Origin of the sequence: Providencia vermicola (assembly GCF_020381325.1) — a bacterium.
Classification (GTDB): Bacteria; Pseudomonadota; Gammaproteobacteria; order Enterobacterales; family Enterobacteriaceae; genus Providencia; species Providencia vermicola.
Genome location: NZ_JAGSPI010000005.1, coordinates 229,456 through 287,126, shown reverse-complemented (window position 1 = coordinate 287,126; position 57,671 = coordinate 229,456). Strand labels below are relative to the sequence as shown.

At 38.9% G+C, this 57,671-nt stretch carries 41 protein-coding genes (2 of these 41 only partly in view); 11 read left to right on the top strand and 30 right to left on the bottom strand.

The features are described from left to right. Positions 1-276, top strand: partial view of a class II fumarate hydratase gene (fumC, locus tag KDJ85_RS09545; RefSeq protein ID WP_206086067.1) — the 3' portion only. The gene continues 1,122 nt to the left of window position 1, outside the view; the window shows 276 of its 1,398 coding nt (coding positions 1,123-1,398); its start codon lies off the left edge, out of view; its stop codon occupies positions 274-276. A 64-nt stretch (positions 277-340) separates the two neighbouring features. Here fumC and tus read toward each other — a convergent pair whose 3' ends face one another. The 3 genes from tus to KDJ85_RS09530 all read right to left on the bottom strand — a co-directional run bounded on the left by tus (position 341) and on the right by KDJ85_RS09530 (position 3,303). Further along, positions 341-1,249 carry a DNA replication terminus site-binding protein gene (gene tus / locus KDJ85_RS09540; RefSeq protein WP_225819458.1) on the bottom strand — a complete coding sequence of 303 codons (909 nt, stop codon included), beginning with the start codon at positions 1,247-1,249 and terminating at the stop codon, positions 341-343. Positions 1,250-1,364: 115 nt separating this feature from the next. Continuing rightward, on the bottom strand, positions 1,365-1,949 hold the full coding sequence (locus KDJ85_RS09535; protein WP_225819457.1) for a lytic polysaccharide monooxygenase: 585 nt from the start codon (positions 1,947-1,949) through the stop codon (positions 1,365-1,367). 82 nt (positions 1,950-2,031) lie between these two features. Further along, complete coding sequence (locus KDJ85_RS09530; RefSeq protein ID WP_225819456.1) at positions 2,032-3,303, bottom strand: MFS transporter; 1,272 nt, start codon at positions 3,301-3,303, stop codon at positions 2,032-2,034. Positions 3,304-3,418: 115 nt separating this feature from the next. Here KDJ85_RS09530 and KDJ85_RS09525 point away from each other — a divergent pair, with 115 nt between their 5' ends. The 3 genes from KDJ85_RS09525 (at position 3,419) to bioD (ending at position 6,447) form a co-directional block, all read left to right on the top strand. Beyond that, on the top strand, positions 3,419-4,324 hold the full coding sequence (locus KDJ85_RS09525) for a LysR family transcriptional regulator (protein WP_225819455.1): 906 nt from the start codon (positions 3,419-3,421) through the stop codon (positions 4,322-4,324). A 96-nt stretch (positions 4,325-4,420) separates the two neighbouring features. After that, positions 4,421-5,632: an ROK family protein gene (locus KDJ85_RS09520; protein ID WP_225819454.1), complete on the top strand. Its 1,212-nt coding sequence runs from the start codon at positions 4,421-4,423 to the stop codon at positions 5,630-5,632. A 140-nt stretch (positions 5,633-5,772) separates the two neighbouring features. After that, the gene (bioD, locus tag KDJ85_RS09515) at positions 5,773-6,447 is read left to right on the top strand and encodes a dethiobiotin synthase (protein WP_225819453.1); all 675 of its coding nucleotides are present in this window, start codon (positions 5,773-5,775) and stop codon (positions 6,445-6,447) included. A gap of 65 nt (positions 6,448-6,512) precedes the next feature. On the opposite strand, the gene KDJ85_RS09510 is transcribed toward bioD, so the two are convergent. The 4 genes from KDJ85_RS09510 to KDJ85_RS09495 all read right to left on the bottom strand — a co-directional run bounded on the left by KDJ85_RS09510 (position 6,513) and on the right by KDJ85_RS09495 (position 9,699). Then, complete coding sequence (locus KDJ85_RS09510) at positions 6,513-6,746, bottom strand: DUF1161 domain-containing protein (protein WP_225819452.1); 234 nt, start codon at positions 6,744-6,746, stop codon at positions 6,513-6,515. A gap of 44 nt (positions 6,747-6,790) precedes the next feature. Next, on the bottom strand, positions 6,791-7,165 hold the full coding sequence (locus KDJ85_RS09505) for a DUF1283 family protein (protein WP_225819451.1): 375 nt from the start codon (positions 7,163-7,165) through the stop codon (positions 6,791-6,793). 81 nt (positions 7,166-7,246) lie between these two features. Then, positions 7,247-7,996, bottom strand: coding sequence for a bifunctional NADP-dependent 3-hydroxy acid dehydrogenase/3-hydroxypropionate dehydrogenase YdfG (gene ydfG, locus KDJ85_RS09500; protein ID WP_225819450.1), 750 nt, complete (start codon positions 7,994-7,996; stop codon positions 7,247-7,249). 74 nt (positions 7,997-8,070) lie between these two features. Continuing rightward, positions 8,071-9,699, bottom strand: coding sequence for a DUF4139 domain-containing protein (locus tag KDJ85_RS09495; protein WP_225819449.1), 1,629 nt, complete (start codon positions 9,697-9,699; stop codon positions 8,071-8,073). A 575-nt stretch (positions 9,700-10,274) separates the two neighbouring features. Here KDJ85_RS09495 and KDJ85_RS09490 point away from each other — a divergent pair. Beyond that, complete coding sequence (locus KDJ85_RS09490) at positions 10,275-14,081, top strand: CHAT domain-containing protein (RefSeq protein ID WP_225819448.1); 3,807 nt, start codon at positions 10,275-10,277, stop codon at positions 14,079-14,081. Between the two features lie 38 nt (positions 14,082-14,119). Here KDJ85_RS09490 and KDJ85_RS09485 read toward each other — a convergent pair whose 3' ends face one another. Continuing rightward, the gene (locus KDJ85_RS09485; RefSeq protein WP_225819447.1) at positions 14,120-15,520 is read right to left on the bottom strand and encodes an ISNCY family transposase; all 1,401 of its coding nucleotides are present in this window, start codon (positions 15,518-15,520) and stop codon (positions 14,120-14,122) included. Positions 15,521-15,882: 362 nt separating this feature from the next. Next, positions 15,883-16,689, bottom strand: coding sequence for an SDR family NAD(P)-dependent oxidoreductase (locus tag KDJ85_RS09480; protein ID WP_225819446.1), 807 nt, complete (start codon positions 16,687-16,689; stop codon positions 15,883-15,885). Positions 16,690-16,858: 169 nt separating this feature from the next. Between KDJ85_RS09480 and KDJ85_RS09475 the strand changes: the two genes are divergently transcribed. Next, positions 16,859-18,046, top strand: coding sequence for an MFS transporter (locus tag KDJ85_RS09475; RefSeq protein ID WP_225819445.1), 1,188 nt, complete (start codon positions 16,859-16,861; stop codon positions 18,044-18,046). Here the strand turns inward: KDJ85_RS09475 and KDJ85_RS09470 are convergent. After that, complete coding sequence (locus tag KDJ85_RS09470) at positions 18,023-20,761, bottom strand: ATP-binding protein (RefSeq protein WP_225819444.1); 2,739 nt, start codon at positions 20,759-20,761, stop codon at positions 18,023-18,025. The two genes, KDJ85_RS09475 and KDJ85_RS09470, sit on opposite strands and share 24 nt — an antisense overlap. 348 nt (positions 20,762-21,109) lie before the next feature. Here KDJ85_RS09470 and KDJ85_RS09465 point away from each other — a divergent pair, with 348 nt between their 5' ends. Then, entirely contained in the window at positions 21,110-21,538 is a 429-nt protein-coding gene (locus tag KDJ85_RS09465) for an ASCH domain-containing protein (RefSeq protein WP_225819443.1), read from the top strand. 150 nt (positions 21,539-21,688) lie between these two features. On the opposite strand, the gene KDJ85_RS09460 is transcribed toward KDJ85_RS09465, so the two are convergent. Continuing rightward, positions 21,689-22,186: a GNAT family N-acetyltransferase gene (locus KDJ85_RS09460; protein ID WP_225819442.1), complete on the bottom strand. Its 498-nt coding sequence runs from the start codon at positions 22,184-22,186 to the stop codon at positions 21,689-21,691. A 190-nt stretch (positions 22,187-22,376) separates the two neighbouring features. Between KDJ85_RS09460 and KDJ85_RS09455 the strand changes: the two genes are divergently transcribed. Then, positions 22,377-22,829, top strand: a complete 453-nt coding sequence (locus KDJ85_RS09455) for a GNAT family N-acetyltransferase (protein ID WP_225819441.1) — start codon at positions 22,377-22,379, stop codon at positions 22,827-22,829. A gap of 135 nt (positions 22,830-22,964) precedes the next feature. On the opposite strand, the gene KDJ85_RS09450 is transcribed toward KDJ85_RS09455, so the two are convergent. Together KDJ85_RS09450 and KDJ85_RS09445 are read right to left on the bottom strand one after the other, a co-directional pair. Continuing rightward, positions 22,965-23,537 carry a hypothetical protein gene (locus tag KDJ85_RS09450; RefSeq protein WP_225819440.1) on the bottom strand — a complete coding sequence of 191 codons (573 nt, stop codon included), beginning with the start codon at positions 23,535-23,537 and terminating at the stop codon, positions 22,965-22,967. A gap of 198 nt (positions 23,538-23,735) precedes the next feature. After that, positions 23,736-24,674, bottom strand: coding sequence for a quinone oxidoreductase family protein (locus tag KDJ85_RS09445; RefSeq protein WP_225819439.1), 939 nt, complete (start codon positions 24,672-24,674; stop codon positions 23,736-23,738). A gap of 69 nt (positions 24,675-24,743) precedes the next feature. On the opposite strand from KDJ85_RS09445, the gene KDJ85_RS09440 reads away from it, so the two are divergent. Beyond that, positions 24,744-25,208: a MarR family winged helix-turn-helix transcriptional regulator gene (locus KDJ85_RS09440; RefSeq protein WP_225819438.1), complete on the top strand. Its 465-nt coding sequence runs from the start codon at positions 24,744-24,746 to the stop codon at positions 25,206-25,208. Between the two features lie 22 nt (positions 25,209-25,230). Here the strand turns inward: KDJ85_RS09440 and KDJ85_RS09435 are convergent, their stop codons facing one another. After that, positions 25,231-25,773 carry a hypothetical protein gene (locus KDJ85_RS09435; protein ID WP_225819437.1) on the bottom strand — a complete coding sequence of 181 codons (543 nt, stop codon included), beginning with the start codon at positions 25,771-25,773 and terminating at the stop codon, positions 25,231-25,233. Positions 25,774-25,975: 202 nt separating this feature from the next. On the opposite strand from KDJ85_RS09435, the gene KDJ85_RS09430 reads away from it, so the two are divergent. Both KDJ85_RS09430 and KDJ85_RS09425 read left to right on the top strand, forming a co-directional pair. Then, positions 25,976-26,311, top strand: coding sequence for a helix-turn-helix domain-containing protein (locus KDJ85_RS09430; RefSeq protein ID WP_225819436.1), 336 nt, complete (start codon positions 25,976-25,978; stop codon positions 26,309-26,311). Then, positions 26,308-27,615 carry a type II toxin-antitoxin system HipA family toxin gene (locus KDJ85_RS09425; RefSeq protein WP_225819435.1) on the top strand — a complete coding sequence of 436 codons (1,308 nt, stop codon included), beginning with the start codon at positions 26,308-26,310 and terminating at the stop codon, positions 27,613-27,615. The genes KDJ85_RS09430 and KDJ85_RS09425 overlap by 4 nt, the downstream gene beginning before the upstream one ends. Before the next feature lie 112 nt (positions 27,616-27,727). On the opposite strand, the gene nemA is transcribed toward KDJ85_RS09425, so the two are convergent. The 16 genes from nemA to KDJ85_RS09345 all read right to left on the bottom strand — a co-directional run. Continuing rightward, positions 27,728-28,828, bottom strand: coding sequence for an alkene reductase (nemA, locus tag KDJ85_RS09420; protein WP_225819434.1), 1,101 nt, complete (start codon positions 28,826-28,828; stop codon positions 27,728-27,730). A gap of 53 nt (positions 28,829-28,881) precedes the next feature. Then, positions 28,882-29,481: a TetR/AcrR family transcriptional regulator gene (locus tag KDJ85_RS09415; RefSeq protein ID WP_225819433.1), complete on the bottom strand. Its 600-nt coding sequence runs from the start codon at positions 29,479-29,481 to the stop codon at positions 28,882-28,884. A gap of 103 nt (positions 29,482-29,584) precedes the next feature. After that, on the bottom strand, positions 29,585-30,115 hold the full coding sequence (locus KDJ85_RS09410) for a beta/gamma crystallin-related protein (RefSeq protein WP_225819432.1): 531 nt from the start codon (positions 30,113-30,115) through the stop codon (positions 29,585-29,587). Positions 30,116-30,281: 166 nt separating this feature from the next. Continuing rightward, on the bottom strand, positions 30,282-33,137 hold the full coding sequence (locus KDJ85_RS09405) for an RHS repeat-associated core domain-containing protein (protein ID WP_225819431.1): 2,856 nt from the start codon (positions 33,135-33,137) through the stop codon (positions 30,282-30,284). Between the two features lie 99 nt (positions 33,138-33,236). Then, positions 33,237-36,101: an RHS repeat-associated core domain-containing protein gene (locus KDJ85_RS09400; protein WP_225819430.1), complete on the bottom strand. Its 2,865-nt coding sequence runs from the start codon at positions 36,099-36,101 to the stop codon at positions 33,237-33,239. A gap of 35 nt (positions 36,102-36,136) precedes the next feature. After that, the gene (locus tag KDJ85_RS09395) at positions 36,137-39,019 is read right to left on the bottom strand and encodes an RHS repeat-associated core domain-containing protein (RefSeq protein ID WP_225819429.1); all 2,883 of its coding nucleotides are present in this window, start codon (positions 39,017-39,019) and stop codon (positions 36,137-36,139) included. A gap of 13 nt (positions 39,020-39,032) precedes the next feature. Beyond that, entirely contained in the window at positions 39,033-43,430 is a 4,398-nt protein-coding gene (locus KDJ85_RS09390; RefSeq protein ID WP_225819428.1) for a SpvB/TcaC N-terminal domain-containing protein, read from the bottom strand. A gap of 44 nt (positions 43,431-43,474) precedes the next feature. Next, the gene (locus KDJ85_RS09385; RefSeq protein ID WP_225819427.1) at positions 43,475-50,638 is read right to left on the bottom strand and encodes a Tc toxin subunit A-related protein; all 7,164 of its coding nucleotides are present in this window, start codon (positions 50,636-50,638) and stop codon (positions 43,475-43,477) included. 433 nt (positions 50,639-51,071) lie between these two features. Continuing rightward, positions 51,072-51,896, bottom strand: a complete 825-nt coding sequence (locus KDJ85_RS09380; protein ID WP_225819508.1) for a prepilin peptidase — start codon at positions 51,894-51,896, stop codon at positions 51,072-51,074. A 1-nt stretch (position 51,897) separates the two neighbouring features. Further along, the gene (locus KDJ85_RS09375; protein ID WP_225819426.1) at positions 51,898-53,112 is read right to left on the bottom strand and encodes a hypothetical protein; all 1,215 of its coding nucleotides are present in this window, start codon (positions 53,110-53,112) and stop codon (positions 51,898-51,900) included. 11 nt (positions 53,113-53,123) lie between these two features. Next, positions 53,124-54,152, bottom strand: a complete 1,029-nt coding sequence (locus KDJ85_RS09370; RefSeq protein WP_225819425.1) for a type II secretion system F family protein — start codon at positions 54,150-54,152, stop codon at positions 53,124-53,126. Then, positions 54,136-55,680 (bottom strand): ATPase, T2SS/T4P/T4SS family, encoded by a 1,545-nt coding sequence (locus KDJ85_RS09365; protein WP_377210595.1) that lies wholly within the window; start codon positions 55,678-55,680, stop codon positions 54,136-54,138. The genes KDJ85_RS09370 and KDJ85_RS09365 overlap by 17 nt, the downstream gene beginning before the upstream one ends. Before the next feature lies 1 nt (position 55,681). Next, a complete protein-coding gene (locus KDJ85_RS09360; RefSeq protein WP_225819424.1) occupies positions 55,682-56,197 on the bottom strand; it encodes a hypothetical protein in 516 nt (171 codons plus the stop codon). Then, a complete protein-coding gene (locus KDJ85_RS09355; protein WP_225819423.1) occupies positions 56,185-57,003 on the bottom strand; it encodes a hypothetical protein in 819 nt (272 codons plus the stop codon). Before KDJ85_RS09355 ends, KDJ85_RS09360 begins: the two co-directional genes overlap by 13 nt. A gap of 10 nt (positions 57,004-57,013) precedes the next feature. Next, positions 57,014-57,556, bottom strand: coding sequence for a hypothetical protein (locus tag KDJ85_RS09350; RefSeq protein WP_225819422.1), 543 nt, complete (start codon positions 57,554-57,556; stop codon positions 57,014-57,016). Between the two features lie 3 nt (positions 57,557-57,559). Continuing rightward, positions 57,560-57,671: the 3' end of a type II and III secretion system protein gene (locus KDJ85_RS09345; protein WP_225819421.1), read on the bottom strand. The gene runs 1,361 nt beyond the window's last position; only the last 112 of its 1,473 coding nucleotides appear in the window; its start codon lies beyond the right edge, outside the window; it ends in the stop codon at positions 57,560-57,562.

The window sequence follows — 57,671 nt, the reverse complement described above, 5'->3', positions numbered from 1 at the left end:
TTATTAGCTGATGGTATGCGTAGCTTTAACGAACACTGCGCTGTGGGTATCGAGCCAAACCGTGAGCGTATTGAGAAATTACTACATGAATCATTAATGTTAGTCACCGCATTAAATACGCACATTGGTTATGATAAAGCAGCTGAAATTGCGAAAAAAGCGCATAAAGAAGGCCTAACACTGAAAGAATCTGCATTAAAGCTGAACTATTTAACAGAAGAGCAGTTTAATGATTGGGTTCGTCCAGAGGACATGGTTGGCAGTATGAAGTCTTAATCTAAACGCTAAGATCTAAGATTAAATTTTAAAGCACCCGCTTGGTTAAACTAGCGGGTGTTTTTTATCGCTCAATGTAAAGATTTAATCGAGGGATCAATAACTCAACAGGTTTTGCGCGAGGGCGATTACGTAATGCAATATTATCTGCATGGTAGTCAGGCAACTCCCCAATTTTGATTTCAGCCAATGTTTTCTCTATAGCAAAAACAAATAATGGTGTTGCACAGGCAAATTGGGTCTGTTTTTGCTGTGCCTTATCCCAAACGCGTGCAATTGGCTGCACTTTTACAGGGCGCTGGGTTTTTAAAATGGCATCATGGGGAAGGGACTCAACCAATTGTATTTCTGTTTTTAATTGCAATTGCCAATGTTCTCGCGGTAAATGAGCAGGGCAACGGCCATTTTCTAAACTATATTGTAATTTATCGAGCAATGTTTCTTTAGTGATTTTATTGATCACTTTTTTATTTGCCCAACCAAAGCCTAATGTATCGACATCCACTAAGCTTGTGATTGTACGGTAAGTATTTAACGTGAGTAGGCCATGTAAACTTTCTCTAATAAACTCAAAACGTTGAGTCTCATCTATCTGCGTAACAAGGGTTTTAATAGATATCTTCAGCTGATTGATTTCATCTATTAATTGGTTAAATTGCTGATACCCTTGGTTGTCTATTTGAATACAAATGACACCAGGTAGCCTAATAGCAGCTTTGTTACTGATTTCAGTAGATTTATTATGTATAAACAATAGGTTAAGTAGGGTAATGACTTCTTTTATTGCATCATCGCCAGTAATCTCATCAACAATAATTTCGCTGACCTCATTGTTTTCATCACCTTTAATGACATCGGGTAATGTATAAACTTTAGCTATATATTGTTTCTGCTCAGACAATAAGCCAGATAATTGCTTTATTCGTGATTCTAATACATTAAATGATTCTATTAATATCTGTTTTTTGTTCATTTTAGTTACAACATACTATGGGTTTAATAAAGAATAACATTAACATCGAGTACAAGAAACAATAATAGCTCAACAAGATAAGGGGAGCGAGTATTCCCCTTATTCTAGCATTATTTTATTTCAAGCCAACTGGCGTTAAATGTATATCTAAATCAATCACTTGATAGAATGCATTTGGAGTGTCTGCAATTGTCCAAACCGCTAACACAATTTGTTGTCCATAGTTAAGAACGGGCAAATGACAACTGTGACTTTCCTGCTCACTAATTGGGCCTATTTGGTCTACTTTACAAAAAGGTTTTGATTCAAATTGGCTACGTGTTAATGGTGCATTTGGGTTCCAACCTTTCTTTGTAATAAAGTATTCCCATTTTGTAGTTTTATGTTTGGCTGTTATTTTCCATCTAAAGTCAATTTGAATATATTCTAATTTAGAGCGTTTCCAGCGGTTTGCTGATTGTTCATCTAACTGACTAAAACGGGCAATTCCAGCACTTGCTATTTTACCATCAACTGGGCCTACCTGTGGAAAACCTTTAGGTCCTTCCACAGATTGAGGTTCGTATTGCACAGGGCCACAATTAATATTTAGGCCTTTTTGGCAATAGTATGCTCGGCTTTCGGGGAATTCAACATATCCATGGGACCAAACTAAAAAACTACAGCAGAAAAGAACTGGGGCAAGCAACAACTGTTTCATCTCATTTCCTCGTTATTAAAAGAGCGTGTATCATCCAGTAATAACGAGGGAGAGAAAATTTTAACCTTTATCAGTGTCTAAGCTAATGGTCATAACAGCCTGATTTCAATCGGTATGCAATCATAACACCAACCAATAATATCCCTGCGATAAATAAAGCAACACCGTTCCAACCATAATTAGCCCAGAATAGCCCACCAACCGTACCTGCAATACTTGAGCCTGCATAATAGCTGAATAAGTATAGTGAAGATGCTTGCCCTCGAGCCCGTTTAGCTCGACGCCCAACCCAGCTGCTAGCAACAGAGTGTGCCGCGAAAAAACCAGTTGTTAATAAGGTCATTCCCAGTAGAACAATCCAGACATTTGAATGTAATGTAACTAAAATACCTAATAGCATCAATGAAATAGCGGCAATCAAGATGTTACCTAATCCATACTTCTGGGTTAGACTGCCTGTTTTTGTTGCGCTGTATGTACCTGTTAAGTAGATGACGGATAAAAAACCAACAGTAGATTGTGATAAATTATAAGGGGCTTCTAATAAGCGGTAACCAATATAATTATACATGGTGACGAACCCGCCCATGAGCACAAAACCCTCAACAAATAGCCAAGGTAAGCCTTTATCCCTAAAATGAAGATGTAAATTGACCCATAAATTTTTCGGTTTTAACGAGCTGGCACGAAAGTGTTGGGAAGGGGGTAATAAACGCCAGAAACTTATTGCAGCAATCAAAGCCAATGTCCCTAAAATCACGACAGCGACACGCCATGAAAAATAATCGGCAACAACCCCCGTCATTAATCGTCCGCTCATTCCACCAATGGAATTCCCGCTGATATAAAGTCCCATAGAAAGAGCAACATAGCTTGGGTGTATCTCTTCACTTAAATAAGTCATGGCTACAGCAGCAACGCCACTAAGGGATAAGCCGACTAAGGCTCTAGCAATCAAGATACCATGCCAGCTTTGCATCACTGAACTTAATAATGTAAATAATGCCGCACATGTCAACGCTATCACCATTACGTTTTTACGGCCAATCGCATCTGATATTGGCCCCGTGATTAACAAACCTAAAGCCATTAAGCCTGTGCTTAATGAAAGAGCTAGGCTGGCTGTTGCAGGAGATACGTTAAAATCTGTGGATAATAAAGGCAGGATAGGCTGCACAAAATACAGCAACGCAAATGTTGCAAAACCAACCGTAAAAAAGGAGAGGGTGACGCGTAGGTATAAAGCGTCATCTCTTTGAATATAATGTTTTTTAGGTGCGATATGTACCGTGGAGTCAGTTTCTTCCCTTTCAGTAGGTTGCTCAGTAGTCAGGCTATTGGATGAGTGTTCCATGTGTATTCCTTGTCATACCAACTCATTTGATTTTGATCAAAGAATAGAAATTCCTAAGTTTTTTGTCTAATATATTAATTATCTAAAATGATACTTTTAAAATATCAATATACTTATGAACATTGAACTGAGACATTTACGCTATTTTATTGCGGTAGCAGAAGAGCTCCATTTTGGGCGAGCCGCTGAGCGCCTACATATATCACAACCTCCACTAAGCCAACAAATACAATCACTTGAAGAACAAATTCATGCCAAATTATTGGAAAGAAATAATCGAAATGTCGCTCTAACACCTGCAGGAACCATGTTTTTAAAAGAGGCTTATCAAATACTTGCTCAAGTTAATGCGGCTGCAACTAAAGCAGCTCGAATGGAAAAAGGTGAGCTCGGTGAATTATCTATTGGTTTTACTTCCACAACACCCTTTATGCATAAAGTCACAATGAGCTTAAGGCAATACCGTGAAACCTACCCTGAAGTCTCTATTCACATGCACCAAATGAATACAAAACAACAAATTGCGCCTTTAGTAACTGGGCGCATTGACATGGGGATTATGCGAAATACTATTTTGCCTGAGCAACTTGACTATCAATTGCTATTTAAAGAATCATTTATGGTGGCCGTTTATGAAGGGCACCCACTGTTAGAATTCGAAGAACAAGGTGTCGATATTCAATTGTTGGCTAATTACCCTCTAATTTTCTTTGAACGTGAAGTAGGAACGGCATTACATGATGAGATCAGCCAGTTATTAACCTCCGCGGGGATCGTCCCTAAAATCTCACAAGAAGCTGGGGAAGCCATGACAATTCTTGGATTAGTTTCCGCAGGAATGGGGATATCTATTATTACTGAATCATTCACACGCATGAAAATTGATGGTGTAAGATATATAAAATTAATTAATATTGAGGCATCATCTGAAGTATGGTTAGTTTACAATACCCGTAGAACCTTACCCGCAGTCGCTAAAAAATTGACTCAAATTTTGATTTCCAATATTGTCGGCAAATAAACGTGACTGAAGTCACATTTGGTATGTATGCAGAATCATTCATATACAGAATAAGGCATAATAACTAATTGCTTTATAAAGGATTTGACAATCGCTATGCTGAACCAAACGGGTCATATTGACCAAATAAAACAATTAAACACAGGTATTGTGTATCGAATAATTGATCAACATGGTCCAATATCGCGTATTGCCTTATCTAAGCAAGCTTCATTAGCCCCTGCAAGTATCACTAAAATTACCCGTGAACTAATGGATGCCCACCTTATTAAAGAGCTAGAATTTCCAGTATTGGGTTTGCGAGGTCGCCCCGCAATTGGTCTGGTCATTGAAAGTGAAGGGTGGCAGTTTCTTTCTATGGTTATTGAGCCACGTAAAATCACGGTTTCTTTGAAGGAAATCAACGGGGTGACGCTAGCGCAAAACACATACCCATTTGATGTGTGTGGTAATGATGCTTTTATTTATGAATTGCTTGAGTTAATCAGCCAGTTTTTTGCTGATCATCAAATGTTAATTGAGCGGCTTACTGCGATAAGCATCCTTGCAGAAGGTATCATAGATCCTTACCAAGGGATTGTTTTCCAACTTACGGGTTTCAATATTAATTCTTTACCAATAGCACAACATCTGACTAAACAAACAGGTTTACCTGTTTATTTACACTCAACCGTTGATGCACTGGCATTAATGGATCATTTTTCGCTTTCAGCAAAACGGCAAGCCACAAATATTATTTACCTTCAAATACAGGATGTGGTGAATGCCACTGTGCTAAACCGTGGCGTGACATTAGATGCTAATACACAAAAACCGCTTCTATTCGGTCATAGTCAGTTAGATGAATCGAACCAAGTTGCCTGTTATTGTGGTGGTGAAGGTTGCTTAGAAACGCATGTTTCCATTCCAGTGGTATTACAAAAAGCCAGTAATTTATCTTGTAATTACCCTGACAGCGTCTTATTCCAAAGTGAAATATCAATCGATAAAATTTGTGCTGGCGCAATATTAGGCGATCCCCTTTGTGTTTATCTAATAGAAATGGTAGCAAAACAATTGGCCAAACCATTAGCGTTAATGGTAAGCCTATTTGGCACTGAACTTATTCTTATTAATTCCCCCTTAAATATAGCATCAGAGAGATTATTTGAGCGGTTGCATCATTATATACATCAATACGCATCTCCTCTGTATAGTTCACATTTGCTAATTGAAAAATCTAATTTTTCAGTAAAAGAAAGTGAATCTACATTAATTCAGCGCGCTTTATATGATGGTTCACTGCTACTACAATTGCTACAAGGCTAAAACAATTCGATAAACTTTTGACTATCGACCACAAAATTGAGCTAACGCAAACTTATCACTTTCCCATTCCCATAAACTGAATCCATATCATTTTTACAGCTTATTGCTGTTAGTCTGTCACTTCAGGATAGAAAAAGACCATGATCAATCTATTTATTACCGGGACAGATACAGATGTCGGGAAGACAGTATCAACACTTGCTATCTTGCAAGCACTCAATGGACAAGGAATTAAAGCCGTAGGATACAAACCTATTGCAGATCAATGCATTGATACCCCTGAAGGAACCAGGAATAAAGATGCATTATTGATTCACAGTGTGTCTAAAGACCTCGTTTCTTATGATGAAGTTAATCCAGTTCGCATCACTGACAACTACAGCCATGAGAACAGCATTGATTTTAGTAAAATCAAACAAGGTTTAGAGCATTTACATGAACAATGCGATATGGTCGTTATTGAAGGAAATGGCGGTTGGCGCTATTTGCTTGATGATAATACTTTTTATGCCGATTGGCTCAAAGGACAATCTGTCGGAGTCATCTTAGTGGTGGGTATTCAGCACGGTTGTGTCAATCATGCCTTGTTAACAGCGGATGCAATTAGGGCCGATGGTTTACCGCTAATTGGCTGGATGGCAAACCGAATTAACCCAGGTCTTGCTCATTACGCACAAATTATTGACCGCCTGCAGCACCACATTAAAGCGCCTCTAATTGGTGAAATTCCGTATTTATTACGGCCAGAAGAGCGGGATTTAGGACACTATTTGCATATCGAAAAATTGCAGGAATTTATTACTGTACCCGCATAATTATTTGAAAAAAAACAAGTAAAAAGGGCGATTAATTCGCCCTTTTTTGTATTATTTATCCATGCCTAATGGCGGGTATAAATAATTTTATATGAATCATTTTGGCAGTGACCGACAACTTGGCCTTTTGATGGGTCAACTTCATCATTAGGAACTGCAACTAAACTAAAACTATCGGCAGGTACGCCATTATTGATAATTTTTTGTTTAATTTCTTCTATTACACTTTCACATGAAGCTTGAGCAAAAGCAGGGGCCAACATCACTAAAAATAATGGAACTAACAATTTTTTTTGCATCGATCCTCCTTGGTAAATGACTCCATAACGAACAAATTAACAACTTACGGGTTAATTGGACGACCAGTACCAACATCTAAACAGCGTTTTGTACTAGGTTCCCAATAGGCATTCAGATTCAAGCTTTTTTCACACTTATCTTTTGCATCAAATGCGGCGTCAATCTTATCGAACTCTTTTTCAGTACGCGTATTCACTTTATTGCGTAACATTCGAGTGTTATCCCATTGTTCTTTTTCTTGGCGAGCTTGTTCTTTATTTAAAGTATCATCACCTTTACCAACAGAAACACAAGTACTGCCTGCAGTGCATGACGTTGTTGTATTTCCCTGAGCAGCAGGTGCAACTGTTGCCCAAAGTAATGGTAAACAAACACACATTGTTGCTACGCTTTTCTTTAAAATATTCTGAGTACTCATGTAAATTCCTTACTAAACAGGGTCAATATCTTGAGTATAGCCAAAGATAAACCATTTCGTCTGTAGAGAATAGTACGAAAATTAAAGTTGTTTATGAACGGTTAAACCAGCGAATGTTTGGCAGACAGGCATTAATTCCAGAGTATTCACGTTCATATGCGCAGGCAGCGTTGCAACCCAAAATACCGTTTCAGCGATATCTTCAGGTGTTAATGCCTCAGCACCTTTATAGGTGTTTGCAGCTTTATCATCATCACCTTTAAAACGCACGTTAGAAAACTCAGTTCCACCGACTAAACCTGGCTCAATATCCGTCACTCGAATTTTTTTACCTTGTAAATCAGCACGTAAACCTAATGAAAATTGTTTAACAAATGCCTTAGTGGCGCCATACACATTCCCCCCCTTGTAAGGCCAACTTGCTGCGGTTGAACCAATATTAATAATATGGCCATGATCTTTTGCCACCATACCTTGTAGGACTTCATAGGTCATATTGACCAAACCTTTGGTATTGGTATCAATCATTACTGCCCAATCATCTGGGTTTGCATTAAACGCAGGTTCCAAACCAAGTGCTAAACCTGCATTATTGACAAGAACATCAATATTTTTCAAGGAGGTAGGTAAATTAGCAACGGCAGTTTGAATCGCTTTTCTATCTTGAACATCTAATGTTAGAGGGTGAAAACTATTGCCTAATTCGCGTTGTAACGCTTCTAAACGTTCGGTTCGACGCCCTGTACCAATAACGGTATGACCTTGCTGAATGAATCTACGCGCGATAGATTCGCCAAATCCAGATGATGCACCAGTCACTAATATAATCATGAAAACCTCTAAGCTATTATTGTTGTCTTGCGTAAATTTATTCTAACGCCTTCGAAAGGGAACTACAAAAGTTACTATTCAAGACCAACGATATGCTTATCTTTTGGGTAGCTCAACGTATAATTAAATGGAATTTCAATCTGTTGGTTAGCTTCTAAAGTCACATCCCAAGTTAATTCTCCTGTTGTTTTATTGACAACAGCCTGTTTATTATCAATTTCAGAAACTTTAATTTCACTATCTTGACTAATCGGTAATTGGTCAATAATTGTTAAATTAATTGGCTTAGTATGCATATTTTTGGCTTTAATTAAATATCCTTCCTTTTGTTCAATAGTTGAACCAATAAAGCTTGGTTTTTTCTTCATTTTTTCGTTATTTTCACGAGAAATCTGAATGTTTTTATCAATGCCAAAAGGAATAAAGAGAGTATCATTCAACTGAGTGGTATCAATTTGGAAATTACCAATATACGTATTGCCATAGTAAATATTGGCGTTACCATTCAGTAAATTCAGAGCCTGCCAATTATCGATATCGGCTTGTAAGAAGACATCTTCCGCCAGTTTCGGTGTCGCCGTGTATTGGTATTTTCCTATAACATCTGTTTGTTTGATGGTCAACGAGTTGGGTTTTGTGCTGCTTTTTAGGCTATAAGGTAATGAAATATCGTAGTTTAAATTGATGCCATTGTTTGATGCAGTGACAAAATCGGCAATACCTGAATTATCACGACTTTTTTTTCCACGCAGATTGGCGTCCATCATTGCGACGGGAGCAGGAGCCTGTCGCATTAAGGCTTGGGATTCGTACTGTATATTGTCATCATAAACTGATAAGCGCCAAGGTTGCAGGTTAAATGGCGTAATATTTTTAGACGGGTTTACAGAAGATAACGTTAGATTGACATCTCGCCAATCAATCCCTGTGTTTTGCACAACATTGGCCTTGTAGGTAAGAACAATAGGGGATTCAACATCTTCACTACGAAAATCATAACTTGGGGACCAAGCGGCATCAGGGGTAAGGTAAGAAAGTTGCATTTGTGCTGTGGTCGCGTTTTTCGCATCAATAACCATCACCACTTGAGTTTGCTGCCCGACAACCGCAGGCAAGTTTTCATCAATTTGAGCTTGTAGCAACATGTTTTTTTCTTCAAGCTCATCCACTGATGCTTGATTTTGCTGCTGTTCTTGCAATATTTGCGTCATCTGTTGACGGATAAAATTCAACTTTTGTGACGATTGTTCAATTGTCTGGCTATTGTTTTCACCAAAAAAGCGTTGATCTTTCAACAACGATAATTGTTCTTCTCCCACTTTAATTGCAATATTTAAGCGTTCAATTTGTTGATTATTTTGTTTTTGTTGTTCTTGAAGCGTAATTATTTCAGGTGAGTAAGTAGGGGGAACAGAGACCTTTTGGACATTAATTGAGCGAATAATAACATCATTATTTTTCAAACTAACGGACAGAGTTCGTGGGTCTATGTTTGTTGCAATATTGGTTAATATAACATCATTTTGGCCTGATTTAAGTGACAGGGTCACATTATTATCCAACTCAGCCCCACGTAAAAATATAGTCGCATGATTTAGCTTAACATTTTGATTTAAAGTACTTTCTGCTTCCGCTAGAGCATGGCCAGCAGCAAGAAGTGATGTTAAAAGTAAGCCACTTGCAATACGAATGGAAACCGTCATAGTGAAACTCCAAGAATATATAATGAGCAAAATTTGATAAATCGGCGATTTACTCATCATATTTTATCCGTTTGTCACTTGATAACAGATAAAGCCTAAAATATTTTATTTGTACTTTTTTATTTGGTAGATAAAGTATCCAGTGGCTAAAGGGATGACAAATGGAATATTAATGGCTCAAAAATTAAAAATGAAAAGGTTTCATTGATGAGCTCGTCAATGTGTGGCGAGTTATGCATTTTCATTTAAATGTACCACGAAGATCTAAGATTGAGCCTAATGATAGCAGGTGATGAAAATAACATCGATTTAAAGCCTAAATGAACCAACACGATTAACCAGCCAGAACGCTGGATTTCTTCATTTCATACTTATGTCAAGGCTCGATAGGAATGTCTAGTCGCTGGCTTATTAGAAATGTCCTACCGAATAACCGACAAGTAAATACCTCAGTGAGTTGATCGTGTATAAGAATGGAGTACTAACCATAACTTTTTTTTACTGAATGATGACATTTACCTTTATACTGTTTTTCAAAGATCTTAGATTATTAAACATATATAAAGGATTGTTGTATGGATGAAAATAGTAAGCATTTAAACAGTGAGTTACTTGAATTTGACCCTTCCATCTTATTTTCGGCAGGGTTTAATCTGGGGAGCATGGACATTATACAAGGTGGTAACTTTAAGGATGTGATTGGTAGAACACCAACCGCTCTTTGGTGTGGATTACCGAAAAAAACCTTTGATGGTATTCTGGTTATTTTACCGCCAAAATCGGCTACTAGCCTAACGCATGTATCAGTAATGAATGCACTATATTACGGAATAGAAACACTTAAAAAAGGTAAACTGACAGAAGAAGAAATTACTTTCCTTGAAAATATAGTCCATATTATTCATGGTACATCTTTGGATGCAATAGATTTGATTGATATGGTCAGAGATAAAGGCAATAAACAACTTATTGCTATCCCTGAAATCAATAAATATCGAGATAATAGGCTTCCACCACAAGCGATAACTGGTCTTTCTGTTGTATTCACCTCCCAAGATATCTGGACTCGACATGTGGAATCTATTTGCAGACAAGTAATGGTTGAGTTAAAAAAACATGATGCTTATGCTGTAGTACATATAGACGACAGTTGTATATTGAGTGATAAAAATAATGAAATATTGACTGGTATTGATGATTGCTACGTTGCATGTTTGTCTTTTAAAAACGATAAAAAAGAATTGGTAGATCAGCATGCTCAACGTTGGGTCACGCAAATTATGGGAGGACTTACTGATCAAGTATTAGCTGAAATTGAAAGTTTAAATTTACCTGAAATAAATAGATTACATTTACTTGCTCAGTTGTATTCTCGGGCAAACAAGTGTGATGAAGTAATTAGAATTCTCACACATTGCCTAGACTACTATAATTTATGGGATATAGAGAGCCTAATTCAATTAGCGTCAATAGCACATAAAATAGAAAATAAACCGTTAGTAAAGAGTTTGTTGCCTAAGGATGCTAATGGACTAGCTTCTCATGATTGGTTGGAGAAGGCATTAGATCTTGCAACTTATCTACATGATGACACTTTAATTGAAATGTATGATCAAGCTATGGAATTGTTATTCCCAAATTCAGAATCTCTCAGGGAAAATCGAGATCGTCGATTGTTAATTAATTGTAGCTTGACTCATAAGGATAAAAAATGGATTTTTACCACTGCTGGTTTTTCTCAGTATCACTTAACCTTACAAAGTGAATTATTTTCTGAAAATCCTATTTACAGCTCTATTGTTGAAGCTGCAAATGATTGGGGAAATGAATGGGCTCAACTTGCTGCAATCAGTTGTTGTACCCATGCTAATTCATTGGGAAATTCAAGAGACGCAGCGGATGTTGCTTCTCTTATCACTACCTCAGCAATATACGGGCGGCAAGCCACACTAATAGTTTTAAGCTCATTACGTAAGATTATGCTTGTAGAGGCTATTAGTTATGAAGAGCATGACCATTATCGTATCCTACTTCAATCGGTAATTCGTTATCTTGCTAATTACCCTAATGATGAACAAGTTCGTCAACAACTTACTGAATTACTTTCAGTTGAGTCTTGTGGAGAAATAGGTGTTCCTGCGATTACACTTACTATGCTGGATATTGCTAGTGAACAAAGTCAAAATATTTCACCATCACAAAATGAAGAGCAAGAAGACGAAGAAAACAATAACTTGAAAGAACCTGATTACAACACATTAATGGAATATCTTGAACGTATCCTAGTATGGGTAAGTGCTCAATGTGTAGTAGAAAATGGTGTAACTGTCCTACCCAGTAATATCGTTGAATCTCCCGATAGTTTGATTCGGCTCATTGCGCGAATAATTAATTATGCTGCTCCAGAAAAAGAAGACATTGACCTTAATTTTATGGAAAAAATGGTCAGCGTAGTTTGCATGTTAACTCCACATGCTAAATATGAAACTAATATGGATTTAAGGGTGCTTAGGTTACTAGGTGGTCAATTTGCGGCAGCATCGCAATTTCAACATGCTAGGAATTATGCAGAACAAGCTTTATTGCTGGGCTCAGAAAATGCTGAGCGCAAGCGTCTGGCTTGGCTGGCTTATTCCGATATTTATCAACGTTGTAATGACCCATTACAAGCCATCTATAGCCTAGCTTGTGCTTTTGCCACCAATGCATCAACTACACCCGCAGATATGTGGCAAGAATTTTTTGCAGCTAGTCGCATTCTCCGTGATCTAGGTTTACTTGATCATGCACGTAGTTTACTTCCGACACTTCGGCTTTTATTACAAAATTGTGGAGCTGACCCTGATACTGATCCTCGGATGTTATCAATAGAAGAGAGTATTAACCTTTGCGCATCTACAAGTGAAAATCCCTCGATAATTGCAAGAATGCTTAGTCGTTTGACTGAAGGATGTTTAAATGCAGCAGGTAATCGAAGCGATTTAATGCCACTAATTATACAATTAAGTCAAGTTATTAGACGTGCTGACTATTTCCATGTTGTGGTCTCTGATGAATCTCGGCGAGTATTATCTGAAGGACTTGAATTTTTAGGCTCACAAGTAACAGAATTTATTTCGACAGTTTCAGATATTGAACCAACTGTAGAATCTGTTGTACAACAGTTTAATCTTATTGAAAAAGCATCTTATTCATCTGATATATCAAAAGATTATGCAATGATAACTGTAGCTGCAAGAAGACTGCTAAATGATCAAGTTGGTGTTTCACGCCCAGTGTCTGAAAATGCTTTAGCTATTGAAATTCTTGCGGATCATTCGGTTTCAAGTATATCGAAACCAGTTCCTCTCCATATAGATTGGCTAGTAAATTATTCTCGTGAATTAAATACATTAGGTGCTGATATTTTATTTCTTGGTTTAGATACTTCTGGTGAATTAGTGGTTATTCATATTTCTCAAGACAAGATAGAGAGAATTGAACAGTCAGTGCATTCTAGAAGCTTTAAAAATCGCATGCTAACATGGTTGGAAGAATACCCATATAAATATGGTGCGATTGATTCTTTCGACGGTAATAATGAGTTTTTTGCTGCTATGGAATCATTAGATATTAAATTACCTATAGCCTCTAAGTTGCTTATAATTGCTGAACCTGAATTACAACAGATTACATTTAATCTTTCTCTAGTAAAGAGTCATGATGAATGCATGGGCGACTTTCTTGGATATAATTCTGCCATTGCGATGGTGCCTTCATTAACATGGTTAGCATCAACAAGACAAAACTATAGTAGTGTTCATAGTACGAGAAAATCTTGGATCTCTCATCAGGATAATCCTGACGGAGGTGGAGCAATGGGGGTTGCTTTACGTAGATTAGAGGGAACTTTTGATGAGTTCAATTTTACTCTAGATACTATGCAACGGATACCAGACTTAAGTAGTGCTGAAATTGCAGTAGTGGTTGCTCACGGTGGATTAACAAGAGTAAAACGTTATATTCATCGTATTAGTGATGAAGAAATGCTAGTTGAAGCACCTACAGCGTTGGCTAATGCACTAGCAGATTCAGATGTAGTTATTCTTTTTGTCTGTAGCGGGGGACGAATTGACAAAAACCCATGGAGTAATACAACTGTAGGATTACCAAAATTACTGCTAAGTAGGGGGGTAAAAGCAGTTATTGCATCACCATGGCCGTTAGATGTTAAGGTAACATATAATTGGTTGGAACCATTTTTAACAGCATGGGATTCTGGTGCATCACTGTTTGATTCAACAAAAGCAGCAAATGAGGCTACTGCCAGAAATTTAGGAAAACACCCGCAATATTCGCTTGCAATGACCATATATGGAGATGGATTTTTAACTAAATCATAGTTAACCAAAGGAATTTGGATAAGTTCAGAGCATAGATTCTAACTTTTACCAAAAATTTCCTTTGAACGCCCTTGAAGTTTAACGAGGGCTTCTAACATGTCATTTTGATCGATAGAGCGCTGGGATTTTTTGCCTGGCGCTTTTTCTTTGCGTCGTGACGGCCCATTTCCAGCAGGTACAGATTGTGAGCGCCGGTTATCTCTCTTATCATCGACAACTGTTTTAATGAGTTCGAGAGTTCGACCAAGCCGTTTGTTGTCCACAATAGCACCTTGGTCAACATCAGACAGTCGGTCATACGTGATAAAGGGAAGGGGGATGCCGTTCAATCGCAGTTCTTTACGTTCGTCAGGATAGTGATACACATCGATATATTTACCAATAGCTCGCCGACTATGTTCAGTATCTTCAATTAGATAAATAATCTTATCATATTGAACAGTAAGGTTTTTAGAGACTTTTCTGTACTCTCTGATTGTAAGAATGGTATCCAAATCCTCATCTTGTTCTAGAGGTCGATGTACATCATATTCATGGCGAGGGAGCTTGCCAAAGCGATGATTATAATCAACCATAAACTCATCAGTGAATGCATTTGCAGACTCGATTGAACTGATTTTCTTAAGGCGAAACTCTTTAACCAAGCGATCTTGAAGTGTGCTATGCGCACGTTCAACTCGGCCTTTTGCTTGACTGGTTTCTGCACAAATAGTTTGAATACTTAACTCATGCATAGCCCGACCAAACTGAGTATGACCATCACCACCTATAGCATTTTTGTTATTAATTCTAAATATGCCAGCCTTATCGCTGTAAAGTGCCAATGGTTTTCCATGTCTCTCAATATAACGCCGAGTGGCATTAAAGTATGTAAATGTGGATTCAGCCTGGACAAAAAGGAGCTCCATGATTTTACTTGTCGCATCATCAACATAGACTAATGCTGTACATTTTGGACCACGTCCTTCAAACCAATCATGGTCACAGCCATCAATTTGGATCAATTCACCGGTACAAGGGCGTCGATACCGGGGTTGGTGAATTTTTGGGGCTCGCATTTTTCTCGGAATCCATAAACCTGCACAGATCATCAGCCGACGAAGTGTTTCTTTACCAATAGTCAGCCCATGTATTTCTTCTAGTTTTTCGCGTGCTAGCGTAGGTCCAAAGTCAGGATAATTTTTCTTAACGATATCTACAATTTGGTCAGTGAATGATTTTGGCAATAAACGGTTACTCGGATTGCCTCGAGAAATGTTATTCATACCTAAGGGGCCATGCTCACGGTAGCGCTTTATCAGTCGGCTACAATGACGTGGTGTAATACCGAGTATCATGGCAGCACGACCTGGTGTCATGTTGCGATCAATGACATCTTGCAGAACTTTAATGCGGTTTAATTCTTTCAACGTGAATCGTCCTGAGCTTTCTGCACTCATGACCATATCTCCAGGAAATATCCTTTTTCTTTCCCCACGTCGAAAAAAGAAAGGTTAACCCCATAGATAAATATAGTGCAGACATTTAGATTGAGCCAGGAATAGACATTAGCATTGAGCCTCTACAACTTAGGTTCGCATAATGCATATTATGTTAAATTGAATTAATGAGACATAAAGCCCATAACCTTTTTATGACCTTATATAATGAGTTAGCTTCCCTGCCCATTTTACTTACATATATTATATGGATTAGATAACTTGTTCATAACTTCCTATACATTTCGCTTAAAGAGCAGCTACGCTGGTTGGCCCGAAAGTACTCATCAGCCAGCCAGCGTCTGTAAAAAAGCATCCAGCTATTACATAAAACGGTCAGCCCCGCCTGAAGCCTCAATAGTCTGGCCAGTAACAAACTGATTCCGACCAGAAAGTAAAAATGCGGTGATTGCCGCAATATCTTCTGGCAATCCAAAACGCCCTACAGGCGTTTTCTCTTTGCCTAATAATGCCATGATCTCTTTATCTGTTTTGTCCGCTAGCTCATGATGACGATCACGGACATTCGGCAGCATATTCTGAGCCCAGTTATCCGTCATAACAGCACCTACCCCCACCGCGTTAACCAAAATCCCATCAGGTGCAACACTCAGTGCCAAACTACGAGTTAGATTATTGATTGCAGCGCTCAGAGCATGTGAAACCGTCAGTTGGGGGTTTGGATAGATACCACCAATAGAGGAAATGTTGACAATGCGTCCCCAGTTTCGGGCCTGCATTCCGGGTATAACAACCTTACAAAACCGTCGCATTGCAGAAAACTTAGTCTCTGTCATCAACTGCCACTCTTCTTCTGATGTAGTCAGCAGCGTGCCTGCGTGGGCCCTTCCGGCATTATTTATAAGCAAATCAATGCGCTGAAAAATACTTTCCGCCTGTTTTACCACTAGCTCAGGCAGTTCAGGATCCATCACGTCCCCAGCAATAGGCAGTACTGTTACACCGTATTTATCTGCAAGTTTTTGTGCCGCTAATATCAGTTGTGCTTTTTGTCTAGCAACCATGATCAGATGCACACCATTCGCGGCCAATTCTTCACAAATACTGAAACCAATACCAGTTCGAGCTCCAGTTACTAGAGCCACTTTACCGGCCAGTTTTAAATCCATCTTTAACTCCTTACATTATGTTCAGTGATTAATGTGAATAACATTAATAACAATTTTCGGTTTCAAACACTTGGGGAATAAAATTCAGACGTCTGAATAAAGTGGTCAAAGAATCAAAAATAGATATTGCTTAGAGTTGACAACATTGAGTTTAGAGCGAGGTATGAACATGTGTACTGATAGCGAGGAACTTTCTTCCGTCAAGATCTTAATGCTGGCAATTATTTGCTGTATTGTTGTCGCGAATATTTATTTTAATCAATCCATTCTGAATCTGATTGCGGGTTCTTTTCCTAATGAATGGAAAGCCATTTCTTTGATCCCCATGGCCACCCAATTAGGTTATGCGGTAGGTTTGTTCTTGTTGATCCCGCTGGGTGATTATATAGAACGTCAACGACTTATCCTTCGTCAGGCACAAGTGCTGTTTTTGGCACTGATTGGTATGATATTCTCTCCAACAGCATCAGTGCTAGTGTTTTTCTCTTTCCTGACTGGCATTGCAGCCACCGTCGCCCAACAGATTGTACCGCTTGCAGCTTCGCTATCAAAAAGTTCTTCACGCGGTAAAACGGTGGGAACGGTAATGAGTGGTGTTTTGGCAGGAATTCTAGCGGGACGGGCTATTGGCGGCTTTATCGGTCAATATTTCGATTGGCGAGGAGTCTTTTTATCAGGCGCAGTCATGACACTGTTAGCGATATTTTTCATCGCCCGTATTTTGCCTTCTCAGTCATTACCCACCCCAAAGTTTAACTATCTCACAGTACTGCGTTCCTTAGCGCTGTTGTGGAAAAATGAACCACAACTGAGAAATGCCACACTGACACAAGCCCTGTTATTTGCCTCCTTCAGCGTATTATGGACAGCCCTCCCTTTCTGGTTAGACTACCGCTACCATTACGGGGCAGGCATAACTGGGTCTCTGGCAGCGCTAGGGTTAATCGGAATTCTGTGTGCGCCTCTGGCAGGAAGTATCAGCGATCGTCAAGGCTCTTTTAGAATGGTTGTCTTGGGCATAGTGCTTATGCTGCTGGCCTGGATTATTTTCTGGGGCTGGAACAGCATAGCCGGTATGGTGGTAGGCATTCTATTACTGGATGCGGGGGAACAATGCGTCCTGATCGCGAATCAGCACACCATTTATTCTTTGTGTATCGAGGCCCGAAACCGTCTTAACACAGTATTTATGTGCATCATGTTTATCGGTGGCGCATGTGGATCAGTGACGGCAACTTGGCTATGGGAAACCACGCATAACTGGATGTTGATTGTGGCTGCTGGAGCAGGGTTCGTGATGTTGGGTATGTTAATCGCCATCAGATACAACACTTCATCCACCCAAACGAGTACATAGCTCTAGCGCATTTCTGATATCTGTTGAGTGTTGAGAATCATCGATATGGTTTAACACCTCCGTGATTAACTGTTTTGCCATCACACGGTCACCGCTTTCAACTAGCAGCGTTGCTAGCGAGCAAACAATGCGCAAAGCCCAGCCATATGCTTGTTGCTGATATGCTTTATTAAGTGCCAGTTCTAATTGCTGGCGCTGAGCGCAGATCGGTAAATGTATCGCGGAAAGACGCATCAGTTCAGGAGTACACCAGTTTTCATACGGAGTTTGCTGGGAAAGTTTGCTATCCATTTCTGATAATAAAGGAGAGTACTGCCAGTCTAGCCCCATGCCTCTCAGCGATCTAAATAACATAGTTTGTTGGATATTGGAATGACTGAACTGCTCAGCCCAATGGAGGAACAACTCACCGTAAGTTTTCCAAAAATAGAGATCATGTTTTTCAGCCAGTTCAATAAGCCAGAGAGCGGCCTTTCTTACCCAGCGCGGATTGCGATCTAGTGCCGCAGTCATGCAGGCACCTTCCGCCAAAGCGCAACACAACGAACAAATATGTTGTAAACGCGCCGCTTTTTTCACTGCTCGCCATGCAATCTGCTTAGCGGTTTTATATTCACCCTGTACCCAAAGTACACGGGATAAAAATGCCTCTCCGGCAGTTTGCTGATCGAGCCCAAAACGGAAAGCGTGCTCGGAACCGTCAATGGCAAACCGGTCTAAAGATTGTTGCAAATAATCACGACCGAGAGCATGCAGGCCCAAAAAATGCCAAGATACCCCCACAATTCGTAATCCTGTAGCCAGCGCGTTCGTATCATTAATCGCCCGCGCGAGCGAGCACATTGACTGTGCATGATGAAGGGATAGATCCAGTTTTCCGGTACGTAAGTAATATAACCATAGCCCATAATAAGCTTGTAAGCGGATTTCGTTATCGTCGAGTTGTTCAGCAAGTGACAGCGCAGTTTGCCAAGTGAATCGTGTTTCAGGAGTGGGACCTTTTGCCCAAGTTGATGCTTTACCCGCTGCTGCGCTGAGATTCATTCTCTGATGTAATGTTAATACTCCCTGCAAACGCACTTCATTAAGTTGCGGATAAATATGACGCTGACATTCATGATAAAGTGAATATTCAATCCAAAATGGCGTCATGGACTGTAATATATCAAGTCCTTTTGCAGGGTTACTCCCTTCAGTTAAGGTGTGCTGTAAAACACTGCGTAAATCATTCAGGACGCAGTCATAATGCGCTCGCCACTGTTTTGTTGGCAGCCTATACCAATCGAGCTGAGCTTGCTCCGCTTGGCGATGGCAATAGTCAGCAAACTGAGCGGCAAGCATTGGATATACTCCTTGCAGCCTGAGTTTATCGCAAGCGAACTGACGAAGGGTTTCCAGTAAACGAAAACGGGTAACGGGTACCTGAGTGATGACTTGAATCAGTGACAGGGAAACCAATCGTTGGAGATCATCGACAATCTGCCAACTATGTTCTTCAGGAGTCTGTAATAAGTCAGTCACGACGTTCACGGTGAACATATCGGTGAAAATCCCCAAAGAGCAGAATAATTTCTGTTCACGTGGATTGAGTAATTGATAAGTCCACTCTAGCGTAGTCTTGATTTTTTGATGTCGAGATACCCGAACGCTTTGCCTGTTGCTCAAAAGCTGAAAACGATCTTCCAGACAATGATAAATCTCACTGACACTCATAATAGGCAACCGAGAGGCTGCAAGTTCAATTGCTAGGGGGAGCCCGTCAAGATGACGGCATAATTCACCTATCACTGGCAGCTCAGCATTTGATGGATGGTAATCAAATCGCTGAGTCTGAGCTCGTTCAATAAAGAGGCGGACGCAGGGAAACTGGAGCAATCGTTGAAAATCGGCCTCTTCTTTTTCCGGAACCACCAGTGGCGGAAGGAGGTACTGTTGCTCACCAGCAATTTCTGTTGCCGCCTGACTAGTAAGCAACATGGCAATATGCGGCGCTGCATTCAGTAGCAAGGCAATCACTGGTTTTAACTCTTTAATAACATGCTCACCATTATCAATCATCAACAAGCATTGGCGTTGAGCGAGCTGATGAGATAAATCATAACCGTTATGAACGGCAGTCAGTGGCAGATGCAAAGCCTGTGAGAAAGCGGAGAGAAGACTGGTAGCATCAGAGATGTGCGCCAATTCAACCACACAAACGCCATCTGGATACTTTGTCCGAACGAGATTAACGACTTCCCAAGCTAAACGTGTTTTACCCACGCCGCCTAGACCAGTGATAGTGACAAGTGGGTGCTGACGTATTAAGGCGCATACCTCCTGCACTGCTTGATCACGCCCTAAAATAGAGGTTAGAAAAGGAAAAACAACGGGTGGGTTTCTGCTAAGTTTTGGCGATACGACTTGATGACTAGGCAAAAGATCAAAACGGTAGCCGGCACCAAATTCGGTCGTCAGAAGATGACGATCGTTGCCAAGCACGCGACGGATGGCAGAAATCTGCGCCTGAAGATTATTTTCCTCAACAATTTCATTACCCCATACCTGAGTAAGCAATCGGTCTTTACTTACGACTTGGCCTTGTGCACTGACCAGAACAACCAGCACATCAAAGGCTCTGGCAGAAATTTTAACCGGTTTACCGCGATGCAGCAGGATCCTCAATTGAGGCCACATTTGCCACTCAGCAAAGCGGATTTCATCGGTAGATTTCATGGTGTCACTCTCTTTTTTCGGGATCCTCTGTCGCAGGTCAGCGGTAGTATAAAATCGGGGCAGCGTGCCTCATAACACAGTGGTTAATTCAGCAATAATAACATAGGGGATTTCTCATCACAGCCAAATGAGCTATATAAAGCACAATAACATTGAATTGTTCAGTGGAGAGACAATATCCAAATTTGGCACTGCACTGCCCTCAAACAAACGCTCAAGTATCTAATTTAAGCGAAGAGCTGACGCACATATAGTAGTGCAACAAAGATGATTTTTTGAATTAGATCGTTCATATTGATTGGAAATATTTCACTTCTACGAAGAAAGTTAAATTAACAAAGGCTGAAAATGACAAAGCTTGAAGAATTAAAAAATATTTATCCCGATGCACTTGTATGGCAATTTGGCGATAGCCCAGAACTTGCTGACGAGCTCGTACAACTAGTTTTGAGTGGGATTAAAACAGCGACATGCTCTTCGATAGCGTCTTTTCAGCATGAATATAAACGCGGCGAAGCCCCCTGTGTTGGTAGCTATAATATTGTTCTTAACGGAACCGGGCAGCCGATGTGCGTGATCAGAACTCTCAAGATGCAAGTCATTCGCTTCAATGAAATGACCAGTGAACTCGCCAGTAAAGAAGGTGAAGGTGATTTAAGTTTAGAACATTGGAAAGAAGGCCATAAGCGTTTTTTTGAACGTGAAGGCTCTTATTCTGAAGAAATGGAACTTATCTTTGAGGAATTTGAACTTATAGAAACTTTTTCTATGTCATAAAAAGCAGACGTGAACCTAGTCAAATTCCGTAGAAGTTAAATTAACGTAGGCGTGTTAAGAATTATAATAACCTCATGGGCTGAGCGCCTACAGTGAGCTACCCAGCCTCTTTAAAATAACGTTTACAGTGTCGAGTTTATACAGAAAATATTAATAAAGAATTAAGGCCATCAAAATTTCGTCTCGATATTCCGAGCCCTCTTTCAACGCTCGAGGTTCCACACCGTAAATTTTGAAACCCTGTTTTTCATAGAGTTTGATAGCGGCGATGTTTCCGTCTACTACGCTCAACATGATTTGCTCAACATGCTCACGTGCATAGTTTTTTACTGATTGCAGTAGCTTTTCAGCTACACCTCGCCCCCGAAATTCAGGCTCAACAAAAACACTCGATAAATAAGCTTTGTGAGCATCCTTCACTCCATCCTCTTGTTTAAAGACGCATAAACCGACAATCTTCTCTTCTATATATGCACCGAATGCCGTAAAACTATCCAACCTTTTCATAAATTGTTGAATTGACAGTTTTTTCTCGCAATCATAAATGGAACCGAACATTTCTGGTGATTCCTTCAGCGCTGATAAGCGAATGTTACGAAAATCGTGTACATCATCAACGCCAAGTAGGCGAATTTTAGGTTCAGTCATAGTATTAAATTTTATTTCCTGAATATTAACTTTTATATACTCTATATCAATATAAGGTCTTACGTATTTTTTTATTGAATCTTATTTAAAAATTATATTTACCAATAAAATGATAAGCATTTAGGCGCAAATAAGCGCTATCATCAGCCGTATAAATTGTCTTCTTTAATACTTATATATTGAGTGGAAAATGAAAAAAATTTATCAATGGGCTCACCAAAATTATCGAATAACAACAGATCCAGACGATTTTGATATACCTTCTATTCATCAGTACCTAACTCGTTCAAGTTGGGCAAAAGGAATTGACCTAGAGACGGTGACTCGGAGTATTTCTCATAGCCTTTCCTTTGGCCTTTTTCACAATGATAAGCAAATTGGTTTTGCCCGTATCGTCACTGATTGGGCGACATTTGGTTATTTATGTGATGTTTATATTCTTGAAGAATATCAACACCAGAAGCTCGGGCTATGGCTAATGAAATGCTGCCATTCTCACCCTTTAATAATGCGTCTACGTCGGGTCATGTTGGTAACATCAACAGCCCCCTGGTTATATGAAAAAGTCGGATATGAACCGATAAACCGAGAAAACTTTGTTTGGGGAATTGTTAGGCCAGATATTTATCAAAAAATGGAATAAATGACGAGTCGTAAGTGACTGACTTACTATACCAATGTTACGGTGTCACGTATTGGTGCAGCACTTTAAGTTTAAACGGGCGTAGGGCTGGTTTATTTAGCCCTATTCTTCTTCAACTATATAATTGATAAACCACTAACCTTTAAATTTTTTATAAAATTCTTGGCCACATATCGTTTTTGTGAAAGTTTCAGTTACAGTAGCAACAGAGATTGGCCTATCTTTCGCGACATAGATAAAATCTTTTCTTATTTTATCTTCATCTTTGACCTCTGCAATTTTGCCATCAATGATTCTGTCTGAATCATAATTCACACAATACCCTATAATTTTAGATGACTGTTTGTCTTTTACTGTCATGATTTCATTATACTTAAACTGATAACCTTGGTTTGCATCAGCCAGTTTTTGTTTTGTCTTTGAAGTCAAAGCAAATGGGCTGGCAACACGATTAACAGCATCAGCGTACTCATCATTCATTTTCTTGCTGACAAACTGCTGATCTGCTGTTGTTGATTTGGCATAAATGACACCCTGCTGCGCTGTTTTAACGCTATATTCTTCCCAATCTTCCGATTCTTTAACAAATGGCATTGCACCATCTAATATATTGGAAAATTTCCCCCAAACATCGGTATTTGAACTGCAACCAGATACGAATAAAACTGAGGTACTCAACATACCGAATAAAAGGATCGTTTTTTTCATTTCTCTTCCTATAAAATAAAGCACTAAGTTGGAATAATGTTAAGTATAGGTAGAGAGTTCGGTATCTTCAAATGCAAACATTAATAAAACATTTGATTTTGTTATGTATTTTCACTTAATTACGCACTGAGTTTTGTATTTTAAACTCGATAAGGATAATAATGGGGAATTTCCGCCACTATTATCACGAGAGATAATTTAAGAAACCAAAAATACGGTGCGCTTATCGTTGTTATCAACGTGCCACACATGTGCTAATTGGCTTAATGGGATGGTTTGGTAAGGCAAGTTAAATCCTTTCCTCGCAGTTGCGAGCAATAACTCTCCAACGCAAGTCACTAAATCCTCAAGCGAAACACTACCTAACCCGCTGCCGATTAACATAAGGCTCGAAGAACGTAATACCTTACTGCTTAACTGAACCTCATCGCCGCTAATTGAACCAATTTGCACAAAACGAATCGGGTCACTTTCCACATTTACCGCTGCGTTGAGGATAGTCGTTGCACTTTCTCCCCACAAATAATCCAGAACAATATCAATGCCTCTATTAAATAATCGGGGTAATTCTTCTGCAAGTTTATCTAACGGAATAGCTTCATCCGCACCTTGTTGGCATAACAGTTCTAGTTTTTCGAGATTACGCCCCGTGACAATCACTTTTGCTGCCCCAAGATGTTTCGCAATGGGGACGGCAAGCGAGCCTGATGTCCCTGTTGCACCGTTAATCAAAACGGTATCACCAGGTTGAATTTTTGCTTGGCGAGTTAATGCCGCCCAAGATGAAAAGCCAGGGTTGGCAATCGCAGCCGCCAGTGCGGCGTCTAAATTTTCAGGTATATCAATACAATGGGCTACTGGCACCAACGTTTGCTCTGACATACCACCCCATGGAGCATCAGGCAATAAAAAATAGACGCGCTTTCCATTTTCAAGCCGTCCTACGCCATCAACCCCTGCAATAAATGGGTATTGCGTCGGGGAGCTATAATGGGCCCCCGCCGCACGTACTCTTGCCAACTGACTTAATGCACTTGCTTCAACGTTAATGAGAAAGTGCCCTTCTTGTTCGATAGGTGCATCGACATCAGCATAGACCGGGGTCTCCCCTTTATTTTTCACAATAGCGGCTTTCATTTTTATTCCTTCCATATAAGTGTATAATGCACATATTAAATGAAGATAAATTAAACACCAAGAAATAATATGCAAAATACACCTAATTTACGGAAAATAGATGAACTTCATAACGCATTGCTGCGTATTGTTTTTCAATTTAATGATCCTAACCGCGATGATATTCTTATTAAGGCAGCAGGAATAAATTTAGATAAGGCATTGTTTCCTTTACTAATTGGTATAGATAGATTTGGCCCTGTGGGCATTGTTGAGTTAGCGAACATGGTCGGGCGGGATTACACCACCGTCAGTCGCCAAGTGGGGAAATTAGTTACATTACAATTAGCCATCCGCCAGCAAGATAGCCAAGATAAGCGCATTAATAATGCCCTAATCAGCCCTAAGGGAAAAGAAATGACAACAAAAATAGACCAAACACGCTACCAGTTTTATCAACAAATGTTTAATCAATGGAGTGATGATGAGATAGACATCTTTAAGATGTTGATTGAAAAGTTTTCAAGCGCCTTAACGCAATTTGAAACCCCTTAACATAAGTAAGGGGCGTTTTTAATCAAACAGGCCTATCTATTTTATTGGCCGCTTTTTCTAACAAGCTATCTAAGCTGGAATGCAGTAAGTGGTTTTTCACCGCTTTGCTTTCAACCTCCAGTTGAGATCCAATTTTTTTATCCATAGTATAGATATTCACTTTGCCAGCAACATGCTCATATAATAATAAGCCATCAACCCCCTCACCTTGCTTATCATGGAACTCAGTTAATACCTTTTGCATGCGGGTTTTCGCTTGCTTATCCCCTTCCACGGCTTTGCGTAAGTCTTCTGTTAATAAGCCAACGGGGGCGGAATAAACATACAGCACCTCAACAGAATAGCTACCATCATTGCCATCACAAATAAAACAGTTGTGATCCTGAGCGTCAGAAAGCGCGTTCATTTCGCGCAGCTCGATCACTAATTTTTGTCCATCTTTGTATGGGTCTTGGGATATATCGAGAAACACTAAGCGGTATGGACCAGGATCACCTGCAAAAGCACTTGTTATGCTACAAAGTGAGATAAACCCCGCAGTGATTAATGAAAGGATACGTTTCATAAGTGGCTCAACGAGAATAAATGTCCCTTTACTGTACGAGGTTTACCTATATAAAGAAAAGAGTGAATTATCTTATTCATCAGTCTGGGCTCATCAGAATTTTAATTCACGAAATGATTGTAACGTATACATTGCAAAATACTCAAAAAACCGCTAAATTGTAATATATACATTACAATCCGAGGCTGCTATGAAAATTTCAATGGCAATGTCAGATTTAGCAATAACACAAGAACTCTATAACCGCCTTGAATATTATAGACAATCTAGGGGGCTGTCACAGGAAGAGCTTGTCGAAAATCTAGGTATTAGCCGGCCAACCTACGCACGAATACAAAAAGGCACTTGTAGCCTTGGAACATTTATCAGCGTATTACGCGAGCTGAATTTATTGGAAGGGTTCGACACATTGGTCCCCCCACCGTCTTTACGCCCTTCAGAAATAGTTAAACAACAAAATGTTAGGCGTAATCAAATACAGACCAAACTCTCTGTCAAAGAAATGTTAGCTAACCGAAAAAATAAAGGTTCGATATGATAGCCAAATCTTGCACTGTCTTTTTTGATAATATACCCACGGGCTATTTGGCCTATACAGATGATAGCGGATTTGCAACGTTTGAATATACCAAAGAGTGGCAAAAAGAGGGTTTTAGTCTCTCCCCACTTCACTTACCGTTGAGTTCACAAACCTATACTTTCCGCAGTTTACCTGTTGATACCTATCGCGGTTTGCCTGCTGTATTTGCAGACTCCTTGCCCGATGATTTCGGAAATGCCCTGATCAATGCGTGGCTGGCACGCCAAGGTAAAGACAAATCACAATTTTTAGCCTTAGACCGATTACTCTATACTGGAACTCGGGGCATGGGCGCACTTGAATACCAACCGACGAACTACCCGAACGCTAAAGAAGACACCCCAATATTGATTGAAGAATTAGTCAATATTGCCCAAAAAGTGTTGGATGCACGAGATGATTTGCATTTAACGGATAGTGAAGAATCCTCGATGTCTAAATTACTGCAAATCGGCACCTCTGCAGGTGGCGCACGTGCTAAAGCCGTAGTTGCAGTCAATAAAGACCGCACAGAAATACGCTCAGGCCAAGTAAAAGTCCCTGAAGGATTTGAACATTACTTACTTAAATTTGATGGTGTTGTAGAGCACCAAAGCAATAAAGAAACCTTTGGCGACCCAAAAGGATTTGGGGTGATGGAGTATGTTTATTACCTGATGGCCACGAAAGTGGGTATTGAAATGTCAGAATGTGAGTTATTAAGGGAAGCACAGAGTGGGCGTGCTCATTTTATGACTAAGCGCTTTGACAGAGTGGGAAATTTAAAATATCACGTCCTCAGTTTATGTGGTTTAGCGCATGCAGACTTTAGAAAACCAGGTGCATTTAGTTACGAAGAGCTACTGTTAACTGCAAGGCAATTGGGTTTATCAAATAAGGAGCAAGAGCAAATATATCGCCGAATGGTGTTTAATATCATCGCCCGTAACCATGATGACCACACCAAGAATTGGTCATTTATGGTGAACGACCAATACGAATGGCAGTTAGCGCCTGCTTATGACCTCGCTTGGAGTTATAAAAAAGATTCAGAATGGGTACAATCTCACCAACTGTCCTTAGCGGGCAAACGTGATAAGTTTACCCATGATGACTTGCTGTCAATCACAGAACAAATTACGCACCTACGTAGAAATAAAGCAAAAAAAATAATTGATGAAACAATTGCCGTGGTCTCAACATGGCAAGAGCTTGCTGAACACCATGGTGTTCCAGCTGCGCTGAGGGAGAGTGTCTGGAATACGCTCAGATTAAAATGGTAACGTATATGTTACAAAACCCATAATAAAAGCCAATATTGCAATATATACATTACAATTTGGCGCAAGCAAAATTAGCGGTCATCAGTTGCTTGCGCCTATATCTATTATATTTTTACTTCATAAATGGATAATCAATATAACCTTCTGCACCACCACCATAAAATGTTTCAGGGTGCTGAGGATTCAGTGGTGCACCATGCTGCAAACGCGCAACTAAATCAGGGTTTGCGATAAAATCACGGCCAAAAGCTACGGCATCAATTAATCCTTTTTTGATTAAATCTTCTGCCTTTTCAAAAGTATAAGCTCCAGCACCAATAATGACACCATCAAAACACTGGCGAACTTTTTGACGAAATACTTCTGTATAAGGCTTGCCACCTGCCCAATCAGGCTCAGAAAGATGTAAATAACCAATCCCACGCTGATTTAACGCATCAATCACATATAATGCGTCTGACTCTTCATCGGGGCCATTTCCTGTATTTTGGAAACTACCAATTGGAGACAGTCGAATACCAATGCGCTCTGGTGCCCATTGTTCACATACGGCATCAATTACTTCCAACAAGAAACGTGCGCGGTTTTCAATGCTACCACCATATTGGTCATCTCGATGATTTGCATCTGGCGATAAAAATTGGTGCAATAAATACCCGTGAGCACCATGCAATTCCACCATGTCAAATCCCGCTTGGCGCGCATTTTCTACCGCTTGGCGAAAGTCATCAACAATTTGAGGGATTTCTTGTAATTTTAGTGCTCGCGGCATTGAGGTTTCAACCCTCACTGGTTTACCTTGTTCATCTCGTAAAGACGTACGTGTGTTAGCACTTAGTGCCGAAGGTGCAACAGGTGATTGATTCTCTGGTTGTAACGTATCATGGGAAATGCGGCCCGTGTGCCAGAGCTGTACGGCAATATGACCATCTGCATCATGTACCGCTTCTGTAATCTTTTTCCAAGCGACGATTTGCTCAGGGCTATGTAACCCTGGAGCCCCTGCGTAGCCTTTTGCTTGCGCTGAAATTTGTGTCGCTTCCGAAATGATCAGCCCTGCACTAGCACGTTGACGATAATACTCCCTCATTAATTCAGTAGGGACATCACCGGGCTCAACACTACGCAAACGCGTTAATGGTGCCATGAATATTCTATTTGCTGCTGTGAAAGCACCAACTTTAAGTGGTGTGAATAATTGTTTTTGCGACATAACAGCTCCATATTAGACCGGTCGACTAGTCATTGGGGAAATAAAAACGCCATTTAACTATATGGCGTCTGAAGTGTATTCTTTACATGTTCCAACGCGTTTTCTAATGGAACCGTGCTACGTGTAATTTTTGACTGTAAATTTGCACCTAACCAAAGCGCATAGAAAACTTGAGCCTTTGATAAAGGATCACCCATAAAATAAAGCGATTTTTCTTGGCGACCTTTTTCTAAGGCATCTGCAAGCAAACCAATAATTTGCCGAACACCCTCATCCATCGCTTTGTTCATATCTTCAGATAAATCACACACTTCAGCTGATAGTTTTACCGTAAGGCAACCATTAATATGCCCCATCTGGCAGACCTGTTGCAGCATTTCACCATAATAAGCTAAAAAACGGTCGCCATAATTCCCTGCTCCTTGTTCGAGGTGTATTGTTAGACGTTGTAAGTAGTCTGTGTAATAACGTTCTAACATCGCAACACCAAACGCTTCTTTAGAGCGAAAATAATGGTAAAACGATCCTTTAGGTACTTGCGCGGTTTTTAAAAGCTCACTAAGCCCCATCCCCGTAAAACCGAGATGAAGACAAAGGCGCTCACCCGTAGCTAAAAGATGTTCACGTGTATCGTGTTCTGTGTGTTTATTCATAGCTGTACTGTACTAGACTGATTGGTCTAGTGCAAAGTTTTTTTCTGCTAGAATACAAGAAGAGCATATTCTGCCAAGGCAATTTCAGGCAATATATTCCTTATCAACGACGTATGATTTTAATGGAACGTATTTTCTCACCATAACCTAATGTGTTGTGTTCACCACCCGATTCTGTGTGGTATTTTCCTGTATAATTAACCCCTTCATAAAAACGCACTGTCCAACCATCAGGAATACTGTAAGAGGCAATTTTATCTGCAAAATCATAACGGGATAAGTTAGGAATATTTTCATCAATTTCAAGATACTCTCCCTTTTGCCATGTTTTTGTGTATACAAACATGCTCTCTTCGAGATAATCACCATTGAATGATATTTTGCTGGTGCTACATTTCGCATCTTTGGCTTTACAAAAAATACTGCCTTTCCCTTGCCCCAATTCACAGCGACGCGACGTTTTTTGCCGTGCATTTTGTTCTGAAAACGCAGCTTCTGCATAAAATTCAGAAAATGGTGATAATGCACAGATATGCACAACTTGTTTATCATGACGGGAGGAATTATTATGATAGTTGGATTTTGCATAACTAAAACTGGTAAACAAAATCAGCAATAAAATACGTTTTTTCATCGTAAAAGCATCTTTGGCAGAAATGTATTAAGCCAAATTACGGTAAATAAGCTAAATTTTCTAGTAGAACACTCTGATAAACAGTCACTTAGTAAATTTTACTTATCTACATTAATTCAAGATAACCCCAATCTCACTTATTTTTTAGCCAGATTGAGGTTAAATTTTAGATGGAAGCGCGTCGAGCTTTGCGGGGTTTATACCATGTTTGCCCATCTGCATTAAGTCCAAACCCCCAACTCATTAGTGAGGCTCTATGACCAAAAAAGCCTGACTGATTGATGAGTTTTCGCGCTCGCAAGCTTGTATCAAATGGGCAGCTAGAACGGATCCAACTAACAAACATACCAGGGCCTGTTCCATCAACGGTGATATTTCGCCGTATGTGTGGAATTGAACGCTTTCCTTGCCACATGAGATATGACCAAGGAAGATTAGCATAGTAGTGATTTTTTTTAGCTGTCAATGTATCAAATTTGCGTTGAGGCACAATATCGATAAAAGGCTCTACCCCATTATGCGTATAAAGATGGCGAATATAACGCATTACACTGTGTAGACTAAATGCATTCCTATTGGCGGCAATAACCGCATTACCTAAAGCAGTTTTTCCTTTGTAATCCCTCCCACGATGAATTAACAGATCGGGAAGTTCGTCTTGGTTGTCTAAAAATGGTCTAATTTCCCCAATTGGACCATCGACCATAACATCAATATCCATATACAACCCACCAAACCGCCTTAAAATACCGATTCTTAACATATCTGATGCAGCCGCATAATTCGCATAGGCTGTATTAGTCGATTCTCGATTAATCGCCGCTTGATATTGATAATCAAATGGAGCGGGTTTTTGAACATTGATAACATTGAATATCGCTTGGCTATAACCTCGTTCAATGAGGTTATTTTTCAACTTTGTTGGGTTATCACTCCACAAATTAATCTGATATTGAGGGTTATTATGTTTAAAGCTGGCAATATTACTGATGCCATCAGCGGGAAGTTCTTTGTTACCAAGCCAAATATAATGAGCAATTTTAGGGTATTGCCCTTGTTCGTCATAATATGTCATTGGGTTATTGCGCGCCATACGGTATAAATTACTCCCGTCAGCAGCCCCCAGTGGGTCAGCACTCAACCAGCGCCCAATCCATGGTTGGTAGTAACGGCGACCATAATAATATAACCCTGTCATATCAAGTTCCTTATTACCATAGTGCCGCGTTTTATAACCTGCTAAAGAGGTATTATCTGCTAGCCAAATTGCTGTGCCGCCATAAGGATAATATTCTTCTTGGCTAAGGATATTTCCTTCGTTATCAAGTTCAATTCCTTGGTTTCCCGTTAATGAACTAAGTGAATAATGCATGGCATTATTGGCAACCCCTTTTGGCTGGCCATCTTCCCAGTGTAAAACTTGAAACTGTAACCCAATCAAGCGATTAACCGTAATCACTTGTAATATTTCATCATCGTTGCGATTCCTTAACTCTAGATTCGGTAAATATATTACTTTCATTTTTTGTCCCGAACGTTCAGTCACTTTCACTGTTCGTTGGTATTGGTGGTCATAACAGTAATGTTCTATAGCGTCAGCGCTTTTGACAGAGCGAAGTTCCTGGTGAGTTGTCCAGTTAAGGTGTTGGCCTTGAAGCAGTGTTTTCTGTTGTCCCGCTGCAGTAAATAACTCATCGACTTTTTCTGCGCTTGAAGCCAATTCGTTTAATACTGCGCGATTACTCTGATGGCTAGTGATTATTTGTGTTGAATAACGCTGGTTTGTTGCGGGTGAGCGATGGGAGATTTTTGTTAAATTCCCGCTATTATCATAACAATAAGTACGGAAATATCGCGTATAGGTTGCATTATCAAACGAAATACAACGGGAAGGTGCTGAAGATTGGTAAACTTGGTTTGCCATTTCGCGCCCAGACGCGCTGATTAATTGATACAATGAGTCATACTGAAAATCTTGTCTTGCCTCAACTTTTTGGTTGAGCCAAAAACGTGTTTGCCCCACCTGATCACGAACACAAACAACATTGCCCACAGGATCATACTGATAAATTAAGTCTTGAATTAATTTAAACCCCAATAAATGATCCGTTGGTCTTTGGGTTTTCACGCGAACTAAATGTTGAGTCTGTGCTTCATATTCGTAATTTGTAACAATGCCATTACCGAGTTCTTCGCAGGTTTTCAAACCTGAAGGAGAATACTGTATCTCTTTTGCAACCCACCGCTCTAACGCGTTTTTAATTTTTAATCTGTAGGTTTTTAATTGCCCTGCAATATCATAAGATTGCCGATGTTGGTGGCCCTTAGTGTCTTCAGTCACTAAGTTTGCCCCTGTTGCATCCGTGATGCAATAACTGACAAATGGGCTAACTGCAAGTTGCTCCTCCCTTTCATCAGTTTGCCAATCCACGTCATATTCAACATCTTCAGCATGTTGAATTAAACGTCGAGTTTGTGAAATCGCTTTTCCCAATAATGAGACTTGGTTTAATTGTAATAATCCTACCGTATCGTAGTGAGAAATACATTGGCCGCATAAATTAATGTTTTGATAAATAATGGAATTATCCGCATATTCGAAACATTCGGTTACTCGGGTCTTTCCACCAGCCAATTTTTCTTTCAAGTACAATAGCCTACCTAAGGAAGTACTATCTTCATAGTCATAAGTATGGGTAACACCATTAGCATCAATACTCACTAATAATCGACTCTCTATATCGTTAATCGTCACCGTGTGCCCGTTATCTACGCCTTCACTCCCCAATACAAAGCCTGACAAATCAGCTTTAAAACGAAAATTAAAAGACGTTTTCTCCTGTAAACGAGGATCACTTATCCCAGTCAGAAATCCACGAATATCAACTGACTGAAAGGTGAGTCTTTCATCTGTTGTTTCGGGGGTAGCTGGATGACGATAATACTCAATTAACCGAATATTGAGCCCGCGATTATCAGTAACCGTTATTGTTGGTGTTTTCTCCATTGAAAATTTATCCATTTTTCATCCTTTAAAAAACGTTTAATTGACCCCACAACCCCTAATGGTGTTGATGTAAACAAAGACAAATTCATCCTATTCTCCTTTATATTCAAATTATTAATGAAGAATCATTCTCCGCCCTTGTTCAATTCGAGTATTCTTCGAATGTAATTTTTTAGGGACAAGAATTTGAGGTCGGTAAAAAAGGGAAATTAATTTATCGAATTCTGAATCTGAAGTTGTTGAGAAAACAAGTTGTTGCGAACGTTTGTTGAGTAATCGTGTTGATTTGACGATGCGTAATGCAAGTGCTTCTTTAAAATCACTATATGGATAAAGCGTATCACTGGGTTTTGTTGCAATTTTTTCATGAGTTAATGTCACCGCAGCACACAGATCACCTTGGAATTTGTCAACAAGCCTATTTTGTGATGTCATTCTTTTATCAAACAGCACCGTGTCATTAATTGCCATATGTCCATATTTTAAATACTTATAATCACGCACTGAATTTAGTGGGGTAACATATTTTAAATCACCAAATCGGCTACTTGTTTTCCCTGTCACTCCCTCAACACCGAGAGAGAAAAAAACAAAATCTTTTGTTTTTAAACCCACAAAATCGAAATTTGTGGTATTCGTTTGGTCAGAGCGGATCAGCATTTTGTCTAGCAAGCTATCCCGGGAACGAAAAACGGCATGACTACCACGTTCTAAAAATTGTTTATCTGTAAAATGAATTAAATCAAAGTTTAATTCATTGAAATTGGTCACAAACTCTAACGCATCGCCCCTGATTTCACCCGCAGAAAGGCGCAAATTCTGCATATTATCCTGCGTCATTGCATTGAAAGAATCGAGATCCATAAACGGGATTGAATCATCATAACGTGAAACCCAGTCGATTCCTGTCGACATGATTTTATAACTTTCATTGGCTCTTATTTTAGCCTTTTCATCAATACGCCGATGATAATATTCAACAATCTGATTAAACGGATTTAGCCCATTATTATCTTTATATTTCAGTGGGTTATTCCTTGCCATTCGAAACAAATTCAATCCATCGACAGTTCCACCAGGGTCGGCACTTAACCAACGCCCACACCATGGCTGATAATAGCGATAACCATAATAGTAAAGCCCCGTTGCATCCCGTTCTTTACCTGAATAACGATGTGTCTTATCTTCCCCTTCAAGCGCACTACGTGCTGCCCATATTGCAGTTCCACCATAGGGATAATACTCTTCATAACTCATCAATTGCCCTGATTGATCCAGCTCTAAATCACCACTCCCCGCTAACGCATTAATACTGTAGCGTATTACGTTATTTTTAATTTTATCTGTCCTTCTATTCGTCCAATGCAAAGCGCGAATAGATGCAATACCCACATCCCCTACAACAATCAGTTGTAGTTCCTCTGCTTCTTTTCCATGAATTTGTTTGTAACGCAATTCTAAGTCGTCTAAGTAATAGGTTTGGTAACTATTTGATTTTTGTTGGCTAACCTTTAAAGCACGCTGGCTATTCGAATCATACCGATAATGTTCATTAACCCCTCCCTGATAAACCTGTCGTAATTCTTGCCGTACCGTCCAGTTAAGACATTGCCCTTGAAATAACTGTGTCTGCTGTCCGCTAGGTGTAAAAAAGTGGTCAACTTCATCACTGTGTGTAGTAAGTGAATCGAGAACAGCACGATTACTGTGCGTACTTGTGGTCATTGATTGGGTATAACATTGGTTTGTCGCTGGCATTCGATGGTGAATCTGTATTAAATTGCCACTGCGATCATATTGATAGGTACGAAAATATTGGGTGATAGTCATATTATCGAACGAACAATACCTAGGTAGTTTAGTCTTTTCCGTGATATTGCTTGCCATTTCACGCCCTGATGCACTCACCAATTGATATAAGCTATCATAGACAAAGCTTTGTTTCGGCTCTATTTTTTGGTTTCGCCAAAAGCGTATAGGTTCAGCATTATTGTAAATACAAACAATATTTCCTACGGGATCATATTGATAATATAAATCTTGTAGGCGTTTAAAACCGAGAGGATGGGTTACTGGTCGCTCTGTTCGAGATCGAACCAAACGTTGGGTTTGAAGCTCATATTCATTCCATGAAACCACCTCATTCCCCCATTCCTCTCGCACAATATTTCCATTGGCGGTATAAGTGATAGATTGAACAAGAACCTGTTCGGGCTCACCCGAAATCGTTAACCAATGCCCTGTACACTGCCCCGCAATATCATAAAATAAGCGCTGCTGATGGCCTTTCGCATCCTGCGTCAATAATATAGAGCCTGTCGCATCATAGGCCTTTTGATTAACAAAAATCTCTTGCGAAAGCACATTATCCATTTCACCCTGCCGCCAATTTGTAATGACTTCCGCATTCTCGGCATCTTGAATAAAACACCGAACAGTTGAAAGCGGCGCTCCAGTGAGGGATATTTGATTTAGCTGTAATAACCCTGCGGGGTCATAGTGGGAAACGCAGTGCCCTGCTAAGTTGTTTGCCTGCTCTGCGGGAGAATTACCTGCATAAACAAAGAAATCACTCGCAGTAGTGACAGCATCACGTTCAAAGCAACGAATTAATCGCCCTAACGTGTTTTTACCCTCGTAATCACACGTACGCCAAATATCATTAGCATCAATACTGACTAACAAACGCCCTTCAATGTCATTTAGCCGCCGTACCTCACCATTATCAACGCCATTTGAATAAAGCTGTGTTCCCAGCAGATCATAGTGATAACAAAAATTAGCTTGGACATGAATATGTAAACGTGGGTCAGTACTTTTGTACAGATCACCTTTTATATTAAACTGCTGATATGAAATTCGCTCATCAGTCATATCCAGTGCATTAGGGTGTCGATGATATTCAAACGTCCGTATGTTTAGTCCTCGATTATCAACAACATCGATTGTTGGTGTTTTTGTTGACAATAAAAAAGTCATATTTCTCCTTATGTTACAAAGAAATTAATTACCTCCTAACATGTCCCCATGAGTTCAGGCCTATGCTGAATTGTTCTTATTGTGGTATTTTTTGATTTTAATTCTCTTGGAACGAGAAGCTGGGGGCGAAATAATAATGACATAAACATATCAAACTCTTGATTGCTCTGAGTATTAACTATGCGGCCATATCCCGCTGGAGAAAGTAGCTTTGCAGAGTTGATTATTCTTAACGCAATTGCTTCTTTAAAATTGCGGTAGGCATAGACAGTTTCGCTAGCTTCTCCCGCAATTATTTCTTCTTTAAGGATATTGCCATCATCACGGCCAAACGTACGCCCTAAGCGCGTTGAGAATTGTCGCGTGCCGTAGTTTAAGGTGTCATTAATCGCAATATGTGAATACGGCATATATTGTTCATTTTCGACACTATTTAACGGGGTACTATATAATTTATCGCCAAATCGGCTAACCTGCTTACCTTCCGCCCCTTCAATACCTAGTGAGAAAAAAACAAATTCCTTTGTTTGTAAATTCATTTCATCTGAATAGCTGGTGTGCTCATGTGTATAATCAATAACATTATTTCTTCTTAATGCGACTCGTGACTTAAATGTGACCTCACCATTAACCATAAAATCCGTCTTTGACGCATGAAGTAATGTAAAATTCAATTTGGTAAATCGTTCAACAAAACTTGATTCCATCTCATTCAATGGTGAGGTAACCTTGCGTAAGTACTCAATGTTTTTACGCGTGATCCGATCAAAGCTCGCTTTATCATAAAAACCGTTGTTCCAATAACGGCCATTAGCCATGAAAATATAACTATAATCTGCATTTTCAGCCGTTTTTCTTTCTGCTGCTCTTCGCCTTAACTCTCTGACCCAATGTAATGGATTAAGCAAATGAAAAGGAAATAGGCCATTAGGATCATGATAGTTGATCGGATTATTACGAGACATTCTGTAGAAATTCAGCCCATCCACCGTTCCCAAGGGGTCTGCACTTAACCAACGACCAACCCACGGTTGGTAATAGCGGTAACCGTAATAATACAACCCAGTCTTATCACGTTCTTTCCCCGAATAACGTCGTGTTTTATAATCAGCTTCTACCTGATTACTTGCCAACCAAACAGCTGTACCACCATAGGGATAAAACTCCTCTTGGCTGATAATTCTCCCCTCTTCATCTAACTCTAAACCCCCATTACCAGCCCAAAAATCGAGGCTGTAACGCCATAAATTATTCTTGATACCATCCGGCGCGTTGTCCTCCCAGTGTAAAACGTGCACTTGAACATTATCTTCCCCCCCGATGTTAACGACCTGTAAACGCTCTTTTATGATGTCGTTTCGTTGTGTAATGTTGACTTCCAAATCCGTTAAATACCTTGTTTGGACACAAGAATGATCTTGTTGACTCATTTTGAAAACACGCTGACTTGCACTGTCATAACGATAATGTTCATTCAAGCTTAGGCTGGAAACATGCTTTAATTCCTGACGCGGGTTCCAATTGAGATATTGCCCTTTCATCAGCTGTTTTTGCTGGCCATTTAAAGTAAAAAAATCATCAACCTGGTTCGATTCTGTGACTAATGACGTGCTGATGGCACGGTTACTTTTATCGCTCACCGTCATTTGCGTTATATAACTTTGATTGGTGGCAGGAGAATGGTGATGGATTTTGGTTAGGTTTCCTCCTCGGTCATAAACATAATGCCGAATATATTGGGTATAAGTTGCATTATCAAAAAGCACATAGTGAGGTATTTGATGATGTTGTTGCCCAATATTTGCCATTTCACGCCCTGTTGCGCTAACCAGTTGGTATAATGAATCATATTGATAGCACTGTTCAGGGGATATTTTTTGGTTACGCCAAAAATGCGTTTTTTCTGCATCATTACGCATACTTACCCTATTTCCCACAGGATCATATTCATAATGGATGTCTTGGAAAAGTTTGAAGCCTAGCGGATGAGTATTAGGCCGTTGTGTTTTGACGCACAATAAACGCTGTGTTTGTGGCTCATATTCATACTGTGTGAGCACACGATTACCCAATTCTTCTTGCTGTTTTTGCCCTGTTGCTAAATATTCAACCGATTGAATCACTGAGCGCTCTTTTTGACCATTAATAGTTAGCCAATGATGTTTAAGTTGCCCAGTAATATTGTATGCATAGCGTTGCTGGTGGCCTTTCGCATCGATAGATTTCAGTAAACTCCCTGTGGCATCAACGTGTATTTGATGGCAGTATTCTTCTGTTTCAAGCTTTTGTTTTTCTTCACCATTACTCCAATTAACATCCGTTTTCCTCTCTTCAATTTTCAGTATAAACTGACGAGTCGTTAACAACGGCTTCCCTTGAAGGGAAACCTGTTTTAATACTAATAACCCCGCTGTATCATAGTGACCAATACAGGCCCCCGCCAAATTTGCTTTTTGTTCGTCGATGGAGGAACCTGCATAAATAAAGCATTCGCTGATATAAGGCGCTTCGTTTTTAATTTGTTCCGAGATGCTGATAGGCCGACCCAACGTCGTTTTTACCTCATATCGGCAAGTTCGACGAACGCCATTCGCGTCAATGCTAAATAATAAACGTCCCTCAATATCATTTAGCGCAGCGGAATCCCCCACATCAACCCCATGAGTGAACAGGGTCTCCCCCATTAAATTATAGAGGGAAATAATGTTGTTTATCTTGCTTAAGCCTAACCGAGGATCAGCTGAACTGACTAAATACCCCTGTATATTTAACTGCTGTAATGTGACTCGTTCATCGAGATCTGTGGGTTGTTTGGGTTCCCGATAATACTGTAGATGGCGGATAGTCAAGCCCCGATTATCCGTAACTTGTATTGTGGGTGTTCCTGCATGAAAAGACATGTTTACGCTTTTTTTCATCGTCTCCCCCTGATTACCCTTCTAACGTATCATTTTCATCTTCTTCAACTGTAAACCACGGGAATATTTGAGTACGCCGTAAATAATTTTTAGCCGTTAATACTTGGCTAGCTCTTCCTTGTGGGTCGTAATAAACCGTATCGGCATACAAATCACTGCGGCTGCTAGCATCACTGACATAACGCCAGTTATCGAGGAAATAAGGTTGATAAGTTCTGACGGCAAGACCTTTGTTGTTGTATTCTGTTTTTCCTGTTACAGCCCAACGAGTTGGCGTAAAGCGTTCAATTAACTGTCCTTGAGGATCACACTGAAGAGCCCCTGAATCATCACGTACATAAGCATTTCCAGCTTCATGGCGTACAGATGTTTGTAGCGATCGCCCAAAACCGTCAAAAAAAGCCACTTGTTGGCGCAACTGCTGTTCAGGGTCATTATCATAACGGTCGGTCGTAATCGTACAAAAATGCGGTGGAATACGCATACCCGTCGTCGAAGCGACAAATGGGTTTTGCTTTAATGCACAAGACCTTCGCAACCGACGTAGTGCTAAAGAACCTATTTTTTTCCCTATTGTTATTTTAAAATCATGAGGTAAATCATTTGGTTTATCAATCTGATACATCCAGCTATCATCACAGTAAACAATTGCTTGGGAAACAGGAGTACCTTTTGGCAAACTTAAAATGCCCTCAACAGTTAATGGTGCCTTAAAAGGTTTATCTGACGGAGGGCTATAACCACACGGTAAGCCATTCTCTGTTCCCCAAAAACGTGTAGATGTGACTCGCCCTAGGGCATCTAATGCGGCATGACTTTGGTTATTATTGATATCTTGAATTTGAATTGGCGTCATAAACCGATAATCATACTGTGCATATGTTGTCATGCCTGCTGCATCTTCCATCGCAGTGATTACACAGTAATGTTGACTCCAACGATAATGTGTTTTCCCCGTTAATAACGTCGTTCGAGTCGCCAATGGCCGCCAAAATTGTTTTGCATCACCATAATCGGTGTAACCTTGACGTGCACACCAAACCAACTCCGTGGAATGTCCCAATAGCTGTGGCGCTTGGGTATAGCCACCTTTATGTAAATATTGAAGAAGCTCCTCTTTTCCAATGTGTCCATCAAATGCTTTTAATGCTTGTTCATCTAAAACTGCGGTTTCGGTATACGCCACGAGAACAGGGAAAACAGGTTCCACAAACTCGCGTTTACCATCGGTATAAACGATCCGCTGTTGACCTAAGTACGCTGAAGCACGATGTTTACCTAATAGGCCATTGCTAGCTATCAACGTTTCAAGCGTAATCCCTTCTTTTGGCACCTCTGTGGCCACAAATTCAAATGCATCGCTACGTTGACAGTCCGCAATGCCTAAAACATAAGTATCAGAGGAGATTAATTGATGCCATCGCGATTGTTTTATCACTAAGCGTAAAATAGTTTGTTGTTCATCATAGCTGCTTCCTACAGTGGTAGTTGGAAGTGTCGTTGGATAAGGGTCACTTGCAGATTTTGCTCTTCGAGGGTAAGCAATCGTGACTTCCTTAAGGGCTGCCCCATATAAATCTTGTTCAACAACAATGGATTGCGCACATTGCGGATCAGGGATAATTCGCTCGTAGGTATAAGTTCTTTCTTCTATTTGTGAAACTTGGGTGACATATTGAGCCGATGTGGAGGGAAGTAAACGCGATTGAAACCGAAATTCTACAATATTATAGGGAATATGTTGTTTATCACTCCCATCTAGGCCAAACACCTCAGTACGTAGCGGCATTCCCTTTAAACTTCGGGAAAGCCAATATTCACTCCCATCAGGAAAAGTATCCAGTGATATATCTTTATCATCAACCCATTGGCTGTAGCGTGGATATAAATAGTCAAATGCGTGAGGATCTCCTTTCCAAAAATAGTGATATTGTTGCTGGTCAACCGTTTTATTTCCCGTTAAAAACCAGTTTTTTGTGAGGGTTGGAGCAGTACGTTCTGGTGCATTACCTTGGGCTCGCTCATCAGTATCGAGCATTTCCAAGTAACCAAAACCACGAAATTCACGTTCAACACCATCCCAAACCCCTTGCTCATAACGTATACTGCTGCTCAAACAGTTTTGCGTAATTTCATCCACGCTTTGTGTCTGCCATAAAACATGGATAGGGAATGGAAGATGCGAAACTATGGGTAAGCCCATTTTCTGCAACTTCGTTTTTTCATCGAGCCAAAATTGTGCCGAACTTCGATACCTCAGTGACGTTTCAGCCCCCATATTGTTGTTGATTGTGTTTAATAGCCACGCTTTTTCCGAGGAAAAATCCAATTTCCAGTGATAAGGGGCTTGATGTGGAACAGTTAAGATTAAACTAACGCCCCCCATACCCGTCACATCTGCAGCTTGCAACAGACATGTATTATCAAATTGCACCCCCGTGGGTAACGCGATGACATAAGGCTCACTAAAGCAATTACCCGCTTCATTGCTATACACTAAAAGTTGTGTCGGCTGCACATAAATTAAGTCAACATAACCAGAGCCATCCGTATCAACAAGATAAATAAAATTTGGATTAAATAAGGCTTTTGGCAAACTAAAACCGTCGAGCGTGCGTGGGGGACTAAATTGACCATAGCCTAAATTTGCCCAGCAAGTGACCCCTTCTGCATTAATTGCAACTAAATGCTGTTGGCCTGATCCTAAAAGGTCACTAAACCCGACTAATGTTTCAGCATTGGCAATCGGTAAAACCACACCATCAGGCTGTATCGTGAGTTCACTCGCCGAAAACCCCTCTCTATTATTGGGGTAAATACGTACACTCTTTGGGCCTATTAAAACAAGGTCTGCGATACCATTTCCTGTTAGATCAATAAGTTGTGAGATAGAGTGGAAATATTCCGTCGGAAATGCAGAGATGGGAATAAATTGAGTCCAGCGATTATCAGGCTGTTGAGTGTAATAACCTTCAAGACCAGGTTGAGCAATAACCCAATCTAATTGGCCATTCCCCGTAAAATCCATCAAAACCGCATTTTGTTTTAAAGAAGGCGTTTGCACTAATGCAGTGGGTTCCGCATAACTCACCGCATTTTCCCCAATGGCGGCATCCCGCTCAGGGGAACGGTACCACCAAGCTTCAGGTGATTGATATAAAATCCCCGAAATTCCTTCACCAAATAAATCAACTAGTTGATATGACTGCTGTGAATTGAAATATTGTAGTGCCGTGAATTCCCCCCATTGACTCGCTTTAGGACGTTCTTGATGTTGATAATCAAATTCTAAAGGCGCTCTGGTAACTATTTCCTCTCCAATTTCATGCCCTATTTGTTTTACAGCCACCAGAGTGGTTAATATAGGCTGCAAATCATATTCAAACACTACTCTGGCGACGAGTTCAGGTGGCTGTTTAGAGGCAGTTGCGCCTGATAATAAATCAACCCGATGAAACATCAGGACTTGTTGGCAAAGGCGACGTGTTCTTATTTCAAAACCATATTCAAACCGTGAAAAACAGTCAGGCCGGCACAACCAAAGTGATTGCTCATGATAATCGGGCTTATCTATATCGATGATGCTGCGCTCACCATAATCAAAGATGGCATGAAACAACCAACTATTTTCTTGAATAGGTGTGTCTCTTAGAATAAAAGGGGTTTGTGCTGCTTGAATGTTGCCATACGAAACCTGCCATAAGTAACGTTGTGCCCCCTCAGTTGCAGAAGAGAGCGCTTGTTCTTGTTCATCACAGTTAGCGATATTTTCGGCCTTATACTGATAATAAACATGTTCTCCCGTAGGCGTAATGGTTTCCTCAATAAGCCACTGCGCAATTTGGTTGGTATTTTCAGCGCAATAAATACGTGCCTGTTTCGTCTTACCTAAAAAATGGATATTTCCATCAGGTGAATAAATAACCCAAAAAGGCTTTTCCTCACCTTCACTACTCGGTTGCCAATATTCTAAGCGGCTATTATCTTCAATCACTCTCGGTTGATACGTCGTCACTATATGTGTCGATGATAGCGTTACACCCTGTAATTGTGTGCGTCGTTGAACATCGGCAGCGCCTAATGTATTGAGCGCTATCACTAATAACTCGCCTGCTGGCGACAAAAACTGATCCTTTCCTGCATAACGGGGAACGCCATGTTGGGTTCTGAGGCTAATCGATAACAGCCCTACTTGCCAGCCTAAGCCAAAAGCGCCATTCCCTGCTCCACTGCTATAGGATAATAAAAGAGAGGGTGAATAGGTTCGCCCTGAAGATAAAGGAAGTGGAATTGACATTGATGACATACCACTTGGGCCTGCATTTGCAATGTTCTCTCCCATACCTTGGCTAGTTCCTCCCCCCTTGGGGAGCGATAATGGCGCAATATTAACACCAGATTGTTTTTCCATAGTATTTTCCTGACAGGCAGTCTCCTGCCTGTACTTCCATGAGATTAATGACGTATGCCGTAGTGAATATGCAAAATAATGTTACTTAAACTCAAAAGTAATAATTTTTGCTTTCCTGTTGCATTTGGAAAACTGAGGGTGAAAATCCCGCTATCATCAATAGGAATGCCTTCAAAAGGTAGGAATTGGGGATCATCAAAATTGAGTTGGAATTGACCGCTATCATTAATGCCGTGGGAAAGTGCAATAGTATTGCAACCTCTCGGTACGATAAGGCTACTACTGTAGTTCAGCACGGCTTGAATATCCTGATAAGCCCCCATTAGCATTGGAAGGGACACGCTAATTTGTTTAATTCGACGAATATTGCCTAGATTATCTGGGTAGTCATTTTTGATATTAAAATCAGCAAGTTTAAATGTACTCATTAAAATGCCATTACGATCGAGTACTAATCCATTTTCTCGAGTTCCCACCCCGCCTTCCTCTTTAATCAAGATGTTTTTCACTTCATCCGCTAAGGCAAAACCTTTACCATCAGGTTGTGAGGAGTACCATTGCGCCAGAGAGATTGTACGAGTCACTTCCATTGGGCGAGTTTCTTGTTTGATGTATGCCTCATCCAGTTGAGCCAAATTCAAGGCAAGGTTTTCTCCTGCTAGTAATCCCGCATAATTACTGTTCCATGCGCCTGGTTTGATGAATATGGCATCGCGTTGGTTGGTTTCCCAACGAAAAGCCTCTTGAGCCATTAAACAACGAGACAATGTAAGGTCATAAAATTGGTAATAAATTGAAGATAAACAACCACGTAACCAGTTATACATGGCTTTATTGCTAAATTTGCGTTGTATAAATTCCAGTTGAGCTTGTGTATGTCCTCTTTGCATTTCTAAATAGCGCTTTTGCAGCTTTGCCGATTCCTGACGAATTCCCAACAGGTCAAGCTGAGCATCTATTTGTTCCAACTCATTCCGTGCATTATCTTTATGGATCCCCCACTCTTGGCGTCTGCGTCGATAGGTTTCATTATAACTAAGGCGTTCCGCTGAAATTCGCGTAGCATGAGAGCTCATTTCTGTGCCAATGGCTAACGCATTGAAAATAGCGCCACTCTCCCCGCCGCCAACGGCAAGACCATAAATATTTGGGATCATATTCATTATCGCTGCTGACATACGCAATGCTTCGCAACTCAATGCTGTGATGGATGATGATAAAAAGAGATCCATCGCCAATTGTTCACCCACATTCACATTTTCATCATAAAGGCTGGTATAGCTATTGAAACGCTGTAAAGCGCCTTGTCTATTAGTCTGTAGAACTTTTTTATCCGCTTCAATTTCAGCGATGGTTGATTCTTGCAAGGTAATGGATACTTGAGAAAGATCACGAGCCTGTAGTTGCATCATCTCTGCCATCGCTTCACTATCCTGTCGTTCAATGATCCCCTGCAACATGTTGCCAAATTGCATCAATTGGCTGACTAATCCACGTGCATTACCTAATGCAACGGCAAAACGTTGTAGGGGTAATTGTACTTTCGGTAATGCTTTCCCTCCGTGTGATGAAACAATGCTCGAGCTTTTTAATACTTCTGGGGAAAGGGGCTCAGCATACAAAGGTAAATGCAAAGGTTGTCCATCAATTGAAAGGTTATGGCGCAAGTTATATAACCGTAGCTCTAATAGATTCCAGTAGCCTTCAAGCTTTGTATTCACTTGCGGATAGAAACATGTCGTCAGTTGTTCAACTCTTTCGGTTGATTCACGTAAAACGCCATTCTGATAGAGCTGGGTAAGATCATCATGATAATTATTTATGCGCTGTTGTTCTGCGGCGGCGCCTAAACTAATATCCCCCCATTTATCGCCTACATTAGGAATATAAGGTTTTTCTCCAAGTAAACTCAGCGCATGGGTATACCACATTTTAGCTTCATTCAGCGTATCCCTTTCAAGTTGCCGGTAGGCTGCATCCCCACGAGCAATTAGCAAATCAAGCATTTTCATAAATGTTGTGACCTTATAATGCATAGGGTCATGCTGTGCGATCGCATCAGGGTTTGTGGTATCAATCGTCGACGCACTCCAAGAGATACTTTCTTCAAGTGGTCTGCAATTCCAATAGTATGGCGCTTTATTGCCTTGCCATGTTTGGTACCCCATTGGGCTCCAAATATACTTAAGCCAGATAAGCGCTTGGTCAAATTGGTTTTCTTGTAATAACCGAGAACACACCATAGCGGGTAAGTAATAAAACATCTCCCAAAAATACAACGAATTAGCCCCCGTAAAATCCATTGGCTCAATATAATTTTTTAGCAATTCAACTTGTACAGGTTGATGACTATTTGGCGTATAATTAGAAAGATAAAATCGGTTATTTGCCACTGAAGCAGAAAGTATACCAATAGATGAAAGACCACTCTGAGCTTGGAAATGCAGTTGTAAAGTTAATTCAGTATTACTAGGAAAATCAATAATATCATTGAATGGTGATGCCTTTCGGCTTAAAGGAACAAAAAGCACGATATTCGTATCGATATCATTCAATCTGCCCTGCCAAAAAACAGCCATAGAAGCACTTTCTGACCCGATAAGTAGCTTAGCCGCTCTTGAGTTACCATGAAGCTCAACATCGTATTTAGGTATAGTGACTCTAATATAATCACCATTCCCCATTTGCGGTTCAGGCAAATATTGCGTATCCATTGTTAAAATCTGATCAATACCTTTATTCGCTTTGGTAATTAACTGCTGTGCAAATAAGGTATTAATTCGAACTCGATGCATATCACGTTGCATGTATTGCGCATATAAATTTGTTTTATTAAAACTAATAACTTCGATATTGGGATTTTGCCGTTGTATTTCAATTTTATAAATTCTTGTTCCTAAACTGCGCATATCAGTAGGGTATGCATTATAACTCACGGTAACCGTTAGCTTATTATTAATAAACTCAGAAAGGGGAATATCAATCTCTAAATGCGTAAAATTGTAAATCATCTCCTCTAAACTGAAGTTTGGTAGTTTTTCAACATAGTTACTGGCTAGAAAATTTTTCTTGGTATCCCCAGAAAAAATATGAACATAGACATTTTGGGGTGGGAGTGCTGTGTTAATATCATAATAGCCATCTGTTTTTGATTTATTGTTGGCAGAATCCGATACCTCCATTCTTCTTATTGGGGTCGTTGATTCTTTTGAATATGAAAGTCGATAGTATTCTTCTGAAGGTGGGATGGGCCAACTACCACCTTCACTTCCTAAGTTATATACATAAAAGTCAGCAGCACTCGGGTTATTAAGAAGAATATTTTGTTTGTATTTACTTCCCGTCTTTGTATGTTGTACGACATTATACAGCGGCTTGCCCGAAAGTGTTTGTTGGGAGTAAATAACAAACTCGCTTGGTTCATTATTATAATATTTTTTCATCATATTACATTGTTCACGCTGACGTGTTCCTTCCCCCCGATAAGAGATACTCAAATTGGCGTCAAGGCTTAATGTAATTACCCTATTTCCTGATTCAACAACACTAATATTGCTAAGGCCACTTCCACTAAGCATAGTTAAGTTATCGTAGCCATATTCTGCATAGATATAGGTATATTGAAATTTTTTATATAAATAATTATCCTGCGCGACTTTTTTAATTAAATATTGGCTTTGTAATGTATCTAAATCATTGTGAACCTTGATAATAATATTCTTTGAATCTTGACTACTCATAGCCTTGGTTGTCATATTGGGGTAAATAAATAAGCCTGATGCGGTAGTTAGCATTTCTTCTGAATAAAATTGTTTTTTCGTATAAAAAAGTATATAGATAATATCTTGTTCTAACCCATCCACCATATTGCTATACAAAGAGCAATAGAACCCAACTTGGTATAACTTGTCTTTTGAAAAAATACGTAATGTGCTATCAAGGCTAAAAGAGTTGCTCGCTGCCCACGTGCCATCGTAATTTAACTTACTGATTTTCAGTGTATAGTGTTCTATTGGTTGATTGTTACTATCTGTTTGTTTTTCTTTTTCAACCCAAGCAACATGAAGTCGCGAATTCAAAATAAACGGCCTTACCCAGTCTTGAACTACATTTATTCCCATCTGAATGGCTTTCCATTCACTCCAAGCACTTGCTGGGAATATTCCGTCTTCATTAAACTGACCTTGGTCGACGCTACGCCAATAAAATCTGCTAGAATCTGCGGAATGGCCAATAAGATAGGTAAACCCATTATCGAAATTAATATTATTATGGTAACCGCTAACGATATTTAAATTTGCGATTTGTTCAAATTGACTAAGATAAGAATTAAACGCAGTTTCTATCGTATCAGGGGGCAAATTACTTTGACTAATGTCTTGTAACATGCCATCCATCATCTGTGTTTGCCCAATTCGCATTGTTGGGTCAAGATAGTTTTCAGGGTAGTACAGTAACTGAGAACAGCCAGCCCATGTACTGTATCTAGCATTATATTTATCCCAATTGATAAAAAATGGGCGGCTGATTACTCTACTTTCGGTTTTGTCTTCTAGATCATTGAGTGCCCTGTAGATGTAGAGTTGTAACGATGCAATTGTTTCTGCAATTCGAGATGTTGTGACTGTCCCTGAGACTTGGTTATCAATTAATAAATAATAGTAAACATCATCACGAGTAGGTAATGGGACAGGAGCCGCTTTCAAGCGATAAAATGTGTTTAATGCATTCCCCCATTGTTCCTCTAATTGATGATAAACTGTTTCATTATCGGATTGCTTCAAAGCGCCTTGTATTAGATGGCTTTGTACAGCCCAGGAAGAGTAGCCTTTTTTAGGGTCGTAAGATAATTCGAGCAACTGAACTATCCCATCAGGCGTGATATTAAGTAGGTTTGATACACAGAGTAACTGTATTGCTATCGAAACTTGATCCCAGTGCCCTAAATAGGTTCGTTCTGGTGTAGGCAAAGAGACATCATCATTATGATTGCGGCTAAGTCCAATTTGCCGAGCGAGCATAAGTGCTTGTCCCACTTTTGCTACATCATCGTTTAGACTACTCGCTAAAATTTCAGCGGATAATTGTTGATGATTCAATGCGGTAAGCACATCATTTGAAAATTCACCTGAACCATTCACCCATTGATGAAATTGTGTTAATTGTAATAATATTTCGGTCGTTAAACCTAATTCGGATAGGCTAGAAATCAATAACGATGGCTTTTTAATAATCAGATCTAATTCTTGTTCGCTTAGATGAATTTGATTAATAATAATAGATAATTGTGTTAGCGTTTGTGTAAATGCAATAACATCAGCGCGTTCTGCATCTGTAAGATATTTCTTTTGGATTAGTTGCCAGAATTTATCCGTCGTTTGCCCATTGGGCTTTATCTGGTTAACCCAATGCAAGCATAGTTCTGAAATATAATTAGAATTTAAGGACAATGTTGAAACAAAAAATGGTGCCATTCTTGTCACAAGTGCTTCACCATGTAAATTAGGTGCTGCACCAATGCCATTTAATAACGTTTGCTGTAAATCATCGAGGGCTGGAGTCCACACTGTACTTGTAATATCGCCTACCATAATAAATAACTGATAAACGCTCCAATTTTGCTCTGCTAACCATAAAGTGATCTTCGATACATAGTGTATAATTTCATGTAGTTGGTCATTGTCGAGGTCATAGAGTGGCACTTCACGATAATCAGATAACTGTAAGATAATCTCAAGTTCATCAATGGTTAATGCATGAGCACGTGCAAGCAACACGATCCGATATAAATCTGATAGCTTTTCCCTTGTGTTCTTAAATGCATAGGAATTATCTCTGCTCCCCATTTGATGAAGTAACCATAATCCAGCATCATCAACCTTAAAACTACGTTTCAATACTGACCGGTGAAAGCTTTCGCCTTGAAGGAGTTTATCTGGATGAACTGTAATGAGTTGTTCATCAAGTTCGTATCGTTTCCCATCAAGTAATGGTGTATTAAATAAAAGATCAAACTGACTGACTTGTAGCGATGTTGACCTTATGCCAACCATTGAATTAGTCAAAATGAAGGCTTCTGAGAGCGTTAAATAACCTTGCTGCACAAATATTTTCGCATGCGCTATTTGATAAATAATATCGGGTGTTAACTTATCAATAGGCAAATCTGTATTAAGAACAATGCGCTCCATGTCTTGTATCGTTAACTCTGTCGCCCTGAATAACCGAACCATTTTGTTGAAATAAAGAAGAAATAATGCGCTGTAATTACCATCAATACCTGTACCTGAAAAACCACAACTTAAACAAGTTAATTCAATTAAGGTGGCAATTTCATCTGTAGAAACTTGATAATAACGAGACAACTGATTTATCGATGATAAATCAGATTCGCTGACCCCTTCAAAATTCTTATCATAAAGTTCATGAATTTTCTCTTCGTCCTCAGTGACGCTTTCTATCAAAATGGCAAAGCTTTCTGGTGGAAGATTTAAGCTAAGGGCTGTCAATCTTTGTGCTGCGAGTAGTTGATTTAAAAGTGGTAAGCTTTTTATTGTTTTTAAATGGGGATCTTGCTGAAAAATTCCTAGGCGGACGGTGTTGTAAGCGTGGTGGTAAGGTAGGCCTCCACCCTGCCGGCATGATGATAATTTTTCTTCAATCTTATCGGGTGGTTCTACCATAATGCTTGAAATTGCACTCACAAGTATTTCATTTGCATAGCTGAGTGTGGACATTTCAGTGTCCATATTGTCTTGAGATAACAGTATATTACTTATATCTGGCCGCCTATTACCTAAATTGTATACAGACTGTTTGTCATGAATAGGCAGAGCCTCTCGATAAAGCTCAGTTAAATAAGCGGCAGGAGAAAATGAAGAAGAAACAGACCCCTCGCTAACAAAATAATTAGAGCGCTCAGGGAACATATCAATGTAACTGTATTTTTCAGCGAGAGACTTTACATTTAATGATCGTAAAGCGGATGTTTGAGGGTTAATACGGGCCAATAATTGGGATTCAAATAATCGACTCTCATTGCGTTTTTCTTGTGCAATTTCATATAAATTGACGATTTCATTCCTGTTTAAAATATGACTAAACTGCTCATGTAACTGTTCTTGAGACATTAACATGATATCTGCTAATGATAGTGTTTTCGAACTTAATTTATTAACTTTATTTGAAATCATTTCAAATGATGGCATTAAACACTCCTTACTCATTATGGTTTCATAGTCTCATATCTAAAAATCAATAAGACACTACTTTAACAGCCACTAAGTAGGTAACAATCTTATGACCAATTAAACTAATTCCAATTTAGTGTTAAAATAAAAATAATAAATTATTTTTTTTATTGCTATTAAACACTAAACAAAAGAGTGAAGTATATAATGTAAATATAAACAAAATATGAATATAAATATTCATAAAAAAAGGGGTGACCAGCACCCCATAAAATAGCGAATCATGAAAATGAAAGTAAAGATTAATTACGAAATAAATATACCCCAAAAAAAGACAATAAACAATCATAAATAAAACCAATAATTAGCAATAAAAATAAAAACAATTCATTAACTAACTAAGATATATATAAAGCATATTTCTTAAATATTTAGCACGTAAACAATTAGTTCATCTGGTTATAATAGAATAAAAAATAATTGCTAAGCAAATTGCAGGGCCAAAAGGCACATGGTGTTTCTCATCAATGTCATAGTAACTTTTATAATCACCTCGATCAGGAGAATAACTGTATAATCTAAATATGACATAGCATATTATGCCAAATATGGACGATAGTAAAAATAACCAATGCGCCTGTGAAATGCCAATAAATGTAGCCCCTGCGGCAAATAATTTAGCATCACCATCACCCATTCCCTCTTTCCCTGTCACAAATTTAAATACTATCATAATAGTTTTTATGCATAGCCACATAAAAGCGCAACCGAGTACCGCTTGAATAGGAATAACAGATGTCCATTTCAAGACTGAACTCACTAAACCTAACCACATCAATAAGTAACTTAGTTCATCAGGAATGAGATACCATTTAAGATCAATGAAAAAGATGGCGTAACATAGACTAAACACAAGAAGAAAAACAATTATTGTCATCAGTTCATTATTTTGATAAAAACAATAAAAAAACACACTAAAAACAACGCCAAAAATAAATTCCGAAAGTGGATATATCTTTGATATTGTGTTTTTACAATGTCTACATTTACCCTTTAATAAAAACCAACTAATAACAGGGATATTATCGCGTTTATATACCTTAATTTTACAGTGTGGGCAATGAGAATGAGGAAAGCTTAATGTTAATAACTCCCCCACTCCTCGATTAAAAATGATGAGTGGTAATCGATAAATAACCACATTCACAAAACTTCCAATACAGCAGCCTACAACAAATGCAAGGAAAACATAAAAAAGATAAATAAAATTATACATATTAATCACAAACATTTAAGATTGAGCCATCTTTACGATACTGTCCCTCATTAATATAAACGTTATTGTAGGCATTAATACTTCCCCTAAAATACGTCTGAGCATATTTTTTGTAGCCAAACTCAGCTAAGTTTCCAGTAATTAAGTCCGTATTAGTATAAATAAAATCAGTTTTTTTTAAGTTTATGTCATACTGTGGAAATTTTTTTCCACGCGCCATTTCCTGATATAAATCAGCAAAACCAACTCGAGGACCTGCAAAAGCATTCCGTTCTTCTCTATATTGTTTAGAATAATTGGTATTGGTTGCAAGATTACGAATATCTGGAATTCGGCTCCAATCCATTGCTATAGCATAGGTTTCCCCTAATGACATACTCACTTTAGCACTCAAGTTCGATAAATATTGAACTTTTAAATCTTTATCAATTCCTATTGAGATATTGCCATCATTTTCCTCATCCCAGCCAGACATCTCAACTTTACTCAGTTCTAATATCGGTGGATCCATTGATTTTGGGTTATAACCAGGTTTAGCACTCCAAGTAAATGCAACAAAAGCAGGTATATTAGAAATTTCAGGTCTTGGTGGTGATTCTCTATCTTCTACTCTGATTATTAACTTCTTAATTGAACGCGTCGGTATCCACATAATTTCATCAGGTTGCCTTAAACTTACGGGCATTATTCCCCCGACCATACGTTGTACGACGGGCTTGTAGTAAAGAGAATAGGAGCTCGGATTTTTCCACATCATAACTTGGTTATAATATGGTTCGAACCATTTCTGTTTATCTGCATCTTGAGGATAACCAATCCCTGCATCAGAAACATTCATTCCCTTAATAAATCTTGCACTGAGCGGAACTTGTGAAACTTCGTCTCCTCTTCCGTAAGGACCTAAAGAGGGGGCACCATCCCAATTGACTTGTCGGTCACCAAAAAAATTAGCCAGTTTTATTGGAATACCTCGTTCATCCTCTCTCCAAAAATACACTTCATATTTGACTTGAATTCGGTTTTTAAACTCTGAAATCATGCCAAAATTTCTTAATGATGAAACTACAAGTGGTAACGGTGTAGAGGTATTAGCACAAACCAGCTTAGCTGGGTTTACTGGTCCTGAGCCATCAATATATTTAATCCCTTTTGTATAAGCACCATTAACAACCATTGGTAATAGCAATGCACTTAAACATATTTTTTTTAATTTCATGTTTTTACCCATTACATTTGTGACATTTTCGATAATTGGTCGGATAAAGAAAATAAAGCAATAAACACCCAAATGACGCAACCTCCTAATATCAATGTTGAAAATGACTTTAATAATGCTGCTAATTTATCCATTTTCTCATTAATGTTTATTTTGGATTTTTCTGATACGGATGTTAAAACTTCATGAAATGACGGCAGTGCTGAGTATAAGCTAATATTCAAAAGTTCATGAACATTCAATAACCCAGTATTAAGTGCATCACCATAGTTCATACCTTTTGCCATATTAACTTGCATAATTTTAATGTGGCTTTGCAACCAGCGATTTGCATTTAAACTTAATATCGTTAAGGCATCGTTAATGGGTATTTTATTTTTAAGCATGCCAGATAAACTGTTTAATACGATAGAGGCATTTAATTGCTTAAATGTCGAAAATGGTATAACTTTGTCAATAAAACGGTCACGAATTAAACCTGTTAAGTTTGCCATTATGAGACGAATAACGATGGTGCTAATGACTAAAAAAACAAGCATGTATATCCATAACCCTTCATATAATGCTAGTCCAAAGTTATACAGTGAACTAGTCACTCCAGGCCAACGGCTCACAGGTAAAACCTTTTCAAATGCAGGAAAAACCTTTAGTGAGTAACCCGCAATAACAACCAATGACAAAATAAACATAATCATAGGGAAAGTTATTGATTTAATGACCTTAGCCATTAGTTGATCTTTATATTTAATCACATCAATAATACTGGTAAAACCATTTGCTAGTGCCCCACTTTTTTCTGCTGAATAAATTAAACTGAGTTCATTTTTGGGTACCATACCGTCAAAAACAGAGGCGATAGATTCTTTATTTGCCATTTTATCTAAAAGGAAATTCAATTTTTTCACGAATCCTTTTCCAATAATTGAACCGCCTTCTTTTTTAAGTTTTATGATTGAATCATATATTGGAAGGTTAGAATTAATCATATCTGCACAAAATTGATATAAGTATAATCGTTGAGACTTAGTGAATCTTTTCAAATATCACCTCCAGATCTTCAGGGGGAATAACACCAAACTCATGAGTAAACCAGTGATAACAAACTTTATTTTCAATCACGAGTAACATCGTTTTTTCTTTTATTTGAAACCCTTCTCCGATCCCCTCACCCATAAAACGTTTTTTCCGCCAATACACATAGGCTTCTAACCAGTTATTTTTCGCAATTGCGGATAGTTCATCGATTGAAGGTCGCATATATTCAACCACTAACTTTCTCCCGCTAATTCCTGTATTTTTGCAGTGTTTACATCCGTCACGATTGATAATAGAAATATCTTTTTGAAACTTACCCAAGATAACGGTCTCCGTTTTTTTACAATGGGGACATAAAAGAGGCATTAGCTTCTGACATTGTAGGCCGGCAATAAAGCCAGGTGTGGAAAGTTTGTCACCTGCTATTCCTAATGCAGATAATCGTTGTAATAACGTTACAATGCTTCCCGCATGTACTGTAGTGAAACAGTAATGCCCGCTTTCAACTGCACCAGATAACGCATTAGCAGAAATTTTGTCACGAATTTCGCCTATCATTAAAACGTCTGGGTCACGGCGAAGTGCAGACTTTATAGCCGAATGAAATCCCCCTCCATCAACATCTAATACTGAACTTTGCTTAGTGCCATAGATATAATATTCAACTGGATCTTCAACAGTCAAAAAGCAACCTTTATTATTGAAGCGGTTAATTTGCAGCCACTCCATAACTGTTTTAAGTGTTGTCGATTTTCCAGATCCTGTTGTACCTGCGATAAAATATGCACCATAAGGATTGCTTAAAATCGTTTTAATATCGTCGATTTCTATTGGCGACAACCCTGTACTTTCGAGCCTAGGATTTGGATTAGTATCGATGGATGCGGGAATTATTCGTAAAACGCAGTGATAACAGTCACTCGATTCACCAAATATAGGAAAATGAGCATACCTAAAGCGGTATTTTTTACCTTGTAAATCATAAAGAATATTCGCACTTTGTGGCTGCTGACGATTCCACGTTGTTTCTTTCGTTGTAGCCTCAACGTTATACAAGACGAAAACTAACTCATCACAACTTGTTGATGTCATTTGTGAATAGAGAATTAAAGAACCATTAACTCTAAATTCAATTTTAGCAATCACATCTCCTCGTGTAATATGCAAATCACTCGCCCCTGTATCTACCGCTATTTGTAATAAACTTTCGAGTTCCTTTTGAACATGGCTCGTTTCAAGTAAAATGCTGTTACTTGTTGCTCGCGTTGCGTTTTCAATTATTTGATAATACTGGGCTTCATTACTTAACATAAACCCGTTAATAGCCTTTTTATATACAGATATCGCATAATGTAAATCCATATAAGCAGCAGCTAGGTGGTTAATTTCCAACTTGTTAACAATCAGATATTTTTTATTATTATAATCAACTGTAATCAAATCTTTTTCTAATAAATTTAATTGACATTTTTCTAAAGCTTTTACGCCATTTTCTATATTATTTAAATAAATCAAATCAACAGGTAGATTCATTTCATTCAATAACTCTATATTGTTGATTTTTTAGAACAACACGATAACGCGTCCCATTCATTTTAAATGGTGTATTCTCTGTAGTAAAAGTGACTTGTTTATTTTCAGGATTAATGACACCAATTTTTTTTACCCCTGCAATATGAGAAATCATAATTACCTTTGGCCTTTCAGTGGGTTTAATCGGTGCATCCATTAATTCAGTTATTTTCTGTTCATAAGCTTCATTTTCAGGCTCATTCACAATAGTTCTTTCTTGAACCATTGGCTCATTGAGTAGCTCATTAACCTCTTTAAGTTCCTTTCTTAGCTTCGCTAATGTGATTTGATTTTCTATATTTAGTTTTTCAGATTCAAACTTCAGGTTGTTTTGCATTAAATCGATGATATTTTTCTGTTCGATAGAAAGTTCAGCAGTTTCAGGAGCCACTGCATCTACACTTTCACTCTGCTCTTCTGCAAAAGCATTTTGACTGCTTATCATAACGATAAATAATGGAAGAATTATTTTGTGCATGTAAAAACTCCTGTTACTTTAATATTGTTGCTATCTAATTTTTCGATAGACTTAAAAGTATAAAAATTAATATAAGGTTGTCTTTCCAGTATTTTTTTAATTTTCAATGGGTTTTCAGGAAGTATTAACTCGAATTTTGAAAATAGCAGATGGTGACTATCTACATAATCTGAATATTTCTGTTCTAAATTAGCCACTGATGATGACGGAAGCTCAATAAATATTATTTTTTCATGAGGGTTATTTTTAGCCGAATTAAATGCATAAATATAATTGATATAATCATTACATAACGGCGTATTACCATGCACATGATTAATAATATTTTCTATCACTAGGCCATTTGTGTAATTTATTTTTAAATTAGAGAACCCAATGCTATCTGGACTGATTGTTCCGTCATATTCTTCATTGAAAAATATTTTTTCCTGAACATTAAATATAGCACCTTGTTTTAACTTATAGAAAAAATCACAACCTTCTGTATTACAATTAAAGGAATCCTCGGAAAAACCACTAAGTGTAAACGTGTAGCGGCTCACCATAATTTGTTCGAGTATGCTTATTAAGTCATCAATTTGGTATCCTCGTGATTGACTAATATAGTAATCAGATATCTTTTTCTTTTCACTAATAATTAATTGTTGCCTTTGCTGCTCTATTTTTTCTTCATCAACCTTTTTTTGATATATATAGTAAGCACCTATGGAAATCATAATAAAAACAGCAATCACGACTAGAGAAATCAACATATTTTTAGATTTCAGTAATCCATGCTCTCGCCATCCAGAAAGAATATCTTTCATATTAATATCCTTAATATAGAAATAAAATAAAAACAGCCATAGTAAATAAAAGAACAGATATTGATATTAACGTGTATAATTTAAATGACTTTATACGATATTTTTCTTCCTGAGCTTTAAACTCTTCATAAATGGCATTAAATATTTCATTATTGAAAACAGTAATATTCAATGATGCATATTCGGAACTATCTTTTTGATTTAATATGTATGTGAGCATGCTTTCAGTAATAATGGTATCCGAAGGTGAAATTATACAATCATCTTTTATACAAATTAAATAATAATTGGTCACATCATTTTCAACTACTGGTGCATAAAAAAAACCATCACCATATAACTCTTTTATATACAAAGCTAAAATTTCATAAACTCTAACATGCCGAGGAAATAAAACCTCCTTCATACCGTTTTGTGTTTGATAACGTATTTTTTTATACTTTTTCTTTGTTGACTCTAGCCAGAAGCGATGCCGGTGTTCATTAATCTGAGAAGAGTCAACCCATATACCATTAATCGCTAGTTTCTTTTTTAGCAATTCATTTAATGTCATAACTTACTCATTAACTGAAAAATAGTTATCTATACCAACAATCATAATCACAGTTGAATTTGCATCTTCTCCATTTAATATCCCTGAAAAAATACCAGCTTGTTGCATATCGGAG

Coding starts and splice junctions, on each gene's coding strand:
- KDJ85_RS09465 (WP_225819443.1), top strand. CDS start 21,110: ATGACAAAGCTTGAAGAATTAAAAAATATTTATCCCGATGCACTTGTA.
- KDJ85_RS09525 (WP_225819455.1), top strand. CDS start 3,419: ATGAACATTGAACTGAGACATTTACGCTATTTTATTGCGGTAGCAGAA.
- KDJ85_RS09365 (WP_377210595.1), bottom strand. CDS start 55,680: ATGAATCTACCTGTTGATTTGATTTATTTAAATAATATAGAAAATGGC.
- bioD (WP_225819453.1), top strand. CDS start 5,773: ATGATCAATCTATTTATTACCGGGACAGATACAGATGTCGGGAAGACA.
- KDJ85_RS09510 (WP_225819452.1), bottom strand. CDS start 6,746: ATGCAAAAAAAATTGTTAGTTCCATTATTTTTAGTGATGTTGGCCCCT.
- KDJ85_RS09380 (WP_225819508.1), bottom strand. CDS start 51,896: ATGTATAATTTTATTTATCTTTTTTATGTTTTCCTTGCATTTGTTGTA.
- KDJ85_RS09435 (WP_225819437.1), bottom strand. CDS start 25,773: ATGAAACGTATCCTTTCATTAATCACTGCGGGGTTTATCTCACTTTGT.
- KDJ85_RS09455 (WP_225819441.1), top strand. CDS start 22,377: ATGAAAAAAATTTATCAATGGGCTCACCAAAATTATCGAATAACAACA.
- KDJ85_RS09415 (WP_225819433.1), bottom strand. CDS start 29,481: ATGAATAAACACACAGAACACGATACACGTGAACATCTTTTAGCTACG.
- KDJ85_RS09480 (WP_225819446.1), bottom strand. CDS start 16,689: ATGGATTTAAAACTGGCCGGTAAAGTGGCTCTAGTAACTGGAGCTCGA.
- KDJ85_RS09425 (WP_225819435.1), top strand. CDS start 26,308: ATGATAGCCAAATCTTGCACTGTCTTTTTTGATAATATACCCACGGGC.
- KDJ85_RS09440 (WP_225819438.1), top strand. CDS start 24,744: ATGCAAAATACACCTAATTTACGGAAAATAGATGAACTTCATAACGCA.
- KDJ85_RS09385 (WP_225819427.1), bottom strand. CDS start 50,638: ATGCCATCATTTGAAATGATTTCAAATAAAGTTAATAAATTAAGTTCG.
- KDJ85_RS09530 (WP_225819456.1), bottom strand. CDS start 3,303: ATGGAACACTCATCCAATAGCCTGACTACTGAGCAACCTACTGAAAGG.
- KDJ85_RS09475 (WP_225819445.1), top strand. CDS start 16,859: ATGTGTACTGATAGCGAGGAACTTTCTTCCGTCAAGATCTTAATGCTG.
- KDJ85_RS09390 (WP_225819428.1), bottom strand. CDS start 43,430: ATGGAAAAACAATCTGGTGTTAATATTGCGCCATTATCGCTCCCCAAG.
- KDJ85_RS09445 (WP_225819439.1), bottom strand. CDS start 24,674: ATGAAAGCCGCTATTGTGAAAAATAAAGGGGAGACCCCGGTCTATGCT.
- KDJ85_RS09405 (WP_225819431.1), bottom strand. CDS start 33,137: ATGGATAAATTTTCAATGGAGAAAACACCAACAATAACGGTTACTGAT.
- KDJ85_RS09520 (WP_225819454.1), top strand. CDS start 4,421: ATGCTGAACCAAACGGGTCATATTGACCAAATAAAACAATTAAACACA.
- KDJ85_RS09360 (WP_225819424.1), bottom strand. CDS start 56,197: ATGCACAAAATAATTCTTCCATTATTTATCGTTATGATAAGCAGTCAA.
- KDJ85_RS09375 (WP_225819426.1), bottom strand. CDS start 53,112: ATGAAATTAAAAAAAATATGTTTAAGTGCATTGCTATTACCAATGGTT.
- KDJ85_RS09470 (WP_225819444.1), bottom strand. CDS start 20,761: ATGAAATCTACCGATGAAATCCGCTTTGCTGAGTGGCAAATGTGGCCT.
- KDJ85_RS09485 (WP_225819447.1), bottom strand. CDS start 15,520: ATGAGTGCAGAAAGCTCAGGACGATTCACGTTGAAAGAATTAAACCGC.
- nemA (WP_225819434.1), bottom strand. CDS start 28,828: ATGTCGCAAAAACAATTATTCACACCACTTAAAGTTGGTGCTTTCACA.
- KDJ85_RS09460 (WP_225819442.1), bottom strand. CDS start 22,186: ATGACTGAACCTAAAATTCGCCTACTTGGCGTTGATGATGTACACGAT.
- KDJ85_RS09490 (WP_225819448.1), top strand. CDS start 10,275: ATGGATGAAAATAGTAAGCATTTAAACAGTGAGTTACTTGAATTTGAC.
- tus (WP_225819458.1), bottom strand. CDS start 1,249: ATGAACAAAAAACAGATATTAATAGAATCATTTAATGTATTAGAATCA.
- KDJ85_RS09350 (WP_225819422.1), bottom strand. CDS start 57,556: ATGACATTAAATGAATTGCTAAAAAAGAAACTAGCGATTAATGGTATA.
- KDJ85_RS09495 (WP_225819449.1), bottom strand. CDS start 9,699: ATGACGGTTTCCATTCGTATTGCAAGTGGCTTACTTTTAACATCACTT.
- KDJ85_RS09410 (WP_225819432.1), bottom strand. CDS start 30,115: ATGAAAAAACGTATTTTATTGCTGATTTTGTTTACCAGTTTTAGTTAT.
- ydfG (WP_225819450.1), bottom strand. CDS start 7,996: ATGATTATATTAGTGACTGGTGCATCATCTGGATTTGGCGAATCTATC.
- KDJ85_RS09505 (WP_225819451.1), bottom strand. CDS start 7,165: ATGAGTACTCAGAATATTTTAAAGAAAAGCGTAGCAACAATGTGTGTT.
- KDJ85_RS09430 (WP_225819436.1), top strand. CDS start 25,976: ATGGCAATGTCAGATTTAGCAATAACACAAGAACTCTATAACCGCCTT.
- KDJ85_RS09450 (WP_225819440.1), bottom strand. CDS start 23,537: ATGAAAAAAACGATCCTTTTATTCGGTATGTTGAGTACCTCAGTTTTA.
- KDJ85_RS09395 (WP_225819429.1), bottom strand. CDS start 39,019: ATGAAAAAAAGCGTAAACATGTCTTTTCATGCAGGAACACCCACAATA.
- KDJ85_RS09400 (WP_225819430.1), bottom strand. CDS start 36,101: ATGACTTTTTTATTGTCAACAAAAACACCAACAATCGATGTTGTTGAT.
- KDJ85_RS09535 (WP_225819457.1), bottom strand. CDS start 1,949: ATGAAACAGTTGTTGCTTGCCCCAGTTCTTTTCTGCTGTAGTTTTTTA.
- KDJ85_RS09355 (WP_225819423.1), bottom strand. CDS start 57,003: ATGAAAGATATTCTTTCTGGATGGCGAGAGCATGGATTACTGAAATCT.